Origin of the sequence: Flavobacterium sp. PL02 (genome assembly GCF_035013205.1) — a bacterium.
GTDB lineage: Bacteria > Bacteroidota > Bacteroidia > Flavobacteriales > Flavobacteriaceae > Flavobacterium.
Genome location: NZ_JAYGJP010000008.1, coordinates 57,672 through 115,342 on the forward strand (window position 1 = coordinate 57,672; position 57,671 = coordinate 115,342).

Sequence of the window (57,671 nt, forward strand, 5' to 3'; positions counted from 1 at the left end):
CTATAAAAAAATATATGTTATATAATTAATTGTAATACTTACAATATTAATAGGTTGCAAAATAATAATTCAATAAAATATGGATTTAAGTTGGTCAGAATTTGAAAGAGTAGAAATGAGAGTGGGAACAATTACACAAGTAGATGATTTTCCCGAAGCTCGTAAACCAGCGTATCAGCTTACAATAGATTTTGGAACAGAAATCGGAATCCGAAAATCATCGGCACAAATTACCAAACGATATTCAAAAGAAGATTTATTAAACAGACAAATAGTTGGTGTGGTTAATTTTCCGAGAAAACAAATAGGGAAATTTATGAGCGAATGTCTAGTAATTGGTGCAGTAGGTGAGGACGGTGACGTTATTTTATTAGCGCCAGATTTTAAAATTGAAAACGGGTTAAGAATTGGGTAATTAGTTTTCAGTCGCAGTTTCAGTTTGCATTTTAGGTTTGTAATCTCAGTTTGAGTTATTGTAATCCGAAACTGCGACTGAAAACTGAATACTTAACTCAAGTTAATTTTCGCAATCAATTGCTTTAATATTTCTTGTCCTTCTTCCCAATATTCCAGGTCTGATGCTGAATTGATATGTCCTTTTAAGCCAACGTCGATAAAATCACTTCCCCACATTTCGGCAAAATAGGCGGTTCTTTCTATAGTGGCATATTCGTCATTTTGGCTTCCTACGACAATAGACGGGAATTGTAATTTTGTAGTTGGTATTGGAGAGAAATTACGAATAGAATCGGGTGTATGTATAGGAGAATCTACATCGGCAGGAGCAACAAGTAAAGCGCCTATAATGTGTGGGTTATTATTAGTCTTTGCCCAATGCATAACAAGAGATACAGCAAGGCTATGAGCAACTAAAATAGTTGGACTATCTATTTTAGAAATTATTTCATTTAATCTTTCGAGCCAATCTTTTAATACAGGTTCATCCCAATTATCCTGAACGAGTTTAGTAGCATTTTTAAATTTTTTAAGCCAATAAATTTGCCAATGTTTTTCGCCAGAATCACCAAGACCTGGTAATATTAATAAATTTGCTTCCATTGTAGATGTTTTTGAAATTTAAAAGATATAAAAAAAGTCCAAAAATTGACTAGATTTTGGACTTTCTACTTCTTATCAGTGATTTGATTAAATGTCATCAAAATCAATATCTGTAAAACTCGACCTGTGAGATACAACTTCTTCTTTTTCAGAACTGTATTCTTTTTTAAAATCTTTCTGATGTCTTTCTGAGATTACTTCTTCTCCTTTATGGTTTAAAACATAAGAAGTCATTTCTCCTAGAATTTCGGCGAAAGCGTTAAAATCTTCTTTATACAAGTAAATTTTATGTTTCTTAAAATGGAAAGAACCGTCTTCTTCTGTAAATTTTTTGCTTTCGGTAATCGTGATATAGTAATCGTCTGCTTTTGTAGCTCTTACATCAAAGAAATAGGTCCTTCTTCCTGCTCGTAGTACTTTAGAAAAAATCTCTTCTTTTTCTAACATGTCATTTTCTCTCATAATCCGTTCTATCAATTTTTTTATTTAATAGCAATCAAAAATCTTAAAAAAATATCTATTATACAACAATTAAAGTAATTCTTTTTCGGAAAGTTGTTTTAAATATAGTGCCGAATAATACCCTTCTTGATTTATCAATTGATTATGAGAACCTTGTTGAATGATTTTTCCTTCCTCTAGTATGATAATTCTATCTGCGTTTTTGGCAGACGACACACGGTGACTCACAATTATGGTAGTTTTGTCTTTACAAATCTCAAATAAGTTGTTTAAAATCGTTTCTTCGGTTTCAGTATCTACAGCAGATAAACAGTCGTCAAAAAGTAAGATAGCTGGGTTCTTGATGATAGCTCTGGCAATAGAAACACGTTGTTTTTGTCCGCCCGAAAGAGTAATTCCTCTTTCTCCTAATATTGTGTCGTACTGTTTGTTAAAACCAATAATATTATCATGAACTACAGCGTTTTTTGCAGCCTCAATAACTTCCTCGTCGGTTGCGTTTTGGTTACCGAACTTAATGTTGTTTTTAATACTATCTGAAAACAAGAATGCATCCTGAGGTACAATCCCAATGTTGTTGCGTAAATCGTTGAGATTTAATTTACTTATTTCATTACCGTCTATCGTGATTTGTCCTTGAGGAACATCATATAAGCGTGAAATTAAAGATAATATCGTTGATTTTCCTGAGCCTGTTTTACCTAAAATAGCCAAGGTTTCACCTTTTTTTACTGTAAACGATACATCTTTAAGAGCTGTTATATTAGTGTCTTCGTAAGTATAGGTCACATTCTCAAAAGCAATTGTACCATCGATAGGCGAATGGTTTGGATTGTTGTTCTTGATCTCTGGTTCGATTTTCAGGAACTCATTTAATCTTTTTTGTGATGCTTCGGCTTCTTGTACCATTGATGAAACCCAACCAAGAGAAGCTACAGGCCAGGTAAGCATGTTTACATATAAAATAAACTCAGCTATTGTTCCAAGGCTTTTGATGCTTCCGTTAATGTACATTACTCCACCAAAATAAATTACGACAAGATTACTGATTCCTATTAAAGCAATCATTAATGGGCCAAATAAGGATTGTACTTTGGCAAGGTTTAAACTTTTGCTTTTGCTTTCATTTGCTAAATCAACCATATTGTTTTGGTGTTGATTTTCTAGTGAGTAGGCTTTAATAACTCGAATCCCTGAGAAAATTTCTTGGGTAAAGCTTGAAACTTTCGATAAATATTGTTGAAAAACAGTACTACGTTTATTGATTTCGGTACTTAATTTAAAAATACAATACGATAATATTGGTAATGGTAAAATGGTGTATAAAGTTAAAAGAGGCGAAACATTATACATATATATAATTACGATTGCAAAACGAATAAAGGTGTTAATCGTGTACATTACCGCCGGACCTACATACATACGTACTTTAGAAACATCCTCGCTAATACGATTCATTAAATCACCAGTTCGGTTTTGTTTGTAGAAATTTTGGGATAGTTTTTCATATTGCTGAAAAACCTCATTTTTCAGGTCAAATTCGATATGACGAGACATAACAATTAAGGTTTGTCTCATTAAAAAAGTAAGGAAACCGGCAACAATAGTTGTAGCGATAATTAGTAAAACGTTGTGTATGAGTTCCTCTCTGTAAAAAGACAATACAGCTTCAGATGCTTTCTCGGCTTTTGGGAGTTTATCAAACTTCTCAATAGCACTTAATGATTTACTTATAAGTTTAGGCGTAAATAATGAAAATATTTGTGCGATTATTGTGATAAAAATTCCTAAGGAAAAACTGTATTTATATTTAATAAAATATTTGTTTAAATAACGTAATTCTTTCATTTTTTTAAGATATTCTATGTTGAAATAAAATTATTTTGCTAATAAGTGTCGATTTAAAGCAATTTACAGGATTTTCGTTAGAAAATATTTAATTGTTGGATTGTTATTTTTTAATTAAAAAAATGCTGTATGTATATTTTTTGTATAAATTTGAAATGTCTTTTTGACAAATTCGTAATTTTAACTAATAAAAATTATTGCTATGAATGCAGCTTTTGCAACTGGAAAGGAACTTCAAAAAATGGATCCCGTTTTTGGTCAACTATCGTTTGATGATCACGAACAAATTGTATTTTGCAACGACAAAGATACAGGTTTAAAAGCAATTATTGGTATTCATAATTCAGTTATGGGACCTGCTTTGGGAGGAACAAGGATGTTTAATTATGCTAACGAATGGGAAGCATTAAACGATGTTTTGCGTCTTTCTAGAGGGATGACTTACAAAGCAGCTATTACGGGATTAAACATAGGTGGAGGTAAAGCCGTTATTATCGGGGATGCTAAAACTCAGAAAACACCAGAATTGATGCGTAAGTTTGGAGAATTTGTACATTCTTTAAGCGGAAGATATATTACTGCCGAAGATGTTGGTATGGAAACCAGAGATATGGACATTGTAAGAGATGTTACTCCTTATGTTACTGGAATTTCTGAAGAAAGAGGTGGTTCAGGAAACCCTTCTCCTGTTACAGCTTACGGTGTGTTTTTAGGAATGAAAGCTGCAGTAAAACAACAATTTGGTTCGGATAGTGTAGCTGGTAAAAAAGTATTAGTACAAGGAATTGGACACGTAGGAGAAACTTTGGTTGATTATTTAACTAAAGAAGGTGCTATCGTTACTATTACAGATATCAACGAAGAAAAATTGTATGAAGTGGCGGCTAAATACGGTGCGACTATTTTTGCAGGAGATGATATATATAGTGCAGATGTTGATGTTTATGCACCATGTGCAATGGGAGCAACATTAAACGATGATACTGTAAAGAAAATAAAAGCTAAAGTTATTGCTGGTGCGGCTAATAACCAATTGGCAAACGAGAATGTTCACGGTTTAATATTACAAGAAAGAGGAATACTTTATGCTCCGGATTTCTTGATTAATGCTGGTGGAATTATTAATGTTTACGCTGAGTTAGAGCATTATGACAAAGCTGAGATCATGCGTAAGACAGAAAATATTTACAATACAACGCTTGAGATTTTTGATTATGCTATTAAAAATGGTATAACTACACACCAAGCTGCGTTAACAATTGCTCAAAATCGTATCGATTTAAGAAAAATTGAGAATAGCAAAAAATAAAAACTAGTTTGGTTTATAGTCTCAGTTTTCAGTCTCAGTGCCTAAGTGTAAACTGAGACTGAAAACTGAGACTTTTTTTTGCACTGAAAACTGCGACTCTTTTTTATTGGTACAAACTGCGACTGCGGCTGAAAACTATTCTTAAATAAAGTAAATATAAATTTTATTATAAGGCATGAAATTCTTATTTTTGCAAACTAATTTTTAAATGTTCTTACAAGGTGGTAAATAGAAGACACATACGCGTTAAAGTAATGCAGTCCATTTATGCGATGCATCAAAACGGTTCTGATAATCTTGAAAAAGAAGAAAAGTTTCTTTTTTATAGTATTGACAATATTCAGGATTTATATCTTGTGATGCTTTCTTCGTTAATCGAAATTTGTAAAAAAGAAACTATATTTTTACACTTATCAAGCAAAAAACATCTTGCAACTCCTCAAGAGCGTAATCCAAATGAAAAATTCGTTAAAAATGCAATTTTTCAAATCCTAGCCGAAAATAATTCTTTTAGTATAGCGATGGAGAATCGTAAAATTGATAATTGGTCATTAAATGACGATTATATTTTATTACTTCTTAACGATATAAAAGCGAGTAAGCAGTATGCTAAATACATGAGTAATACAGTAAATACGTTTGAAGAAGACAAACAGTTTATTGTTGATTTATTTACAGAAGTAATCGTTCCTAATGAAAAATTATATGAGTATCTAGAAGATGATAAGCTTACTTGGGTAGATGATATTCCTGTTGTAAATACACATATTATCAAACAATTAAAAGCGATTACGGCTGGAGAAGATGATAATTTTAGAGTTCCGAAATTGTATAAAGACAATGAGGATAGAGATTTTGTAAAAGACTTGTTTAGAAAAACAGTTTTAAACGAAACCGAATTTGCTAAAGAATATGTAGATAAAACACCAAACTGGGATAGTGATCGTATTGCCGAAATTGATACTATTATTTTGAAAATGGCAATTTGTGAATTTTTGAAATTCCCTTCAATTCCAGTAAAAGTAACTCTTAACGAATATTTAGAAATTGCAAAAGAGTATTCTACACCAAAAAGTAGTATTTTTATCAACGGGATTTTAGATAATCTTGTAAAAGAACTAGAGGCTAGCAAAAAGCTAATTAAAGCTGGTCGTGGTTTAATGTAATAATCAATTAAATAAAAACAGAATTTAAATTATGGAACAATTAACTCAATTTGCACCGTTTCTATTAATGTTTGTGGTAATCTATTTCTTTATGATTAGACCGCAACAAAAACGTGCAAAAAATGAAAAAGAATTCGAAAGTAGCCTAAAAGTAGGTGATAAGATAATAACAAAAAGTGGTCTTCATGGTAAAGTTTCAGAACTTGCAGAAACAACTGTAGTTATCGAAACAATGTCAGGAAAATTAAAGATGGAGCGTTCTGCAATTTCTATGGAAATGAGTGCAGCTTTAGCTAAGAAATAGTCAGCTTTAAATAAATAGTAAAGTCCCAATCCGAATTTTCGGATTGGGACTTTTTTTTTGCTCAAAAATAATCCTCTTCTTTTTGTAATTCCCATTCTGAGAGATATTCTCTTTTAATCTTTTTAGATAGTGTTTTTGTCTATTAATAGATTTCTTAGGTTGTTTTATTAATGCATAGTTGTGATGCTGTATCTGTGAGTATTTTGGATTTTTATTATCTATAATATTTAATAGGTAGGATTTTCTCCTTTTTAGTTAGTTAGATTTTGCTCTTTTAAAATACATTTTTAGAGGCGTGATTGTGTATTTTGTGTCTTTTGTTTTTGTAGGAATTATGGTTGAGTGTTTTTCTGTGTGTGTTTAGATTGATGATTTTTGTTGTTTTTAATTAAAAATGCTTATACCTATGTTTTTTATGGGTATTAGCTATTTATGGTGTTTATTTTTTGTATTTAACCCTGTTTGTTTTTGGGTGTATTTGTGTTTTTTGTATTAAAGTTGATATTTTTTGCTTTTATTGATTATTATATTTTTTAAAAACGTACCTGTAAAATGTAAAATAACAATAATTAAGTAGTGTAATTTTTGTAATCCGTAATTCTTTCAAAAACGCATCAAAAAAATAATTTTTATATGATTATCTAATCTAAAAGTTAATAAATTCGCCTCAGAAACATGTTTTAAGTTACTGCAGTTCTTTGATATCATATAGAATATAAATGGCATTTATAAAATAACCAAACCAATTATTAACTATAACCAAATTATTAACTAAAACCAAATTATTAACTAAAACCATCTTAAACATGAAAAAAGTAATACATATTTTAGCTTTGATGTTAACGAGTTCTTTTGCTTTTGCCCAAGAAGATAAAGAAACTACTGCTCCAGCAACTACATTTGGAGGGTCAGCAGATGTTTATTACAAATATGATTTTTCTAAACAACAAAACGGTTTAACTAGTTTTACAAATTCTCAGGACTCATTCGAACTAGGAATGGCGTCACTTGAAGCCTCGCATAAATTTGGAAAGGCTTCTGCTTTTGTCGATTTAGGATTTGGAACAAGAGCGGCCGAGTTCTCTTATAATGAGTATAATAATAATGAACCGTCTTTTTTAATTAAACAGTTATTCCTTAAATATGATTTATCGGATAGTTTTTCAATAACAGCAGGTAGTTTTGGTACTCATATAGGATATGAGTTATTAGATGCCGTCGATAATAAAAATTACAGTATGTCTTACGCGTTTTCATACGGACCGTTCTTTAATACAGGAGTAAAAGCACAATATACAAACGGAGAATTCAGTGCTATGTTTGGTATCACTAACCCAACAGATTTTAAATCGGCAATGGAGGCTGGTTCTAGTCAGAAAACTTATGTTGGACAATTGGCATATATAGCTGATACTGGAAGTGCTTATTTAAATTTCACCTCAGGAAGTACAAATCCAACTCCGGGAACTACAGTTGTGCCAACTGGGGAAAATAAAACGCAAATTGATTTTGTGGGAACAAAGGCAATTAACGATGCATTTTCTTTAGGATTTAATGCTACTTATGCAAAAACTACAAACGATTTTGATAGTGATCTTGATGGGGAATGGTTTTCATTAGTAGGATATGCATATTATAAGTTCAAGGATAATCTTGGACTAGCTTATAGAATAGAATATTTTGATGCCAAAGATGCTGCCGTAAGTTTAGGAACGCTTGCGGGCTCTAGTGTTTTTGCAAATACGTTATCACTTAATTATAAAGTTGGAAATATGACGATAATTCCAGAGTTAAGACTAGATAGTGCTTCCGAAGATATTTTTCTTGACAGTAATTCTGCCCCAACTGGCAAGATGGTCTTCGCATTGGTAGCTGCTATTTATTCTTTTTAAGATATTAAGATTGATATTTTTTTTTTTTTTTTTAAGCTGTCAAAACATAACTATGTTTTGGCAGTTTTTTTTATTTAGAATTGTCTCTATAAAAAGAAACACGTTTTAGAAAGGCTAAAACGTGTTTTTATATATTGTACAATCTCTTTTTATTGTTTTTTGTAGATAGAATAAATAGTATTTATTGTTTTTCTATCTAATACGCCATCAACTTCGGTTTGAATATAATGGAGTTTAAAAGCGGTAATTGCCGATGTAAGATTCTTTGTATTGTAACCTATGATGCGTAAAGCAGGTTCTATTTTAAAATCAAACGGGGCTTCTTCCAGAATTTCATCTTGCCAAATCCCAAAACCTAGACCAGCTAGTGTTTTCCAAGGAAATAATTTACTAGGGTCTTGTTTTCTTCCCGGAGCAATATCTCCATGTCCCAAAATGTTTTGTGCGGGAACATTATATTCTTTTTTCAATCTCGTTAATAGAGCAATTAAGCTACTAATTTGTGTTTCAGAGAAAGGCTCAGTTCCGTTATTGTCTAATTCGATACCTAACGAAGAAGAATTAAGATCGGTATTTTTTCCCCAAGTCGAGTTACCAGCATGCCAAGCACGTAAATAATCGTTTAGCATTTGTACCACTTTACCATCTCTGGAGATAATATAGTGAGCACTTACTTGCGTTTTTACTTTAGTAAAAGTATTTACGGTTTGTTGTAAAGAATCCTGTGCTGTATGGTGAATAATGATGAAGTTTGGTTTGCGTAAATTAAAATTTACGGTACCAATCCATTCCGTATTAATACCATTTTGTAACGGAGTCGATCCTGTTATCGAAAGAGAGTCTCTGTAAATATGTAATTGCTTAGCGTACGAAGTATCTATACTTACAGCTACAGTTGGTGCTGGTATAGGCTGAGCCTCTTTGCTAGTAATTTTATCTTCAAGAGTCTTAAGTTGCTGGTCGTATACTTTTTCGCTGCTCTTATAAGGATTTGTTGAGCAAGAAGTAATTGCAATTGCTGTAATCAGACAGTAAAAATACTTTTTCATATCTTGAAATTGTTTTTATGTTTAGAGAAAACAATTATTTTTTCTTTTTCTTAGCTTTCTTGGAACCAGTTTGATTTTTGCGTTGCTCCATAAAAACAGTGTACTTCTCTTTTTGATCTTTGTTTAAAAAATCAGATACTCGTTTATTGGTAACTTCAGAAAGAGCTTGAATTTGTTTTATTTTATCATCTTGGCTGCTACTTTCGTTTTTCAAAAGTATACCTTGTTCTTTTATACTTTCAATTAAAACATTCGATACTGCAATTTCTTGTAACGCATCAAGGTTAAGTTCAGGCTTTAGTTCTTCCATTATTGTGGCAACAATTTCCTCAACAGGAGTCTCTTTGGGTTTGCTGGTATTACCCATCTGTCCCATACCTTGGCTCATGCTACCATTCATTCTGCCGCCGCCGTAACCACCACCACCGTAGCCACCGCCACCATAGCCATTACCGTACCCGTTTCCGTATTGAGCAGAAACAGAGTTTGCAAAAAATAACATAAAGGCAAATACTATTGCTGTTTGAATTGTTTTCATGTCTTATGTTTTAAAATCAAATATTCAAAAAAAAATGTATTGTAAATTTAAACAGGTTCACCGTATAAATCAAATTCTGTAGCTTCTATTATTTTAATATTAACAAATTCTCCAGTTTTTAGATAGTTTTTAGACGCATCAATTAATACTTCATTGTCAACATCAGGACTATCGAACTCTGTTCTTCCAACAAAATGACCACCTTCTTTTCTATCGATAATACATTTAAAAGTTTGTCCTACTTTCTCTTGGTTTAAATCCCATGAAATTTGAGATTGTAATTCCATGATTTCATTAGCACGAGCTTGTTTAACATCATCCGGAACATCGTCTTCAAGTAAATAAGCGTGTGTGTTTTCTTCATGAGAATAAGCAAAACAACCCATTCTGTCAAATTTCATTTCCTGAACAAAATCTTTAAGAATATTAAAATCCTCTTGAGTTTCTCCTGGGTAACCTACAATAAGTGTAGTTCTAATAGCCATTCCTGGAACAGCATTACGGAAGTCTTTTAATAATTTTGTTGTTTTTTCTTGAGTTGTACCACGACGCATTGATTTTAAAACCGAATCCGAAATGTGCTGCAACGGAATATCAATATAATTACAAATCTTTGGCTCGCGTTTCATGATTTCAAGAACGTCCATCGGGAAACCAGTAGGGAAGGCGTAATGCAAACGAATCCATTCAATACCTTCTACTTTTACTAAAGCTTCAAGTAATTCGCCTAAATTTCTTTTCTTGTATATGTCAAGGCCATAATAAGTTAAATCCTGAGCAATCAAGATTAATTCTTTTACACCATTTTTGGCTAAGCCTTCAGCTTCTTTTACTAATTTTTCAATAGTTTGCGATACGTGTTTTCCACGCATAAGCGGAATAGCACAAAAACTACAAGGTCTGTCGCAACCTTCAGCAATTTTTAAATAAGCGTAATTTTTAGGAGTTGTAGTTAAACGTTCACCTAATAATTCATGTTTATAATCAGCTCCTAGTGCTTTTAATAATTGAGGTAATTCAGTTGTACCAAAATATTGGTCAACATTTGGGATTTCTTTTTCTAAGTCAGGTCTGTAACGTTCAGACAGACATCCTGTCACGAAAACTTTATCTACTAATCCTTTTTCTTTCTTATCTGCGTACTCTAAAATCATGTTTACTGATTCTGCTTTAGCATTATCAATAAAACCACAAGTGTTTATTACAATAATATTGCCTTCTTCGGCAGCAGGAGCTTCATGTGTTACTTCCTTTCCGCTGGCGCGAAGTTGACCCATAAGTACTTCACTATCATATACATTTTTCGAACACCCAAGAGTGATTACGTTGATTTTATTCTTTTTTAAAGACTTGGTTCTCATACTTTTATAAATTGGAGTGCAAAATTACATTTTTTATTCCTAGAAACACCATGATTCCTTCTTTTTTCTGAAGTTGTTGTTATGAGTTCTGGGAGCTGGAACCTGTTGTCCGCTATATCTTTTTCTGTCTAAAGAAGCCAGAAATAGGATGCTGCTTCCATCAGGGCTAAAAAAAATCCGTCTGATTCTTATCGAGACGGATTTTTATATGTTTTGTTTATGCTAATTATAATTCAAATAACATGGTCAATGAAACGTTATTGAATTTTGTGTTAATATTAGCGCCATCAGTAAATCCTTGACTAAAGAATGCTTGATGAGAATTTCTCTTAGCATAAGAATAAGCTAAATCTACCTTAGTAGAGCCAAAGTTATATCCTAGACCTCCAGAATAACCGTTTAAATCACCAATTGTAGAGCTGTTTTTGTATGGGCTTTGTTCAAATCTGTAACCAGCTCTTAAGCTAAGTAGTTTGATTTTGTATTCCGCGCCAATTCGTACTTCGCTACTATTAGTCAATTGGTCGCTCATAGTATTATTTACTCCTCTAAAAAAACTGTCGTTTGTTGGTTTAAACTTAGTGTTGCCATAATCTTTAATAGCATAATCAACACTTAATAAACCAGTTTTTCCAAATACGTATGCAAAACTTGCGGTCCATTTTCCTGGAGTTTGCAGTTTGTATGATTCATATATGTTCACTATTTGTGGGTCAACTATAGTAGGATCTAATTCTCCAGTGTTATTGCTTTGTACAGTTACTAATGATTGAGTCGTTTCATCGTAGAGTTTGTACCAAGTATTCGATTCGTAAGCAAGACCTAATCGTACTTGGTCAGTTACTTTGGCAATAGCACCTACTTGGAAAGAGAAACCTGTTCCGTACGTATATAGTTGATTGTCAAAAAAGGCTCTGTCTATCTTGTAATTTGCGCTTGTGTTGTTGTTATTGTGTTCGTAAAAACTTGTATTTCTTGTATAATCAGTAAAATGAGAGTTTAAGTTTATTCCTATGTATAGTTTGTCTTTATAGGATGTTGCAGCATTAAAGGATAGCTTGCCATTATAGCCATTGGTATGAATTTCATTTTCTTGATAATAATTTCCTCCAGCAGGAACAAGAGATAGGTATTGGCTATTTGGATTATTAGCGTCCATTGGGTCGATTATGAATCCTTGGTAACCTAACATGGCTTGCTGTGCTGAATATCCGCTTAGTCCAGGGTATTGGTAGCTAGGTAAGCTATTGCCTAGATATCGATATAGGCTACTTATACTTTCTCCTTTATTTGTTCTAACAAATTCTTGAGGCACTGGCGCGCCACCATTACCTGTGTTAGCATAGTCTAAAAAGTATTGGTCTATAGAATTTGTTGGGTTTACTCCAGCAGAAAATATATCGTTGTTGTAGTTGTTAGTGTTTTCGTAATTAACAGCTACGGATATTTTTTTCCAGTTACTTTTTGAATGATAATTATTAAAAACTAAAACTCCTCCAGCTTGATTCAGTATAAATGAATTATTGCTTTCGTTAGTTTTTGCGCCAAAATAATTAGAGTTGTTCTTTGTGTTGTAATTACTTAAGGTTACACCAAACTGGTTATTTGCAAATACAGCAGAACCGGCAGGGTTGATATTTAAAGATGATAAATCACCACCAAGCGCTCCAAATGCACCACCCATAGCGCGGAAACGAGCAGTTCCGTTTAGGTTGTCTTGTGAGTAACGCATTGCGTCAGAAATACCCTGAGAGTGTATTGCGTTAATAGATAGTCCAGTAAGGATTAGGAATATATACTTTTTCATGTTCAGATAAATAGGTTTTAATTCGTTTTAAAGAAGATGTAAATTATCTTCTTCCGCCGCCAGAAGATCTTCCGCCGCCTCCGCCACCACCGCCAGACATTCTTCCTCCGCCGCCTGATGAGCTAGGGCTGTATGATCTGGATGGAGAGCTAGAAGGGGTATAGGTTCTGGTTGGAGTAGATGAACCAGGATTATAGCTTCTGGTTGGAGTGCTACCGTTGTTATCTCTTCGTGTTGGAGTATATGTACTGTTTTGTGAACCCGAAGATTGATCTCTTCTAGTGTAATTAGAATTACCGTTGGTATTTCTTGTTGTATTATAAGAGTCGTTTCTTCTGTAATCTGTATAATTTGAGTTGGTATTTCCTCTTCTGTTAGTGTTGTAGTTAGAGTTCTGAGAATCACTTCTTCTGTAGTCGGTATAGTTGCTATTTCCTCTTCTGTTGGTAAAGTTTGTAGTTCGGGAATTAGTATAGTCGCTACTTCCTCTTCTGTTTACAGAGTAGTTAGAGTTTCTAGAATAACTTCTATTGTTGTAATAGCTATTATTACGGCCTGCGCTATTATTGTAGTAAGAACCTCTGGGGCCATAGTTATAAGAGTAGTCGTTGTATCGGTAACCATAATAAGGTCTGTATCCATAATAAGGATAGTATGATGGGTAGCCCCATCCGCCACCATAATATGGATAACCCCATCCGTAACCGTAACCAAAGCCACCATAATAAGGGTAACCAAAACCAAAAGATAATCCCCAAGTATTAGGGTATATGTTTACAGATACGTCTTGAACATTACTTCCCCAACCTGCATAACTAATGCTTGAGTTTGCTATGCTGTCATCAGATTCGTTATAAGAACCATAATTATCAACATTTGTAAAGATTTCTGTAGGTTCGTCATTGTTTTGTAGGGAGCTAAAATAATCTTTGTATTGATTATTGGTGCTGCTAGTAGTAACTCTTTCTGTGTAATTATTAGATGATGTTCTATATATGCCATCGTTGTCATAATAAGAACTATTTTGATAAGAACCACACGAAGTTACTAGAAAACACAATAAGGCTGTAATGGAAAAAAGAGCCGTGTTTTTTTGGAAAAAAATATTAGTTTTCATATCTGTGGAATTTTTTATTGTTGGACAATACAAAAATAGTTAGTTTTGTGGAACTATTTAGTTAAAATAAGTTAAACAAAATTTGTGCCAAACTATTCAATATGAGTAAGAACCTTACTACAAGATCAGAAGATTATTCAAAATGGTATAACGAGCTGGTTGTAAAAGCGGATTTAGCCGAGAATTCAGGAGTTAGAGGATGTATGGTTATTAAGCCGTACGGATATGCTATTTGGGAAAAAATGCAGGCTGAGTTAGATCGAAAATTTAAAGAAACAGGACATCAAAATGCCTACTTTCCGTTATTTGTTCCAAAAAGCATGTTTGAAGCTGAGGAGAAAAATGCAGAAGGATTTGCAAAAGAATGTGCTATTGTTACTCATTATAGATTAAAGAATGATCCCGATAAGCCAGGAAAGCTTATGGTTGATCCTAATGCGAAACTAGAAGAAGAGTTAATTGTTCGTCCTACAAGTGAGGCTATTATATGGTCTACCTATAAAGGATGGGTACAGTCATATCGTGATTTACCTTTATTAATTAATCAATGGGCGAATGTGGTTCGTTGGGAAATGAGAACTCGATTGTTTTTAAGAACAGCCGAATTCTTGTGGCAGGAAGGTCATACAGCCCACGCTACGAAAAGTGAAGCTGTTGAAGAGTCAGAGAAAATGATGAATGTATATGCTGATTTTGCTGAAAATTTTATGGCGATTCCAGTTGTAAAAGGAATAAAAACAGAAACGGAACGATTTGCAGGTGCTGAAGAAACTTATTGTATTGAAGCGTTAATGCAAGATGGTAAAGCATTGCAAGCAGGAACTTCTCATTTCTTAGGACAAAACTTTGCAAAAGCATTTGATGTGAAGTTTGCAAATGCCGAAGGGAAGCAGGAATATGTGTGGGGAACTTCTTGGGGAGTTTCTACGAGATTAATGGGGGCTTTAGTAATGACGCACTCAGATGATAAAGGATTGGTTTTGCCTCCAAATTTAGCACCTATACAAGTAGTGATTGTTCCTATTCATAAAACAGATGAGCAGCTAGGTGAAATTACTGTTGTGGTAAATGAATTGGTTTCTCAGTTAAGAAAGCTGAATATAGCTGTGAAGTATGATGATAGAACTACACAAAAGCCAGGATTCAAGTTTAATGAATATGAATTAAAAGGAGTGCCGATTCGAATTGCGGTTGGTCCTAAAGATTTAGAAAATGGAACTTTTGAAATTGCAAGAAGAGATACGTTAACTAAAGAAACAGTTTCGAAAGATGGAATTGTGACTTATGTGAACGATTTATTGAGTCAAATTCAAGTTGATTTGTATAATAAAGCATTAGATTATCGAAATACTCATATTACAGAGGTAAATAATTTTGATGAGTTTAAAGATGTTTTAGAGAATAAAGGTGGCTTTGTATCAGCTCATTGGGATGGTACTGCAGCTACAGAAGAGAAGATTAAAGATTTAACGAAAGCAACAATTAGATGTATTCCTTTGGATGGAGTAGAAGAGGCGGGAACCTGTGTGTTTACTGGTAATTCTTCTTCAAGAAGAGTGCTTTTTGCTAAGGCGTATTAATTTTTTTAATTTTTTTTGCTTCAGCTATTGTGCATCTAAAAAACAGTTGTATCTTTGCAACCGCAATACAGAAGCAGGCCCGTTCGTCTATCGGTTAGGACGCATGGTTTTCATCCATGTAAGAGCGGTTCGATTCCGCTACGGGCTACTACTTTTTTTGCAGGTTAAAAGTTATTTGAATATTGAAAATACAATGGCCCGTTCGTCTATCGGTTAGGACGCATGGTTTTCATCCATGTAAGAGCGGTTCGATTCCGCTACGGGCTACAATTTCAACTTTTGAATAATTTATTAAAAACTTAGAAGAATACTGGTCCGTTCGTCTAGGGGTTAGGACTTCAGGATTTCGTCCTGGTAACAGGGGTTCGATTCCCTTACGGACTACTAAATTAGTTGTAAATAAGTTTTGTAAAATAGAAGCTGGTGTCTCGGTTTTTGTTTTATTAGTTAAAGCTAAAGTGATTGTTTTGCAATTGTGGGAGGCTTTTCTTTTTTAACTAGTATTTATAATAATTATTACATCTAAAATTAAAAAAAAATGGCAAATCATAAGTCAGCGTTAAAAAGAATCAGAAGTAACGAAAAAAGAAGAGTCCTTAACAGATATCAACATAAAACTACTCGTAATGCTATTAAAGCATTAAGAATAGCTACTGATAAGCAAGATGCTACTTCAAAATTATCAACTGTAATTTCTATGATTGATAAATTAGCGAAAAAGAATATCATTCATGATAACAAAGCGTCTAATTTAAAATCTAAATTAACGAAACATGTAGCTAAATTGTAATCATACAATTTGCTTAAAATATATTAAAAAGCTCTCTTTTGGAGAGCTTTTTTTATGCTCTAAAAAAAAACTCCTTAGTAATTTAATTATTAAGGAGTTTTTCGTTTAAATACCCATTTTGTCTTTTATGTATTCAAGCATTTGTAGGGTGATTGGTTTTGATAGGAAGTGGAGTATCATGGGGTATTTTTTTGCTTTTTCCAGGTCATCTGGATCTATGGTAGAGGATAGTATGATTATGTTGATGGTGTTGAAATCTGAGTAGTTAGCTGTGGAGAAATGGTCTAGAAATTCCCAGCCTCCCATTACGGGCATATTTAAATCCAAGAAGATAAGTCTTGGTTTTTTGCTGTTAAGATCGTTGGGTTTGGTGTTGTACTTAAGGGTGTTGAAGTATAATAAAGCCTCTTCTCCGTTTTGTGCGGTTATTATTTCATTAGAAAATGCAGCTTTGGTGATTACTTTTTTGCATAGCATTAGTGCTATGGGGTCGTCGTCTATGCATAAAATTTGATCAAACATTTTATTTATTTTTGAATATTAGAGTAAATGAAGTTCCTTTATTGACTTCGCTATCTATGCTAATTGTGCCTCCCATTGTTTCGACTTGAGATTTTACAAGGTACAAGCCAAGTCCTTTACTGTCGGGATAGTTGTGGAATCTTTGGTAAAGTCCGAAAACTTTATCTCTGTTTCTTTCAAGGTCAATTCCAATTCCGTTGTCTTTAAATACTAAACTTATACTGTCGTTAATTTGATTGGCCGAAATGGTAATTTTTAATTTACGGTCTTCAGATCTGTATTTGATAGAATTGGTTAATAGGTTTAGTAGTATGCTTTCTATGTATGCTTTGTTTATGTTTAATACGGTTACTTTTTCAAACTTTAGTTTTATGATTGGTTTGTATAATTCAATTTGAAAGTTTAGCTGATTGAAAACATTTTCGAAAACTTCATTTAGTAAAACTTCTTCTTTTTGTATCGATGGATTGTCTTTGATTATGATAACTTTTACTAAATCGTTGATTGTTTCGTTTAGTAAATGAGTCGATTTGTTAAAGCCGTTTAAGATTTCTTTTAATTCTTCGTTTTCAATTGGAATATCTTCGATAAGGTTTAGTAGTCCAGTTAGATTTGATAAAGGGGATCTAAGGTTGTGTGAGGTTATATATGAGAATTGTTTTAAGTCTTTATTGTTCTGAGTTAGTTCTCGAATAAGGTGTTCTTTTTCTTTTTCAAGTTTTTTCTCTTCAGTTATGTCTCTTTGTATTGAGATCCAGTGCGAAACTATATTTTCGGCATTAAAAATAGGTATCATGGAGTAACGAACCCAGTATTCTTGTTTGCTTTTGGTATAGCTAATGGTTTCTATTAAGCATTCTTCTTTGTTTTTTATTGCTTTTATTAATTTTTGAAGCTCGCTTGAGTCGGAATTAGGGCCTTTAAAGATATTAGGAGATTTGCCTACTACTTCTTCGGATTGGTATCCTGACATTCTGGTAAAAGATGGGTTTACATATACGATTCGTGGGATTTTACCGTCATGAGAATCTGCTTCGGTAATTAGTATAGAATCTCGGGATTGAGTAATTACTGTTTCTAGTAATTTTAGTCGTTGTTCTTCTTCTTTTTGCTTTGTGATATCCTGTATAGCTCCAATCATCCTAATGGCTCTTCCGTTTTCGTCTTTTAAGAGAAAACTTCGGTGAAGAACATATTTGTAAGTAGAATCGGCACATCTAAAACGATATTGGTCTTGCCATTTTTCGGTTTTTTGTTCTATAAATGAATATAGTTTTACTGACATTCTGATACTGTCTTCTGGGTGAATTTTGTCAAACCACCATCTGGAATTGTCTCCAACTTCTTCGGGTTTGTACCCAAACACATTTTCGATTCCTTTGTTCCAGGTGATGTTGTCTTCTTGAATTTTCCAGTCCCAAATAGTGTCGCTGGTTGCTTTTGCAACTATATTATATTTCTCATTTGATTCTTTGATTTCATCATTCGATTTCTTTAGTTTTTCGAACACTGTAATGTTTCTGGCGTCGTTTTTTGATAGGATAAACCTGTAAAGTAAACCTGTTAAAATGATGAAAACTAGGTCTTTTATGAAGCTGAAGTAGTAGTATTGCGTGTTTGAAATATTGTTAAGCAGGTATTTATGGCAAATGATTGCCAGAAATAGAGAAATGACAAAGTAAATTAATGTAATTTGATTGGTTTTGTTTTTCATTACTCAAATATAATTAATAATTACCAAATTATTAAACATCAATTATAAGATATTTAAAAGCCTTGATTTAAAACTATTTTTTGGGTGTAATCAGTTAAGAATATGTAAACTATTGTCTAAATAGTTTTTATATTAAAAAAAAGTGTACCTTTGCACCCATTAAAAATCTCAGATGGAATCTATTAGAAATATTGCAATTATTGCCCACGTCGATCACGGTAAAACCACTTTGGTTGATAAAATTATGTATCACTGTCAGTTATTTCGTGACAACGAAAACACAGGTGATTTAATTCTTGATAATAATGATTTAGAGCGTGAGAGAGGTATTACTATTACTTCTAAAAACGTATCAGTTCAATATAAAGGAACAAAAATCAATATTATTGATACTCCTGGTCACGCCGATTTTGGTGGTGAAGTAGAACGTGTACTAAACATGGCCGATGGTGTATGTTTGCTAGTAGATGCTTTTGAAGGACCAATGCCACAAACTCGTTTTGTATTACAAAAGGCAATTGATTTAGGATTGAAGCCTTGTGTGGTTATCAATAAAGTTGATAAAGAAAACTGTACTCCAGAAGAAGTACATGAAAAAGTTTTTGACTTAATGTTTGAATTAGGAGCTACTGAAGAGCAATTGGATTTCCCAACTGTTTATGGTTCTGCTAAAAACAACTGGATGTCTGACGATTGGAAAAACCAAACTGAAAACATTGAGCCTTTATTGGACATGGTAATCAAAAATGTACCTGCACCTAAAGTTTCTGAAGGAACTCCACAAATGTTGATTACATCTTTAGATTTCTCTGCATTTACAGGTCGTATCGCTATTGGTCGTCTTGAAAGAGGAGTTTTAAAAGAAGGTATGGCAGTTTCTTTGGTAAAAAGAGATGGTAAAGTTATAAAATCAAGAATTAAAGAATTACACACTTTTGAAGGACTTGGTCGTAAAAAAGTAGAAGAAGTTATTGCAGGTGATATCTGTGCGATTATTGGAGTTGAAGGTTTTGAGATTGGTGATACTATCGCTGATATTGAAAATCCAGAAGCTTTACAAACAATTGCTATTGATGAGCCTACAATGAGTATGTTGTTTACAATTAATGACTCTCCTTTCTTTGGTAAAGAGGGTAAATTTGTAACTTCTCGTCATATTAGAGAAAGATTGACAAAAGAATTAGAGAAAAACTTAGCTATGAAGTTAGGTGAAACTGATTCTGCTGATAAATTCATGGTATTTGGTCGTGGAGTACTTCACTTATCTGTTCTTATTGAAACAATGAGAAGAGAAGGTTACGAATTACAAATCGGTCAACCACAAGTTATCATCAAAGAAATTGATGGTAAAAAATGTGAGCCAATTGAGGAGTTAACAATCGATTTACCAGAAAATCTTTCAGGTAGAGCAGTTGAGTTCGTAACACTTCGTAAAGGTGAAATGTTGAGTATGGAGACTAAGGGCGAGCGTATGATTATTAAATTCAATATTCCATCTCGTGGAATTATTGGTTTAAGAAATCAATTACTTACAGCTACTGCTGGTGAAGCTATTATGTCTCACCGTTTTATTGGATATGAGCCTTACAAAGGAGAAATTGCTGGACGTAACAAAGGTTCATTGATTTCTATGGAAAAAGGAAAAGCTATTCCTTATTCTATCGATAAATTACAAGATCGTGGTAAGTTTTTTGTTGAACCAAATGCTGAAATTTACGAAGGTCAGGTAATTGGAGAAAACTCTCGTGCTGATGATATGTGTGTGAACGTAACTAAAGAGAAAAAACAATCTAACGTTCGTTCATCTGGAAATGATGAAAAAGCAAGAATCATCCCTCCAATTATTTTCTCATTAGAGGAAGCTTTAGAGTACATTCAAAAAGATGAATATGTAGAGGTAACTCCAAAATCTATTCGTTTGAGAAAAATCTATTTGACTGAAACTGATAGAAAAAGATTTAAAATCTAAAAGATTTAAATTTCAATATAGAAATCCCAAATTCCAATTAAGGAGTTTGGGATTTTTTATTGATTAAAAAATTTTTGGAATTTAGAATTTAATATTTGAAATTCTTTGCATTGTCAGGTATAGGAATTTGGATTTTTTTGATTGAAATCTCCTTTCTTTTTTTTACCTCTTTAAACTAAAGTGTCCCTTAACTTCTTTTCCATCTACAAATTTCAATGTAAACCAATAATCATCTGATGGTAGTTGGCGACCTCCGTAAGTTCCATCCCATCCCATGCTAAGGGTATTCATTTGTTTTAATAATTTACCATAACGATCAAAAATAGAAATAGTATAGTCAGGTAAATGTTCTAGATACTTAACTCTCCAGGTATCATTATATCCATCTCCGTTAGGAGTGAAGAATCTTGGGTAGTCAAGAACGTAAAAAGGAGCAGACATTGTTGTTCCGCAGCCATTTTTATCTCTTGCAAAGGCATTGTAAATCCCCGCAGGAGTACCTTTGAATAAAGGCTCAGCTTGATAGTTTTCTCCGTCTAATGAGAATTCATAATTTCCTATTCCTGTATATTCTATTAAAACTGAATTTTCATTTGCAGAAAAATCTTTGACTTGTGTTCCTGTAATTACTGCTACATCAGAAGCTATGACTTTAAACTTCTTCGTTTTCAAACATCCATTTACATCTGATACTGTTACAGAGTAATTACCTGGGGTGTTTACCGGAATAGATGCGGAGGTAGATATTGTGCCTGATGGACCATTCCATTGATAAGTTTCAAATCCATTTGCTACTGATAAATAGATTGTAGCGTTTTTACATAAATACTCAGTTTCATCACCAAAATTAGGAGGATTGAATACATGTATTATCAATTCTATTGGAGTTACAGCATAACAATCAGGACCATTAAGGATGCGAGCATATATTGTTTGACCAAAAGGGATTGTGTTTTTAAAACTATTAGGTAGAGGATTTGTCTCTGTAATAGCATTGTCATTACTTAAATAATAGTTCACTAATAATCCGGAAGGTAGTCCATTTAAAAGTTGTGGAGTAACCTGTGTGTTTAAGTTAAATTGATATATTCCATCAGTATCTTCATCACACTCGGCAACAGGAGTTGGTGGAAGTACAATGTTACCAGCAATTTGTAATGAAAGTTCTGCATATTTAGTACAGCCATATTTGTTTTCTACTCTAGCATAAAGAATTTGTTGATGTTGTAGTCCGTTAAGAGGTAATGCATCAATATGTTGTGTGTTGGTGTAATTTGTAGGATTGAGAATTGGATTTAATTTAGCCTCAGCATCAGATAATGATTCATAATATACAACAGTTACCTTAGGGTCATTGTTCTTTATTAGTGCATCAGCTTTGGTTAAATTAAAAGTTGTGTACCCATCTGTATCTATGTCGCACTGAATTAACGTACTATTAGTTACTACAATTTCTGGCGCAAATTCAATTCTTATTTCGCCATCCACCTTACAATCTGTGGGAGTCATTTCTACAATAATTTTGTATGTTCCAGTTTCTGTAACATCAAGTTTACGCTTCTTACCACCTTCAGATTCAGGGATTTTCACGCCGTCTATAGACCATTGGTATTGATAAAGATCGTCACTTTCTGGTACTGTACTTAGTTGTGGGTCTAGTGTTATTGTTTCTCCATAACATGCAGGATTGTCTGTACTTGACTCTCGGTTCATGCCTAAATTAATTTTGGAAGTAAAACTTCCAGCCTGAAGGAAAATTGCCGAATCGTAATACGGATTGCGATCATCAGCAACTACTAATTTTATATGATATGTTTTTCCAGGAATTACATCGGTTTCAGATTTCATTACTTTAGTTTGTCCAGCATAATTTATTGCGCTAGACAACATAGCCAGTGGTGTACCTGTGTTTAATTTTTCAAAGTATTTTTCGTTTTCAGCAGGACATGTTGAATAATCGGTATTTGGGATTACTATTAAAGGTAGTTCGACATCTAGATGAACATTCGTGGAGGAAACTGGAGTATTTGTGCCTGGTATTACAGCTAAATTTTTATAAGAATCAGTGCTTCCGCTTTCTTTTATGAGAAAAGCAAAACCATCGGAGAACCTACATGGGAAATCTGCTTGATATTCATTTGATGCAAAAATATAATTAAAGCTTATAAAATTGGTTAATGGAACAAAATCAAATTCCAAAACGGTAGCATTGAAAGTTTCATCTTTTACTAAATTTAATGCTGTCTCTAAATCTCTATCTCCTTTCCATGCATAACTTGTGGTTCCGCCGCCTCCGCCATTATCAACAATAAACGGGCCAATAGCTTTTGTGCTAGTCCCAGTACTAAGTACAACCCCTTCTTTAAAGGGGAAGTTACTTGTACCTGCAGTAAAATAGGCATAACTTTGTCTTTGTGTTTTTGTGCCATCTGAGTTTAAAGTATAAGTAAAAGTGTCTCCAGATGCTATAGGATCTAATGTTGTTGCACAGTCATTTTTGACTAATATATTCTGTATTAATTCTTGAGCTGTCTTTGTATCATCGACAGTTATGTATTGTGCATTGGCTTTTATTCCAAAGCAAAATATAAATAAACTCGCTATTATTAATTTTTTTGATTCCATGATTTGCTAAAAATATAGCAAATATACTACAAATCTCGACTCTTTAGTAGTTTATAAGAGAAGAAAACAAATAGTAACGTCCAGATTAGAACAATTATAACCGAAATATAGTCTACACTATAGTTTTTTGTGTTTTCAACACCTATCTGTTCTCCAATGCTTTTTATAACTGATAATCGGGAAAATGGCTCAATAATTAAATTAGACATGGCTTCTAGAGGAAGTAATCTAATTAAATAATCAGCAATTTTGCTTCCAGGAAAGAGTATAAAAGCAAACACAGTTTTTAAAATACCTTCTAGAATACTCCAAACTAACAGAAATCCTAAAGCGAATGCTGAACGTTTTACTAATATGCCTAAAAATAAACAGAAAGAAAAGAAGCCTGTTAGTTTTACAAAAAAGGCCAAAAGATATTCCATTCCTGAAAATATGATTCCAATTTCAGTATAAGAAGAAAAGCATAATCCAAGTATTAAGCTCATTATAAATACAAAAACGGTTGAGCAAAAAGCAAATAAAACTACTGTTAGAAATTTTGATAAAATAAATTCTTTCTTGCTTAATCCATCGATAAGATTTTGTTTTAAAGTCCCGTAACTATACTCATTGGCCATCATAGATACGATTACAATTGCTAAGAAAAACTTTAACCAAGCTGCAATGTAAGTGTTGAAATGCCAAATAAAAGGAAAATTAAAAATTCCCATTTCGGCTAAATGAAATTTAAAAACACCTAAATCAAATTTTATTGAGGCAATTAATGCGATAAATGAAAGAAGGATAAAATAGGCTAATGTTAATATACGACTGGCTTTATTTTTCCAAATTTTTTGTAGTTCTATAGAGAGAAGTCTGTTCATGGTTTAATTATTTTTTGCAGAAGCGTTATTGGTTAGTTCTAGGAATTGTTCTTCTAAACTATTTTTACGTTTTACTAAATGACTTAGAGTAATGTTTTGTGAAAATAAAAATTTATTTAAGTCAGTTGCGCTTAAATCATTTTTTAAGTAAACTAAAACTTTTCCTTCTTCTTTAGCAACACGGTCTACTGCAGGGTGAGTTTCGATTACAGTAATTAATTTTTCAGTATCGTCTGATTGAACCTCAAAGAAGCCTTCATTTGCTGACATTCCGCCAACAGGACCAGAATATAAAATTTCGCCTTTTCTTAAAACAACAACATGAGAACATACTTTTTCGACCTCATCTAATAAGTGGGAAGCAAGTAAAATTGTTGTGCCTTGTGAAGCTATTTTTTTGATAATATCACGAATCTGATGAATTCCCTGCGGATCTAAACCGTTAGTAGGTTCATCCAGAATTAATATCTCAGGGTCATTTAATAAAGCCGATGCAATAGCCAGACGTTGTTTCATTCCTAACGAAAAAGTACTGAACTTGCTGTTTTTCCTTTCGTTTAAACCTACCAACTCTAATTTTTCGTTTATCTTAGAATAATCGATACTCTTAATTTTACAAACCAATTTCAGGTTTTCTTCGGCAGTCATGTATGGATAAAAATTAGGTCTTTCGATAATAGCTCCTACTTTTTTTAATGCTTCATGAGTTTGCACTTGTCCACCAAACCAACTGTATTGACCAGAAGTTTTGTTTACAACATTTAAAACAATTCCTAAAGTGGTAGATTTTCCGCTTCCGTTAGGACCTAGAATTCCATAAACGCGGCCTTTTTGAATCTCAAAAGAAATATCTTTAAGGGCCTGAATACGCCCATATCTTTTATGAAGGTTCTGTATTGTGAGTATTGTTTCCAAAATTATTTGAGGTTTTAGTTTTTAGTAAGACGTGTGAGTTTAGTTTTTGTTACTGTTCAATTTTTATTTAATGTAAATTTGTATCAAATATATTCAAAATGAGTGAGCCTTTAATGTTTTTTAAAAAACCATCTTATCCATTAACAAATTCGCTTTTGGATTATTTAGAGCGTTATGAACGAATCTCAAAAGTTTCAGTTTTTTATGATGACTTATTGCGGTTTTCCGGATCTATAACGGTGTATGATAAAAATGATAAAGATACTTTGTGGATTCGGGTTTATTATAATGAGTTTGAAAGAAATGAAATAGATTTAAATCTAAAAAAAATCTACTCTCTTTTGCATTCCGATGGTAATACTGATATTATTCAGTTCTTAAATGTAGATGCGATAGATTACTGTACGTTTGGAAATTCGAAGCCTTTCAGGATTAAAGTGCGAAATATTTTAAATGATAATTATGTGCATTTTTATATAAAAAAGGCTGATGCTTCTCGAATCTATGGTCTTGAATTAGAAGAAATATTATCCCCGGATAAAATAAATTTTTTGGTTTATAAAGACACTTTAATCGAGGAACATATAATTGGTATTCCTGGAGATATTTTTATGAGCACATTGCTTAAAAATTGTACGGAAACCGAAAAATCTCAAATCGCCAAAGAGTTTGTGAAGTTTAATGAGCGTTGTATGATTAGGCTTTTGGGAGATATGCGGGCATATAATTATGTAATTGTCCCAATTCATGATTTTGACCAAGTTGTATATAAAATTCGCCCAATCGATTTTGATCAGCAATGTTACGAAGGGAATTTTAAAGTTTATCGTCCTCAGTTTTTCAAGGAGAATTACCCAATGATTTTGTTAGTCAAAGATAAATTGGAAGAGCGTTCAATTGTTCAGTATAAAGATGAAGAGCGGGCTATTTTGGCCAAGCGTATTCACTCGGCAGATAACAGAATCAAAAAATTATTGCATATTATGTGTGAAGATAATATTTCGCCTGAAGCAAATTTGAATCAACTAAAAATGGAATTGTATCGTTATACTAATGATTTGAATTTTAAAAATGCAAAATCAATGGGGCATATTATGTCGGCTGCATTTGGTTTTATTACTAGGAATTTTAAAAACACTAATTTAATCTAGAATCTTAAATTACTTATTATATGAAAAATTATATCTCAATTATTGTTGCATTTATTTTGTTGGCTTGTCAGCAAGATTCTACCGTATTAAAAACATTATATTCTTTGCCTAAAAAATTAAAAGAAGTTTCAGGAATAATTTATTCTCCTGAAAATAGTACACTTTGGACATTAGAAGATAGTGGTAATGCTAATGAAATTTATGGATTAAACGCTCAAGGCGAAATAGCAAAAACGGTAACTATTACAAATGCAACAAATGTAGATTGGGAAGATATTACCAAAGATAAAGCAGGGAATTTATACATTGGCGATTTTGGAAACAACGATAACATTCGTAAAGATTTATGTATTTATAAAATCGATAAATCGACTTTAGGAAAAGAAAATGCTGTTTCTAGTTATAAAATATCATTTGCGTATCCTGAACAAAAAGATTTTCCTCCTAAGAAATCCGAAATGTTTTACGATGTCGAAGGTTTTTTCGAATTTAATAATAACTTCTATCTATTTACTAAAAACCGAAGCAAGAATTTTGACGGAACTGCTTCTATTTATAAAATACCAAATGCGGCTGGAAAGCAAAAAGCGACTTTGATGGGCAAGTTTAAAACATGTAGTAATTACAATCATTGTGCAATTACTAGTGCTGCAATTAGTCCAGATGCTAAAAAAGTAGTTATCTTATGTCATGATAAAATAGTACTTTTTCAAGGCTTTCAAGGAGATAATTTCCTTAAAGGAACGCAAACAGAAATTGATTTAGATCATTTTTCTCAAAAAGAAGCTGTTGCCTTTAAGGATAATAAAACGTTATTAATAGCCGATGAAAAAACAAAAAAAATAGGAGGGAAGGTATATGAGTATAGTTTTAAAAAATAATTAAAACCCAAACCCTATACCAAACGCAATTCTAGCTCTTTCGTCTACACTTTTAAAATAAGTAAGTCTAGCAGTGATCACATCCAATCCGTTGAGCCATAAACCGCCCCCAAAGGATTGGTGCCACTTGTTAGAATCTTCTCCTGTAACCCAAACACGACCATAGTCAAATCCGCCAAGAATCCCGTAAGACATAGGTAAAATGCTTTTTCTTATTTTGCCTAAATTCCAACGGATATCGCTACTTTGATAAAAAGATTGGTTTCCTAAAAAACGTTGGTTTCTGTAACCTCTTAAATCGTAATCTCCGCCCAAAGTTGCTCCTTGATAAAAGTCGAAATTATTATTAAAGAGAATTTTTGATTTAATAATAGTTGCAAAAACAAACTTTCCATTAGAATCAATTTTATGATTAAAGTTGATTTTACTTTCTAATGTTGGGAAATTTTGTTTGCTATCATCCAGATTCATTTTCCAGCTTCCGGCTACCGAAAATCCAAATCCCATAGATGGGAATGACACTAGGTCGTAATTCTCAAAACTATATTTTACTGTTGCACCAGCAAATTGTTGACTTTGGAAAACATCAGGACTAGCAGCTCCTGGAACATTTATAAATCTTCCAGAGGTTTCTTCGATTCGGATTTTTTCAAAAGTTGTGGCAAAGTTTATTTCACTACCATATTTACCAACTTTTTTAATAGATGGAGTTACTTTTAGAGCTCGCATACGAACACGGTTATAATCCATACCTAAATCATCATCGTTATTAACGGTTTCATTACCATAACCAAAATAGTTAATCGTAAAATTAGGACTGGTTAAAATCGATTGGATGTCAAAATCCCATTTGCCTAAAACTTTAGGAAAATGCCCATCATAAATAAGTTCGTACCCATTGGTTGCAAAAAAGTAGTTGGCCTTTAATATGTGTTTTTGAGTATATGGATTTTGCTTGAATCTGTTTACAGTATAGTTTGCAATAATACCCAGTTTTACCCCGTCATCTGGATTATAACCACCAAAAGGCAAACCAGAGAAAGCATTGTATTTTACTTTTTGATAGTCATAAAGATTTGTATCATAATCATCTGTAAGTACTGTTTTTGTTTTAGAATCTAAATCGTATGTATTGTTTTTTGATTTAAAATCATAAATTTTCACCCTTTTTCCGTTAGTTACAGCATAGGTATCATTATTTTGTCCGCCGATTAAACGAATATTTATTCGAGAATTATAATCTCCTTTTACTTCAAAAACATCGTCATCATCTAATCCGTAAATCCAAAGGTTTTTAGTTTTTCCTGCAGTGAAATTTTTGGTATAAAGAAATTCTTCTCCTGTTTTCTTGATGCGATATACATCTACATCGAGTTTGTTTTTTGCTTTATGCGTGATTATAAATTTATCTTTTTTATCGGTTCCAACTATTAAAACAGTCTTTTCTAAAACCTTATAATATTCAGTTGCATATTTTTGAAGTTCTTTTTTTCGTAGTTTTAATTTGCGTTTAATGTCAGTAATAGTTCCATCTTGTACTTCTTTTGGTAAATTATTAAAAGCTGCATCAATATCGGCATCGCTAAGATTTTCCTGAATGTATTTGGCTTGATCAATCCAGTCTTTTTCATGAGCCGTTTTAAGGAAAGCAATATCCTGTGGATAAGGTTCACGATTAAACCATTTTACATTTTTAATATCATCTTTAAACGTTTGCATATGGCGTAATGCTGGCATATGCATTAAAAGCGAAAGTAATGCTCCATCATATTTTGTAAAAGCCTGATCTCTATCTCTGGGAATTGGTTTGTAAACTACTTTATCACCTTCATGATATTCTCCCCAACGCCATTGATCATTATGTCTGTCCCAATCGCCAATAAGCATATCAAATAATCTTGCTTTTATGTATTCTTTTTCGTCGATGGTATATTTTTCATCCTTATGAAGATTTTTCATTACATCATCGGTACTGATGATATCCAGTGGATTACCAAAGGTTTTTTGAGTTATCTGACTACTAGATGGGCGTTCTTCGACCATGTATAATTCATCTCCAAAATTATAATTATACCCTTTAAGTGTTTCTTGCTTAGGGATGTAATATAATTCGGGATTTGTATGAGAAACACCTATTTTATCTGCCAGATTACCTACTGCAAATGGAGTATATGGGTGAGAAGTGGTATAAAAGTCGAATAGAAAGTTCTCGGCATAGGTTTTATCAAATTGATTTTCGACAAATTGATCCTTAAATGCTACGGCTTGTATAAAACGGGAAGCACTTTTTTTCAGAGCACGCATTACATACTCTTTACCGTCTTTATCTACAATTCGTAAGGATTTAGATTGATGTCCTCCGCCTTCGCGTTTTGGTTTTATACCTCCAAAAAGAGTATCTAAAGAAACTGTTTTAGCATCAATTGGCATGCTGTAATATTTTCTGTAATGTTTCCCAAATAAGAATTTATGAAATATACTTTTTTTAGTCATTTCAGGCGAGTAAATAGAAGCTTTGGTAATTGCATTAAACTTACTTGGCAGATTCTCATGGTAAACAGTATCTTTTACTGTTATAATATTCTGATCAAACAAGAGCTTTTCTTTGTTGTTCTCGTTACCGAAAAAAGCAAGTCTTGTATCTCCATTTTTGTAAAGAGACAATGTAGCATAACCATTTCCGCCGTATGAAAAATCATTAGGGAATACAGCTTTTGCAGCTTCAGATTTTGAACCTGCACCACTTATAATTTGCTTAATACTACTATTGTTAATGTATTGTAGGTTATGGTCATGACCAGAAATTACAATAACATTATCTTGACTTTGTAAAAGCGTTTTTACTCTTTTTATAAACTGTGTATAAGTTTTATTTTGGATGTCTTGCGGACTTACTCCAGATGTTTTTCGGATTAAGTTTATTACTGAACCAATTACTGGTAGCGGAATTTTTTGTTCTAAAGGGAATAATTGTTTTTCTAAAGAAAATTGACCTCCATGCGTACCATTACTCATTAAAGGGTGATGAACTGCTATAAGAACAGTTTTGTCTTGATTTTTGTTTAAGATACTTTCCAGTTCATCAAAAAAGGCCTCACGAGTTTTAATGTCGCAATTGTCATTGATAGTTGGGTTATCATCCCAATCTTCCAGAAACCACTGGCTGTCTATAACAATTAAAGTAGTTTTTTTATTGATTTTTAATTCTTCGATAGCACAAGTTTTTTGTGGCAAGAATGCTTTTTTATCGTTTAGGTAGGTAGTCACAAATTTTGATTGACGTTCCATTCCTTTAATTCCGCTATACCAATCGTGATTACCAGAAATAAAAATTGTTTTTCCTTTGTAACCTTTAGTTAATTCTAGCTGGTTTGTTAGTTTTTTTTCAGCAAGAGCTTTTGCTTCAGGATTGTCAGTATTAGGAAAACCTTTAGGATAAATATTATCGCCCAAAAATAAAAGGGTTGAGTTTGTATTTGAATTTTGAAGTCTTTTATGCAAAAGCTCAAGCGTTTGTTGCGCTTGTTCTTCGTCAGCATTTCCTGCATCTCCAACTAAATATAAAGTATGGGCAATTTTTGAAGTATCTAATGCGTTTTGTGAAATAGGATTTTTGACATCTTTACCTAATTGGGCGCGATGTGTTGCACAAGATTGAATTAAAAATAAACCTAAAATTCCAATTAAATAAGCGTTAATCTTATTTATAAAATGATTATCCGAAAACAATTTCATAATTTAGTAGTATAAAAATATGTTTATGACCCTATTAGAGCAGTCCGAAGATTTTGTTTATAACTTACTCAAAGATAAACTTTCTATTTTATATTCATACCATAATTTTAACCACACAACGAATGTTGTAAATGCTGTTAAAGAGCTGTGTGCCAATGAAAATGTAGGGGTAGATGATAAAGAGGTGCTTTTGGTTGCGGCTTGGTTTCATGATACGGGGTATATTAAAGGTAATAACAATCATGAAAAAGAGAGTGTAAGAATAGTAACCGATTTTTTAAGTGATAAAAATAAATCTCCTGAGTTTATCAAAAATGTTTCAGATTTAATAGCAGCAACTGCAAAATGTTATGAACCTAATACGCATTTAGAAAAAATTATAAAAGATGCTGATTACGTTCATATTACAACCAGCGAGTATGTTAGCAGTTGTGAATGTTTAAGAATGGAGTGGCAAAATACTGAAAACAAAGTGTTTTCGGATGAAGAATGGGCAATCGTAAATTTGGACTTTTTAGAAAATAAACATCATTTTTATACTGATTATGCCAAAGAAAAATGGCAACCTTTGAAAGAAAAAAATTTAAAAAAGATTCATAAAAAAATGGATAAGCAAGAATCGAAAATTAGCGAAGAGTTAGGAGAAGTAACTAAAAAGAAGAAAAATAAATTAGAAAAACCTGATAGAGGAATTGATACTCTTTTTAGAGTAACACTTGGTAATCATACCCGATTAAGTGGTATTGCCGATAGCAAAGCCAATATTCTTTTGTCTGTAAATGCTATTATTATTTCGATAGCACTTTCTACAATTATTCCCAAATTAGATAGCCCTAAGAATGCACATTTAGTAATTCCCACTTTTATAATGTTGATATCGAGTGTTATTACTATAATTTTTGCCATACTCTCTACAAGGCCAAAAGTTACAACTGGAGTTTTTACGCGTGAAGATATCGAAGCAAAAAAAATCAATTTATTGTTCTTTGGGAATTTTTATAAAATGCCTTTGCACGAGTACGAGTGGGCAATGAACGAAATGATGAAAGACAAAGATTATCTATACGGTACAATGATCAAAGATTTATACTATCTAGGAGTTGTACTCGAAAGAAAATACCGCTTGCTAAGAGTTGCATACAATCTTTTTATGATTGGTATTATCATTACAGTCTTAGCATTCGTTATTGCTTTTAGAACGCTTTAGGTTTATTGGTCTCATATATAGTTTAAGACTATGTGCTTTAGTGCATTTCGCTTTAGCTTCTAAAAAAATATTTTAGCCACAAATTACACAAATTTTCACAAATTAATTAGCGCTAATTTGTGTAATTTGTGGTTAATAAATAGGTACTGTAGCCTTGCAGACTTTGAGTCTGCCAACCAAATCTTGGACTTTTAGTCAATAGTGGTTTATTTTAATTCATCTAATAAATCTTGATATGTGATTTTTAGAACAGCTGGTACGTTGTTTACCACTTTTACCCGAATGGCTCTTAGACCAGATACACCTTGTAAATCTTCTACCTCAAATTGTTCTATTTGAGGTTCTAGAATTTTCTTGAATTGTAGGTATTTAATGTATTTTAAATACTCTGCTTCTTCACTATTATGAGAATATACAATTGTTATTTTTTCTTTTTCGGTAATACGCTCTTTACTATCCTTGATGTGTGCTTTGTCTATACGTTTCTTTACAACTTCGTATCGTGCATTATAAGTTCCGTCTACATCAAAACGTTTTTCGTCCATTCTAAAACGGATAGAAATAGGGGAACTAAAGACCAAAATTAACGAGGTAACATCAAGGTCATACGGTAATGAAGTTTTAAGCTGATGATGCTCTAGTTCCATTTCGCATAATGTTTGTAACTGCCACAATCTTAAATTATGCAAGTACATGACATCAAATGGTTTTGTAGGTGCAATAGAAGCTCCTATGTATAAATTGTGCTCTACGCCATCCGTTTTGAAACGTTCGTAATAATGCGGATATATTTGTTGTGCTTCAATTTGTTTTTTGTCAAGAATGGCAGCAAGCTTTTTATTGATAATAGACATTGCATTATCAAATTTCTTTCTTTCCTGATAAAATAAACCCGTTTTTTCGTCTAGACTTTCAAAGTATTTTTGTTCAAGTTTTTCTGCTTTAGAATTGCTTTTGGTATTTTTTAAAATCGGATGTATTTCGTCTTCAATATATCGCTGAATGTGTTGTTCAGAATCTGCTTTTAATGGCGAATCAAGTTCTTCCAGAAGGGAATGTAATTCGAACTTGCGTTGCTCCAGAAGAATTAGATTTGAATTTTCTTTTTGATTTTCAAAGATTTCCAGTAACATTTCTAATTGATTTTTTAAATCGCATTTTACCGTTTCATTTCGGTGTTCCGATGAACCTTTAATATCAATTTGTCCGTATAAAGGAAAAACTTCTTTAAAAACAATTTCTTTAAAAATATAATCTTTTGTCTGATTGCTGTTTTGGAAATATTTTTCGGATTCTTTTCTAAATTTCCAATAAACACTCGGGTGGATAGTAGTATATTCTCTCTGAATAACAGCTTCTATCTGGTGTTGCATATCGATATTGTATCTTTCAATAGTATCGACTAAATAGGGGATTACCAAGTTTAGTTTGTTTGCATTTATTGTATTAAGCACTCTTGGGTCGGATGAAACCAATTCGACAACGCCCAATAAATGACCGTCTTTTATAATTGGTGCGAAAACACAACTGTTTATGTTTTGTTTTAGTAAATGTTCGCCAAGTTTTTTATTTTCTGATTCCTCAATAAATTTTTTGACATTAGAAATTACAAGAGGTTCTTTTTTACTTAATAGATTTTCAAATGAACATCCAAAAAAAGCATTTTTACAATCTATTTCCTGATCTTTTGAAAGTAAAAAACTTTGCAGTTTATTTTCAAATTTCATCGGTCTAATAAATTTTTCTTCTTCAGGATTATAAATGATGAAACCTACTTTTAAATTAGGAACCTTAAAGATTGATTTGAAAATGCTTGTTATGATTTCGTCGGTTGCAACAGTTTTTGCATCTGATTTTAATAAATTACTTTTAAAATTAGAAATAGCATTCTCTGTAGTAGCATCAAATAAAACAATAATACCAAAACCTTTTAGTGTCCAGCTCCCAACAGGAAATTTCTCTTTCCACAAAGCAATATCATCGTAATTATCAATCAATAGATCGATGTCTTCTTGTGTTAGTTTTGGAGCATTATCAGAAGGAATGATTTCCATGAAATCAGCATTATACAAAATACGATAATGATTTATGATTCCGTTAGCATCTGGAATATCATAAAAGAAAGGTTTATTAAAGTCTATATTTTGTTTGTAGTAAACTCCCAAAATTAGGCAACAATTAGTTATATAAAATTCCTGTTCATCAAAGTCACGTATGGTTACGTCAAAATTTGTACCTGCGTCTTTTAGTATCTTTTTGAATCTTTCGGTATAATTGAATGTGAAGTTCTGAAATGGAACCGTAACAGCTTTAATTTCATTATTGGTTAATGCTGTTGGGAATAAATCGGCTAATAAATGACTGATTAAAGTTTCATTCTTTTTAATCACTGAGAAATCTTCAATTCCTGTTCTAAATTCTGGAAAGTTCTCTACTTCTTTCAAAAGCGCCTTGGCATAATTAGAACGATAATCGATATCTGATTGTGCAATTTGCTCTAAAACTTCAATAATTTTATGAAATGAGATTAGAGTCTTAAAAGGGCTTTCGTTGAATAAATGATATTTCATAGGAGTATTATTTATTAGTATACAAAATTACTAATAAACAGAATCTAAGCCCTTTGTTTTTGCCTTTATTTTTATAAAAAAAGCCTCAACTATAGCAGTTGAGGCTTTGATTTTGAGTAAGTGTGAAATTGAATAAGAATTAATATTAACTCTTCTCTTCTTTGTTGAAATAAACTAAGTAATAATACATTTGTTTTTCTTCATCCCAACCTTTTTCAACAAATTTTTCGGCACTTTCAGGATTAATAAAATCCATCTTAATTTGTATATGTGTGTCTAAGTTGATAACGTTTTTGATTGATTTTCTTGCATCAGAAACTGCAGAGTTGGCAATAGGGAAGGTTGTAATATCTTCGATACTGTATTTCTCTCCTTTATCAACTTTGTAGTTTTTAAATTCAGGAATTAAATCTGGATTGTCTAATACTTCGTTTAGGAAATTTTGCTCTTCAAACTGATCGTTCTTTGCGAAATAATTCACAGAACGGTTCATAAACATTACTTCTTCTTTTTTATCTTCTGCTGGCAATACTACATCTTTTGCAAAGCTCTGACAGAATTTTAAGTATTTCTTGGTGATGAAGTTTTCATCTTCAAAGGCATCTACAGATAAAAAGTGCTCTAACCAGTAACGTGCGTCATAACGGTTGCTATCTACAGTTAGGATTTTATACCCTTCGTCTTTTTTATAATTAAAAATCAAACACCCTTTGTCTAATTTGTTAAGGTTGATACCTTGTTGTAAAATCATTTCAAGGTTGCTGTCTTTTTCTTCAAATTGTAAAAAGTCTGCTTGTAATTCGCTTTTAAAAATTCCAATTGCATCAACAACATTATTATCTATACTTAAATTGGTTAAATACGTTACATAAACCTCACCGTTTTTAATGTGCGGGTGGTTTGATTGCTCGTATAAATGTGTCGTAATTCTTTTTGAAACTTCCTGTAAATTCCCTGGATTGTCAAAAATCTCAGTAGCATATTTAAACATGTCGTTATAATCCAAATCGACTTCGTGTGCAAACTGATAATAGTTTTCTTCTTTCTCTCTAAAAGGCTTGAAAAAGTATTCTTTTATCAGAGGAACGATTTCGTCATTTAAATTAAATGGCTGGTCTGATAAAAAAATAGCTTCGTTTCTGCTCTTGTTTCCTACGCGGTGAATCGCAAGCGTGTCGATGTGGGTGTTGAAAAGGTTTATCATATGTCTTAAGGTACAAAGGTTCTGAGTAGCAAAGGTTCAAAGGTTTAGTTTCGTTGTTTTATTTTTCGAATAAAAGCACTTAACATTCGTTCTATTTCTCTACTGTCTCCGTTTATTTTATTAAATTGAATTTCGTTTATGTATTTTAGATTGAAAGAAATTTCAAGCTGAGTTTGCATTTCGAATAATGATGAAATAGAGATATTTAAAAAACGTAAATAATCATTATTTCCGTCTCTACCGTATCCTTCAGCTATATTACTCGGTATTGATATTGAACTTCTACGAATTTGTGAAGTTAGGCTATATATTTCTTCTTTGGGAAATGAATTTGTGAGTTGATAGATTTCGGTAACTAAAGTCATTGATTTTTGCCAAATCAAAAGGTCTCTAAAAGTATTCATGTGTTTTATATTTAAAAAAGTAAATATAAAGCAAGAATATTCTTATTTTATTTTAAATCGTAAGATTTTAAAAAACCTTTGAACCTTTGCTACTCAGAACCTATGAACCTCTAAAAAAATTTAATTCCAATTCTCTTCAAATCCATAATCTTCGAAACTATCGTCTCCTTCGAACATGTCTAAATCGTCTTCGTCTAAATCATCTTCAAATTCGCCATAGATATCATCATGCATATCTGCTTCGAAGTTTTTTTCTCCTGAATCATCTGGCATTTCACCATGAGAGAAAAGTGTTTCTGGATAAAGATTACCAGCAACTTGGTCTTCTACTGCAGCTAGTTCAACCAAAAATGTCCACATATGGATAAAATCGTAGACATATATAATCTTAGTGTTTTCTTTATCTAGTATATCTGATAAAGTATAATCACTCATTGTTTTTTGTTCGCCAGGAACATCTCCGGTATCAAAAAGTGGAATTTCATCTTCTTGATTCCAAGTTTCATCGCAGGTATAAAATGAAGCTACTTCCATTCCGTCAAAACCAAAAGAATTGAAGATGGCGTTGTGTAAATCTTCTAAAGTATCTTCTTCAAGAATTGCTATATCTCTAAAAATATCTTCTTCTGCATCTAGAATTACTCTAAATTTATAAACCATAACTTAACTATTTTTTTGTTTTTATTGCTGCTAAAAAGCAAGTGCAAATATACTCTATAAATATTATTTCGCAATGAAATAAATCTTTATTGTGTTTGGTAATACCGCATAATTATTCGTAAGAAAGTTTTATATTATGTGGTTCGTATTTAATAATAAAGATAGTTTTTTATCTTAAATAATGTACGTGAAAATAAAAAGCCGTTGCAAAAAAACTTTCGCAACGGCTTTAAATATATATACTTAAGATTGTTTATTTCAGATCTGCTTTATTAATGCATTGCATCGGCAGGGTTGATTTTATTTTTTCCTTTTTTAATCAAAAGGATAATAGGAATACAGCATAAAAACATAATACCTAAGTACATAAATATATCCATGTATGCTAAAACGGTACTTTGTTTCATTACCGAATAATCGATTACCTGATAGGCTTTATTTAAAGCTTCATTACTACTAAATCCTTTAGACATAAATCCTTTTTGTAGCAAGGCAACTCTTTGTTGTACTTCAAATTTAGTTGTGTCTAAATGAGATACTAAATCTACACGATGTTTCTGACTGAATCTCGTAATAAAGGTGGTGATAATCGCAATACCAAATGATCCTCCTAATTGTCGCATCATTCCTGTAAATGCAGCTCCCTCACCAATATGTTTTCCTTGTAAGGTCGAAAGTGATAATGTAGTTATAGGTACAAAAAGTAATCCTAAACCAATACCTCTTAAAATTAATGGCCAGTATAAATGTTCAACTCCTGTATCGGGAGTCATATTATTATACATCATAAAGGTGAAGAAAAAGAAAATCAAGAATCCAACTCCTACCATATATCCTTGCGGAACTCCTCTCTGAATTAATTTACCAATAATAGGCATCATAAAAGCGGTTGTAATCGACCCCGGAATAAGTAATAATCCGGCATCGGTCGCTGTCCATCCTAAGACAGATTGTGTATAAATCGGGATAATCAATGTTGATCCATAAAGTCCAAACCCAAGAATGAAACACATTATGGTACCAATACGGAGATTTCCATCTTTAAGTACACTCAAATTTACAATTGGATGTTTATAGGTGAGTTCTCGCCATATAAATAATATTAATCCAAAAACAGTTACAACACTTAATGTTACAATCAATGAATCATTAAACCAATCGTCTTGTTGTCCGTGTTCCAGAACAAATTGTAAAGAACCAATAAAGGACGCCAAGAATATTATTCCCCACCAATCGACTTGATTGGCTTTTAGTTTCTCGCCATATTTTGGACTTCTTACGAAGGAAATTGCCAAAATTGTAGCAATAATTCCTAATGGAATATTGATATAAAAAATATACGGCCAAGAATAATTATCTACTAAATATCCTCCTAAAGGTGGGCCTAAAGTTGGACCTACAATAACTCCCATTCCGTAAATTGCCTGAGCCATTCCTCGTTTGGCAATAGGATAACTCTCAGTTATAATGGTTTGCGCAGTAACTAATAATGCTCCACCACCAAGCCCCTGAATAAATCGGAATGCAATAAGTTCCCAAATATTGGAGGCATTACCACATAAAAAAGAAGATAAGGTGAAAATTATAATCGACGTTACAAAATAATTTCGTCTTCCAAATTGTTGTGACAACCAACTCGTCATTGGTATTACAATAACATTTGCAATAGCATAAGCTGTAATAACCCATGCAACGTCTGTTAATGTAGCACCGAGACTTCCTCTCATGTCGGTTAAAGCTACGTTTACGATAGTTGTATCTACGATTTCCAGCAAAGCACAAAGTACTGCGGTTATCGTAATTAAAACTCGTCTGTAGCCATATTCTACTAAATCATCTTCTACTTTTACCATTTTGTTGTATTAGAATACTTTTCTAAAATGAATGTATAATCCTTTCCAGGATATTTAATCCTGGATAAGTGCAATTTTATTTTATATGTACATCTACATCCACGTTCATTCCTGGTCTCAATAATTTTACTTTTTCGATATCATTATCAGCGTCCAAGTTGATTTTTACAGGTAATCTTTGAATTGTTTTTACAAAGTTACCAGTTGCATTATCAGGAGGAAGTAAAGAAAAACGTGATCCTGTTGCTGGAGAAAATGAAGTAAGAGTTCCTTTAAATTCATGATTAGGATAAGCATCTACTTTTAAAGTTACTTTTTGACCAACAATCATTTTGTTAAGTTGAGTTTCTTTAAAATTAGCTACAACCCAAGCTTCAGAGTTATTGATGATATAAAATAAAGATTGTCCTGGCTGAACTAATTGTCCTGGTTGGATATCTACTTTAGAAACCTGACCGTCAATTGCTGCAGTAACCACAGTATAAGACAAGTTTAAATGAGCAACATCTAATAATGTTTTTGCTTTTTTGATATTTGCAGCAGCAACTTCAGTTTGTTTATCAGTAGCTTTAGATTTTGCCTGAATAACTGATTTTTGGTAAGAACTTGCTTTTTCTTGTTGTTGTAAAACACGTACTTGACTTTCTGCTTCTTCTTTTGCAGTTAATGCTTTTTCGTACTGTTGTTTTGTAATCGTATGACTTTTATACAAGTTATTGTAACGGTTGTAGTCATTTGTTATTTGTACCAATCTAATTTTAGCACTTTCGATATTACCACTTGCAGATCTTACATTTGCATCCGAAACCGAGATGTTTGCCAAAGCACTTCCGATATCTGCTTTTGCAGCCTCAAATGAACCTTCAGCACCTAATAAAGCAGCATTAGCTTCATCAATTTTTAATTGGTAATCTCTTTTGTCTATTGTAAATAAAGTATCTCCTTTTTTTACAAAGTCATTATCTTTTACATAAACCTTACTAATATATCCCGATACTCTTGGGATAATTGGATTCATTTTTTTCTCTATTTGAGCATCATCCGTTTCTTCGTGAGCAAGAGAGTGCATGTATTTGTAGATCCCGTAAGTTCCACCAACTAGAACCAAAAGTGCTAGTATAATTATAAATTTGGTATTTGTTTTTTTCTTTTCCATGTGGGCTGTCGATTATATTTTTGTAAGATTGAATGATTGTGATAATTGTCCTGTTTTTGAAAGCATCTCGTAATATCTCTGGATGATATCGGCTTTAGATGTTGCTGTATTTACTTTGGCACTAAGATGTTCTACATCAGCTTCAAGTAAATCGTTGGTATCAGCAAGACCATTGTCGAATTTATCTTTCAGGATTCTATAATTTTCAGATGCCTGCTCTAATGCTAAGTCATAAACAGCACTTTGTTTTACAGCTAGATTATAGTTTTCGATAGATTGTTGTACTTCGACTTTAATATAATTTGTCAAAATTTCTTCAGAGCTTTTTACTTCATCTGCTTTGCTTTGCGCTTGTTTTATATCAGCTCCTTTTTTTAATATACCACTAAGGTCGTAAGAAACGCCAACTCCAAAGTTCATTGCGTTTTGTACCGTAAGAATATTTCTAACATCTACAGCAGCATAACCACCTAATAAAGAAACAGAAGGGTAGTAAGCACTTTTTGCCATTTTTATGTTAGACTCACTTGCTTTTTCTTGGTAACGTAATGCTTCAAGATCTTTACGATTCTCTAAAGCAGGTTGCTCATTTGTAGGGATATTATCCATTTTATAGTTGATAAAATCACTTTCTCTAACATAAAGCTTAGTTGTAGGATCTAATTTAAGTAAGGTTATCAAATAATAATTCAAAATATTTAAATTTTTATTTGCCTCATCTATAGATAATTGGATTTTAGAAACTAACAATTGAGATTTCAATAAATCATTTCTCGGAATAATTCCATTTTTTTCCAATTCGATAAAATCAGTTACACGCTGTTTAGCTTGTTTTTGATCTTCGTTTAAAAGGTCAATTGTCTTCTGAGCTTTGTATAAATCAGCATAGTAATTTACAACTCTTAAAGCAATGTCTTCTTTAGTTTTTAGTGAAGTAGCAATTTCGGCTTGGTATAAATTTTCAGATATTTTAATACTATTCTGAATTTTAAAACCTGCAAATATTGGTAAACTTGCGCTAAGTTGACCTAACATTAATTGATCAGGATTTGGCATTGATCCAGAGCCAGAACCACTTTCTTGATTCATTTTTAAATCTACTTCAGCACCAGCCAACCTTTGGTATTGTCCAGAAGCTTTTAAATCTGGATATTGGTTGTTTTTAATAGATCTAAGTTCATACTTTTTAGTGTTGACTTTTGTGTTAGCCAACGTGACTTCGTCACTCTTCTCCCATGCTATTCGTACAGCATCATCAAGGGTAAGACTCGTTTTTTCTTGAGCTTCTAATGAGGAAATTCCGACTAGGAAAATCCCAAAGAGCATAATTGGATTAATTTTCATAAACAAGTAAGGCTTTTATAGTTTGTTGAATGTGTTTTGTTAAGTGTGTTTTTATGTAATCGTTATATAAAGCTTCGGTATTTAAATTCAATATTTTTTCGAAGAAGACTTTATTCATATGGAAATGAAAAAAAGTTCCAAGAATAGTAGGAGTGATTAATGGGATAATAACATCTTTTCGGAAAACACCTTTTTCCTGACCTTCATGGATAATGCTTTCCAATGATTTAAGATTGCCTTTCTTTAATTCGGTAAAGTGATTTAAAGTTTTTTCTCTTTTTTTAGATGTCAATTCAAAATGCATAATTCTGAAAATCCCACCATTGCAGTTAATCTTGTTGATATAAAGTTCTATTAACTTATTTACTTTATCGATAGGTTCTAAATCTTCTTGTAGTAAATTTTCTAATTGTAGTTTCAGATCCGATGTTCGATATATAATCAACGATTCGAGTAATCGTTCTTTGGAACCAAAATAATACGACACCATGGCAATGTTAATTTTTGCTTCTTTGGCAATATTTCGTATCGAAGTTCCTTCAAATCCTTTATCAGAAAAAAGCTTTTCTGCAACCTTGAGAATTTGAATTTTTTTCTCGTTTAATTCGATGTGTGACATGAGTGAGTTTCTAATCGGGTACAAAATTAAACAAGTGTTTAATTTAAACAGCTGTTTAGTTTTTATTTAACATAATTTTAACTAAAATATTCCTTTATAAGTGAATGTTTATTTTGTTATATTGTACTGGTTATTAATTAATTAGGTTAATTATAACGATATAGAATATTTAGGGTTTAAGGAATTATTAGATTTTAAAATCAGATAAAGTTTTGACAAATTCAGCTCTTTGATACCAATCATTATGTACCAATTCGAGGTTTTTTATTTCAAATTTTCCGAAGTTATAATCACGGTATTTATGTAGTGTTTTTAAGAATAAATCCTTGTTTTTTATAGGTTTTCTGAACCGTACAACCGTTAAATGTGTAGTAAATAAAGAGTATCGTTTATCGATACTTTGTTCAAGAGTAGTTTGTTTAAACGCTGAACGAAGATTATCTCGTAAATCGTTTATACTTGTATCGCTTGGGAATCCCTGAATCATAACTGCCGAAGGGGAGGCAGTAATTCCGTGTAAATTAATTACTGATTTATTTAAACCAGTAATGCATTTATTAATTACAGCAACATAATCTTGTATTGTAATGTTGTTTAAATCAAATCCATCATAACAAGATATAATAGATAGTATTGTAATATGAATATCCGAATTAGGATAATAATATTGAGAAGCATCAATTCCTTTTAATTCATTTAAAAAAAGTTGAATGCTATTTTTAATCTCTTCTGAAGGTCTAATTAATAATGTAATTCCTAAACGGTTATCGCACAAATCATCAATTTGCGTATCGATAACATAATTGTCATTCGATATTTTCTCACAGGATTCTGTGAACAAATTGTTGTAATGAGAGGCTAAATCCATTTTGTATCGACGTTATTCAGAATAAATTGTGTTTAATTCTTTGCAGAAGGGACGCGGATGATACGGATTTACTAAAGTAAAGACGCGGATAAAACGGATTTTTTAAAAGCAATAGAAAGAAATCTGTTTTTATCCGCGTTTTCGCCTTGGCGAATCTGTGTCATCCGCGTTCCATTATAGACAATCTAGATTCACAAAGATATTATCTAATAGCCTTTACAAACTCGGCAATATTCCCTGTTCCTTTTTCAGATAAATGTTTGATAAAAGCACTTCCGATAATGGCTCCTTTTGCAAATTGAGTTGCCTGATTAAATGTTTCAGCATTATTAATCCCAAAACCAATAACCTGTGGATTTTTAAGATTCATATCGGCAATACGTTTAAAATATGATTCTTGTGTGCTACCAAAACCAGATTGAGAACCAGTAACACTTGCAGAACTTACCATGTATATGAATCCGTTAGAAACGCTATCGATAAATTTTATACGATCATCAGACGTTTGTGGCGTGATTAAGAAAACATTTATTAATCCGTGTTTTTCGAAAATCTCTTTGTATTGCTCTGCATAAACATCTACAGGAAGATCAGGGATAATTAATCCGTCGATTCCTATTGCAGCACATTTTTCGCAAAATTCTTCAACTCCATATTGCAATATCGGGTTAAAATAGCCCATTATTACCAACGGGATTGTTACGCTTTCGCGAATGTTTTCTAGTTGGTTAAATAAAACCTGAGTTGTCATTCCGTTATGCAATGCCTGAGTAGAACTTGCCTGAATTGTTGGTCCATCGGCCAAAGGATCACTAAATGGTAATCCGATTTCGATCATGTCGATTCCGCTTTTTTCTAAATCCTGAATGATTTGCACGGTGTCATTAAGATTAGGATATCCCGCAGAAAAATAGATAGAAAGTATCTTTTTATCTTCTTGTAATTTTTGATTTATTCTGTTCATTTTTTTATTTTTTAGTCTAACAGGTTTTTAAGCCTGTTAGGTATATTATTAAGTTTTTTTAATCTATAACAATCTCACTTGTCCAAGTATCATCTTGATTTTTCACAATCAATAATCCAGCATCCGAATCATTCATTTGAGCGATTAATTCTCCTTTATTATTCCAAAATGCACTTTTTCCGCCCGAAGGATATCCCCATGATTCACCACTAAAGTTAGACATAAGCACATTCATTTTATAGGTACTGGCGTAATCTTGTAACGCTTTATAGGCAACAGGAATTCCGTTTGGCGTAAAGAAAATACTGGCAATATAAATTGCAGTTTTATTCTCGCTTGCATTTTTTGGGTGCAGCGGATTATCAATATCGGCACAAATGGCAAAAGAGATTTTTTTGTTCTCTAATTCGATTGTTGGATTATAATCAAATGACGATTGATAATAAACATCTTCGCCTTCATGAAGAAATTGCTTTGTATAAATAGAAACCGAATTGTCTGGAGAGATAATAAATTCTCCGATAAACAATTGGTCTTTAATTTTTATAGGTGCTCCAGCAACAATTACAATTTTATTATCTACAGCTAATTTTTTTAAATGCTCTAATCGTGAATCATTTTCTGTGAAAGTAAGTTCACTTGCATTTTCTCTTTCATAACCTGTAATCGATAGTTCTGGAAATACGATTAAATCGGCATTTTTTGTTATTGCCAATTCTATAAGACGATAATGATCTAATAAATTAGAATTTATATCTCCTCGTTTTGGCTTGGTCTGAGCTGCTGCTAATATCATTTTAATAATTTGTGTTATTTAGTTCTTATTTGTTAGTGCTACTTTTATTCCTAAACCTATTAAAACAGCTCCACAACTTTTGTTTATATAATTTGAAAGTTTCTTGTTGTACTTTAGTTTTGCAAAAATTATAGAAGAAAAGTTCGCTAAAAATAAGCACCATATTGTTCCTGTAATTGTAAATGTTATTCCAAGTGTTATAAAAGGGACAATAGTATTTTTTAAACCGGAATCTATAAATTGTGGTAGAAACGAAATGAAAAACAATGCGACTTTCGGATTCAATACATTTGTTATTACTCCGTCTCGGTATATTTTTTTTAGATTAATTGATTTCTCCGAAAAAGAAACATCAGTATTAAGTCGAGTTTTGTCCATGAGCATTTGGTAACCAATATATAATAAGTAAGCGGCACCGGCATATTTAATAATACTAAAAACGAGTATAGATTTGGCAATAATAATAGAAAGTCCAAATGCAGCAAGGATTGTGTGTATTAAGGAGCCTGTGGCAATTCCTAGTACAGACATAAATCCAGCTTTTTTTCCTTGTGCCATACTTCTGCTTAATATGAAAATAGTATCATTACCAGGAGTTATATTTAAAAGTAATCCCGTTAAAATAAAAGTTTCATAATGAATTATACCGTTCATATTCTTAATTTTTAATTGTTTTTTGGGGAACTAATTCTACTGATGCTCGATTTGCGTTAGGGATAAAAGCGACATCCTTTTTTAGGCTTTTTTCAGCCTTAAAAAGATATAGCGTCCCGATAGCTATCGGGAAGCCCGACCGTCTTTTTCTGACGGTAACGCCCAACTATAACTTGAAATAATCGATATACGTATTTAAATCTTTATCGCCACGACCGGATAAATTAATAACTACGATTTCGTCTGGTCCAAATTTCTTTTTTTCCAGAACGGCAAGGGCATGACCAGTTTCAATTGCCGGAATAATTCCTTCGGTTTTGGATAATTCTAAACCAAATTGCATGGCTTCGTCATCGGTAATCGAAATAAATTCGGCTCTGCCAGATGCAAATAAATGGGCGAGCATTGGTCCAACTCCTGGATAATCTAATCCTGCCGAGATAGAATAAGGTTCAGTAATTTGTCCGTCGGGAGTTTGCATTAATAATGTTTTACTTCCGTGAATTATTCCGACTTTGCCTAATGCCGATGTTGCAGCACTTTCGCCAGAATCAACACCTAATCCAGCAGCTTCGGCAGCAATAAGCTTTACGTCTTTTTCGTCTAAGAAATGGTAAAAAGACCCTGTGGCATTACTTCCTCCACCTACGCAAGCGATAACGTGATCTGGGTTTTCGCGACCTTCTTTTTCTAATAATTGTGTTTTTATCTCAGCAGAAATTACACTCTGAAAACGTGCTATCATATCGGGATAAGGATGTGGACCAACCACAGAGCCGATGATATAATAGGTATCTACAGGATTATTAATCCAATCGCGTATGGCTTCGTTTGTAGCATCTTTTAAGGTTTTAGAACCTGAAAGCGCCGGACGAACTTCTGCACCTAACATTTTCATACGAGCCACATTTGGCGCTTGGCGCTTAATGTCGATTTCGCCCATATATACAATGCATTGCAATCCCATTAATGCACAAACTGTAGCTGTTGCAACTCCATGCTGACCAGCACCTGTTTCGGCAATAATTCGGGTTTTACCCAGGCGTTTTGCCAGTAAAATTTGTCCAATAGTATTGTTTACTTTATGTGCTCCTGTATGGCATAAATCTTCTCTTTTTAAGTAGATTTTGGTATTGTATTTTTTCGAAAGTCTTTCGGCAAAATATAATGGAGTAGGGCGACCTACATAATCTTTTAATAGTGCATCGAACTCCGCTTGAAAGCTTGGCTCGGTAGTAATTTTTAGATAATTCTGGCGTAGTTCTTCTACATTTGGATATAACATTTCTGGAATGTAGGCTCCTCCAAATTCTCCATAATAGCCTTTTTCGTTGACGTGAAAATTCATTTTGTTTAAAGTTTTAAATGTTTAAAGTTGCAAGTTTTGCTTGAAACTATATAATATGTTTTTATCTTTTAATCCTGGTTCGATTTCGAATTTACTGTTTACATCGATGGCATAAATAGGTAAATTGGTTTTCGAAATTTCTTTTATTGTTGCTATTTCTTCTATTCCGATTCCGCCACTAAGGAAGAATGGTTTTTTTGAATTGTATTTGTTTAATATTTTCCAATCGAATGTGGTTCCGTTTCCGCCGGGTAATTTTCCTTTGGTATCAAAAAGGAAATAATCACAAACTGATTCGTATGGTTTTAATACTTCAAAATCAAAATTTTCATCGGCTGAGAATACTTTGATGAGTTCGATTTTAGTATCAATTTTATTTTTTAATTCCTGACAAAATTCAACCGATTCATGACCGTGTAATTGAATGGCTTGCAAATCGTATTTTGAAATTTTATCTAGAATATCTTCCTGACTTTGATTCACAAAAACGCCAACTTTCTTAATCGATTTTGGTAAATCGGGAATGATTCTGTCAAAATATCTAGCCGATTTTTCCCAGAATATAAATCCCATATAATCGGGTAGGAGTGAACCTACTTCGGTTATATTGTTGGGATATTTCATACCGCAGATTTTTAATTTCATATTTTAAAGTTTAACCGCAAAGGGCGCAAGGTTTTTATATTCTGAATCATTAAAATCGCAAAGTTCGCAAAGCTTTGAGCTGATAGCTCTTTGCCCATAGCCTAAAGCTTTCCAATAAATTCTTTTGCTGCTTGTCCTGCGTTATCGGTTTTCATAAAGTTTTCACCAATTAAGAATCCTTTGTAACCATAAGGTTTTAATTCGTTGATGGCTTCGATAGATGAGATTCCGCTTTCGGAAACTTTTACAAAATCATCAGGAATTTGTGCAGCCAGTTGTTTGCTGAAATCCAGACTAACTTCAAACGTTTTTAGGTTTCTATTATTAACCCCAATCATATCTAATGTTGGCATTATCGATTTCTCTAATTCTTCCTGATTATGAACTTCCAGTAAAACTTCTAATCCTAAGCTTTTTGCAAATTCAGATAATGACTTGATTTCTTCTCTTGTTAAAACCGCAGCGATAAGCAAAATTAAATCGGCTCCATAAGCTTTGGCTTCTAGAATTTGGTATTCATCAACAATAAATTCTTTTCGCAATAACGGAATATTTACCGATGCTCTTGCCAAAAGTAAATCATCGAGTGAACCGCCAAAATATTTTCCATCGGTTAAAACCGAAATTCCGCAAGCACCAGCATTCTCGTATCCTTTTGCCACTTCTTCTACCGTAAAACTTTGGTTTATGACAGATTTAGATGGAGAACGACGTTTGTGTTCGGCAATGATTCCTGTTGAGCTTACTTTTAGTTTTTGACTTAAAGAAATAGTTTTTCTTTCGAAGAAAACAGAAGCTTCTAGTTGCGAAACTGGAATTATTGATTTCTTGAGAACAATTTCACGTTTTTTGTCAACTATTATTTTATCTAGGATGTTCATTTTTTATTTTTGTTTAAAGTTTTCTTTGTTTAAGGTTTAAAGTTTCTCAACGATTCTAAGAACATTAATCCTTAAACTTTAAACTATTTTTATCTACTTAATTCTTGCAATTTCTTTAACGCTTTGTGTGCGTTTCCAGAAAGTAAACTTTCTTTTGCCAATTCAAAACCGTCTAGCGGTGTACATTTTGTAACCGTTGCAATTGCCAATGCTGCATTGGCACAAACCACATTATTTTGAGCTTCGGTTCCTTTTCCTGAAATTATAGATGCAAAGATTTCAGCTGATTCTTCGATAGAATTTCCTCCGTGTATTTCGCTTTGCGCTAAAAGGCGAACGCCAAAATCACTCGGATTTAACATACCTTCCATCGTGTTTGTAATAATCTTTGTTGGACCAGTTAATGAAACCTCATCATAACCATCTAGCGAATGTAATATCGTGAAATTTACATCGGTATTTTGATATAAATACGCATACATTCTAGCCAATTCAAGGTTAAATACACCTAATAATTGGTTTTTTGGAAACGATGGATTTACCATTGGTCCCAGCATATTAAAGAATGTTTTTATAGCTAATTCTTTTCTTATTGAACCTACATTTTTCATTGCTGGGTGAAATAATGGGGCGTGAAGTATGGCAATTCCTGCTTTGTCGATGCATTTTTCAATGTACTCAGGATCATTAGAGAATTTGATTCCCATTTTTTCCATGACGTTACTAGAACCCGAAATCGAAGAAACTCCGTAATTACCATGTTTGGCTACTTTTATTCCTGCACCAGCCGTAACAAATGAAGCCAGAGTTGAAATATTGAAAGTATCTTTTCCGTCTCCACCAGTTCCAACTAAATCGATGGTATTGTAAGCTGATAAATCGACACGGATACATAAGTCTAATAAGGCTTCGCGAAAGCCTGCTAATTCTTCGATGTTAATACTTCGCATCATAAATATGGTCAAGAATGCCGATATCTGACTTGGGTTATAATCACCATTTGATATATTAATCAATACGTTTTTAGCCTCATCTTTAGTAAGGACTTCGTGATTGGTTAATTTGTTTAATATATTTTTCATTTTTTTAAGGCTCTAAGTTTTTTACTGAGACTGAGTACTGCTTACTGAATAGTGATTTAATGTTCGTTTCCTTGATAAATCCACATTGGTTCTGTTTGTCCTGCTCGTTCAAATCCATTTTTGGTATAGAACTCTATTGATTTTCCATCGGCGGTTAACATTTGCATATGGAAGTCACGATATTTTTCCTGCATTTTATCACAAATCATTTTACCTATTCCTTTTCCTTGATATTCTGGGAGTACTAATAAATGTGGATAATAAACAGTTAAATAACCGTCGGAAATTGCATTTCCAAGTCCAACAAGTTTTGTATCATCCCAAGCAGTAATTAAAGTTTCAGAATTTAAAAGTGCTTTATATAATAAATCAGGTTTTTCTGCCGAACTCCATTCATTGGCTTTATACAATGTTATTATATCTTCGATATTAATTTCTTTGGTTTCTAAAATTCTGATATTCATTTTTTTTTAGGTTTAGAGTAGCTGAAACTCTAATTTACTTGCAAAAACAGCTATTATTATTTTTATTTTTTAATAAATTTTCCGGAATCGATAATTGAACTACCATTCATAATTATGTATAGATATATTCCTCTGTTAAAATGACTAGTTATTTTCCATTGATAGGTAGATTTAGATTCGTCTAGTTTAACTTGGTCAATAATTTTACCGTTTATATCGAAAAATTTGATTGAATCGAATGTATAATTTTGATTTGTTTCAAAAGATAAAAAATCGGTTGTAGGATTAGGAAAAACTTTTACGTTTGTTCCTTTTGTATTTGTGAATTCTCCAGTAGATAAATTTCCTCCCAATTCTTTAGCACCAATATCTGCAATTGTACCATTGGTCATACTTATTGATGGGGCACCTGCATTAACAGCTGGGGAATAACTTCTTAAATTGTAAAAAGTATCTTCTGTTTGAACAATAGATTCGAATTCAGGATTCACAAAAATATTGTAATTGGCATCAGAAGGCGTGTTGTTTTTGTTAACTGTGATTATAGGCCCGACACCTATAGGTAAAATATTACCTGTTCCATAATTATTATTATAGAATAAATTATATGTAACAGAGTCTGGTTTATTTACTCCTTGAGAATGAATTCCATAGTGTAAATTGTTCGCTATAATATTAGAATTAATAATAGGATTCGTTATCATAAACTTTTCATTATCATATAAGCCAATACCATTTTGGTTAAATACGATTGTATTGTTTACAATATTTGGTTTACAATAAGCAACAAATATTCCATAGGGATTATTGAATATAATATTACGTTCTACTTTGATACCTGATGTAATTCCTAATCCGACGTAATTACAATTATAAATAATATTTTCCTTTACAAGTGTTGAACTAGAGCTCATTCCAACACTTATTCCATAATATGTATTATCATGTACTTCATTATGATGAATTGTTATTACTCCACTTCCATTAGCTGCTATTCCATGTAAACAATTAAAAATTTTATTATTTTTAATATTAACTACACCAGAGCTTTTGATTCCTAAGCCCGTTTCATCAGAGTGCCTTATTAATGAGTTAGTTAATTCCATATTTCCTCTTATATCTAATAAGGTCTCACCATTGTCATTATGCATCTTTCCATATTCAATAATGCAATAATTCATTTTTGAAGACTCGGTGCTATTGACTAATATCTGATTCCAATCTTTATTAGTTGGAGAGTTACTGTTTGAAGTGAATTTAATGTAATTATTTGCAGAACCATTTGCTAATAATGTTCCATTTACAATCAAAGAATAATAGCCATCAAACTTTACTTCAACGCCTTCTTCAATCGTTAGTGTCTGACCATTAGGAACTGTTATGTTTCCAGTAACTTTATATGTATTCCCCTTTGTCCATAATCCGTTAACATTCCCGCTTACTAATATTAAATTATTAGATGATAAGGTTATGTTATCCAAAGTCATAGTTCCATTTATAAAAATATCTAATAACTCATAAGTTTGATATCCATTCTTTTGGTATTTTATATTATAAACTCCATTAGGGATGTTTACAATAAAACTTCCATCCGATTTTGATACTATTTCATTTAAAACAGCGCTTGGTGAAAGGGGGGAAAATGTAATAGTACAGTTTTCAAAATTTGCCGTATTGTCTAAAAAGACATTTCCATTCACATCTGCAGCAAATGTATAAGATGATATTAATATAAGTAATATGAGTAATTTTTTCTTCATTTTGTTTTTTTAAGGGATTTGTTTTAATAATATTGAATAGTGATTTTTACTTATTGTAAATTTCATTCATAATGATTAACTTATTTTCAATTTCTAATTAATGGCTATGAATGAAAGTGATATATTTTTTTAAGCTTAAAGTAATAACTAATTTTTAACCCAATTCTCTAACATTTTTTTTCCGTTTGGTGTCAATACACTTTCAGGATGAAATTGTACTCCGCGAACATCATAGGTTCTGTGTCTTAATGACATTACTTGTCCGTTTTCGTCGTAAGATGTAGCTTCGAGAACATCGGGTAAAGTAGCATCGACAACCCATGAGTGATAACGCCCTACTTCAAATTCTTTTCCTAAACCTTCAAATAAAAGTTCATCATCTACAACCGTTTTTACATTGGTAGCTACACCATGATATACTTTGTCTAGGTTTGATAATGTTCCTCCAAAAACTTCTCCTATAGCTTGTTGTCCTAAACAAACGCCTAGTATGCTTTTGGTTGGTGCATATTTTTGAATAACAGCTTTTAGTAAACCTGCTTCGTCTGGAATTCCTGGTCCTGGTGAAAGTAATATTTTGTCGAAACTTGCTATTTCATCAATATCAAATTCATCATTTCTGTACACGGTTACTTCGCAATTTAAATCTTCCAGATAATGTACAAGATTATAAGTGAAGCTATCGTAGTTATCTATTACTAGTATTTTTTTCATTTTTTTTGAGGTTCTAAGTTGCTATCCCGAAGTTTCGGGACTGAGGTACTAAGTTTTAAACTGTGACTGAATACTGAAACTGGCAACTAATTTTTTATTTATTTTTCTCGAACGTATTTTTCGATGATTATTCTATCTATTCCAAGTTTTTCAATTTTTTCAACTCCTTTTTGAAATAAGGTATCGTTTTTAACTTTTACTGTAAATTCAAATTTGTTGTTCTCCCAGTCTCTATTATTGAAATATTCTAAATTCTCTGTGTATGTACTATCTTTTAAAGTATATTTCCCTCCACCTCCGAAGAATAGTACATCTGCTTTTTTCCCGTTATTTAAGTCATGGTTAAAGAATGCAAAGTGGGAGTCATTTATAATTTTAATCATTTTGGTTTTTGGATTGAATGTTGAAAAAGTTGAATCTTTTTCGGTTGTCTCTGCCGATATAAGTCGCCAGGTTCCTTCAATGTCTTTTTTAATACTTGTAGTTTCTTGCTTGTTTTTCTCGTTGCAAGAAGTTAAAAATACCATAACCAATAATAATCCAATAGTGTTTTTCATAGTTTTTAGTTGTTTAATTTTTATTTAATGTTTGGTTTGTTAAGTTGTAATTTTTAAGCTTTTCGTTCGGAACTAAAGACTGAAAAACTGTGACCGAATACTAAATTTTCTCTGCCATTTCAAGAGCGGTATTTAATGCTCTTAATTTATTATATACTTCTTGCATTTCGCTTTCTTCGTCTGAGTTTGCTACGATTCCAGCTCCAGCCTGACAATGTAATTGGTGGTTTTTGCTCAAGAAAGTACGAATCATGATGGCATGGTTAAAGTTGCCTTCAAAATCCATAACACCGATAGCACCACCATAAAAAGTACGATTGGTTTTTTCGTATTCTTCTATAAGTTGCATGGCTCTGTGTTTTGGTGCTCCACTTAATGTTCCTGCTGGAAAGGTGTCGGCTACGACTTGCATTGTAGTTGCTTTTTCATGTAAATGTCCTGTAACTTTTGATACTAAGTGTATTACATGAGAGAAGAATTGTACTTCACGATATTTCTCTACGTTTACATCGTGTCCGTTTCGGCTTAAATCATTTCTGGCTAAATCGACTAACATTACGTGCTCGCTATTTTCTTTTTTATCTTCAGATAATTGTTTGGCAAGAATTGCGTCTTGTTCATCATTTCCTGTTCTTTTGAAAGTTCCGGCAATAGGATGAATTTCGGCTTTACGATTTTTTACAATAATTTGTGCTTCTGGTGAAGAACCAAATATTTTGAAATCACCATAATCAAAAAAGAATAAATAAGGTGAAGGATTGATGCTTCGTAATGCTCTGTACACATTAAATTCATCACCTTTAAACCCTTGTGTGAATCGACGAGATAGAACTAATTGGAATACATCGCCACGGAAACAATGTTTTTTTGCTAAAGCTACATTATGCTTAAATTCTTCATCTGTTAGATTTGAGAATCCTTCGCCTTCTTTAGAGAATTGGTATGAAGCAATATTTCTTGATTGCAATAATTGTTCTATTTCCGAAATATTATTTCTTCCATCTACGCTATGGCAAAAGATATAAGCTTCATTTTTAAAATGATTTATTGCAATTATATTTTGATAAACTGCATAATATACATCAGGAATAGAAATGCTATTGTCTTTTTTTGCAATAGTTACTTTTTCGAAATAACGAACGGCATCGTAAGAGATATAGCCAAATAATCCGTTGTTGATAAATTTGAAATCGTTTTTCTCCGATTTAAATTGTCCTGAAAATTCCTGAATAATTTCTGGAATATTAGTCGAATCATCAATTGCTATTTTTTCTGTAGTTCCATCAGGATAAGCTTTAGAAATAGTTTCGTTCTCGATTTTAATACTTGCAATTGGGTTGCAGCATATGTAAGAGAAACTATTATCGTTTCCGTGATAATCGCTACTTTCCAGCAATAAACTATTAGGGAATTTATCTCTAATTTTAAAGTAAATGCTCACAGGCGTTACAGTGTCTGCAAGGATTTGTTTGTAGTGTGTGTTGAGTATAAAAGGTTTCAATGTGTTGATTTTTTTAAGATTTAATATATTATTTTCCGGAAAATTATGAACAAAAAAAAAGACTTGTCGTGATGACAAGCCTTTCATATTTATAGTTTGAATAATACCATAGGAAGCTTAGTTCACGACGTCTGACGTAAATTGTTCCACCACCAAGTATTATTTGTAATTGTTTTCATAAACTTTTTTGTTGGTACAAATATATAAATGTAATTTGAGTATTCGTATACATTGTTTTAAAAAAATCTCTATTTTTTTGAGTTTTTTGTTAAATTTAATTTAAGTATCCCATTTTAATGGCTTAATTTCCACTGACTAATGTATTATTTAAGTTCATTCTAAAATCTGGATTTGCTTTAATATTAGGTTCTGTAAATAATGCGACATTTCTTATAGTTGTATATTCTAAGTTAAATGCAGGGTTTTGATACCAGTTTTTAATGCCCGAATCAAAGTTAGAATTTTCGCTTAAAATAGCACCTTGACAGTTATTGATTATTAATCCGTTTAGTTTAATTTTTTCTAGGTTAACAATTCCATCTCCAATTTTTCCTTGAAAAACCATAAAGGGTGTAAAACCTGAGATTACACTATTATTTAAGGTAAAATAACTATTTTCTCCTATATGTGCAGCTTCGCGAACAAGTCCTTGATTACTTTCTTCCAGATTTACCAAGGTAATATTATTGGCAGTTATCTTGGTTAGTTTTTTGCTTGTATCTGTACTTTCTATTTTGTCATACGAATCGATTTCAAAGCATCTTGAACCTGAAATATCCGAAGAGTAGGGGTGACGAATGGCAATACTATTATTTATAGTGCATTGTACACCTTGTGTAAAATCAAAATCATCATCGGTTGCTCGGTAGGAAACTAAGTTATTCATTACGACATCTCCGCCATAAGATTCAAAAGAATCATCATTAGAATAACTGATCTGAATATATTCTAACTTGGTTTTACGACCAACTCCAGCCAATGATAAACCATTAATTTCTTTTAGAGCATTTAATTTTCTACCAGAGTATTCGATACGTATGTATTTTAAAATACCAGAGTTATCGTCAGCATCTTGTCCGCCATAGTGATTTACAACAGGATCTAGATTAAAATCTAAGAAACTAACTCCACCCATTTTATTAATCGGTGCTTTTCCCAGAAGGATTATTCCGCCCCAATCTCCAGGTTTTCTTTCTGCAACATTCTTGTTAGATGTAAAGATAATTGGGTCAGTTTCTAACCCTTCGGCCATTATCTTAGAACCATTTGTTATTACCAGCGTACCACAAGTTTTATCATCTCCTCTTATTACCGTTCCGGGTTCAATCGTTAAAACGGCATTATTGGTTAAATATACAACACCAACTAATTGATATGTATTTCGTTTATATAATTTGGTATCCTTATCGATAGTTCCTGCCAGAATATTTGTAGCTTCATTATATTCGATAGAAGCTGGTTTAAAATTGGTCCATTTATTCATCCAGTTTGATGCGCCAACAATCCCTTTTTGTTGTTGTGCATTGACTATAATACTACTTACTAAACAAATAATTACAAGGTGTAAATTTTTTTTCATAGTGGTGTCTTTAGCAAAATTTGATTTTTGGATAAAAGTCTTTTGGTTGCGACAAAGACTCTTTTTTAATTGTCCCAAAAGTAAAAGTGGTTTGTTAATCAAAGAATGGTAAGATATTATGAAAGTGTTATTATACCTTTAAGAACGTTATTTTATTTGTCACAAAGTGAATATTAAAATTGAAGGCAAAAAAAAATCCCAACAATTTAATTGTTGGGATTTTCTGAATTAGTAAGCTTGTGTGATATTAGAATTTTAAAGCTACAGTTAATTCAAAATCATCATTGATGGTTTTGTCTCCTAAGTTTTCAAAGAAGTTTCCTGAGTTGTATTTAATATCATATTTAGTTCTGTCAACTTTAAATGCAGTTGTAGCAGTGTTACCATTTACAGTAATATCAAAAGTTACTGGTTTAGTAATTCCTTTGATAGTTAAATCTGCAGTTACAGTATAAACGTCAGTTGCTTTTGCTCCGATAGTTTTGAAAACTAATTTAGCAGTTGGGAATTTTTCAGTTCCAAAGAAATCATCTGCTTTCAAATGACCGTTTAATTTTCCTTGGTATTCACCAGAAAGGTCAGTTGCGTTAATAGATGTCATATCTACAGTGAAAGTTCCACCAGCTAATTTTTTTCCTTTAAATACTAAAGCACCATCTTTTAGGTTTACAGTCCCAGAGTGTTCTCCAGTTACTTTTTTTCCTACCCATTTAACAGTACTTGTTTTAACGTCAACTTTTTTAGTTTGTGCGTTAATTGAAACTGATGATAAAGCTACTACTAGAGCTAAAGCGATTGATTTTAAATTTTTCATTTTGTTTGATTTTAATAAATTTGGATTAATAATTATAGTGTGATAAATAATTCTTCTTGAGATTTTCTTACTTTTTTATGATGCTGTGTTGCATCTTCTTCGTGTCTGTATCCTACAGTTGCGATAACAGAAGCGTTTAAATTTAAAGCATCTAAGCCTAAGATTTCATTAAATGCAGCTGGGTCAAAACCTTCCATTGGCGTAACGTCAATTTTTAATTCTGCAGCAGCATTCAATAAATTACCTAAAGCTAAATAAGTTTGTTTAGATGCCCAGGTATTTTTTACATCTGCTGGAAGGGTAGAGATTTTAGATTTCATAAAATCGCTATATCCAGATAATGATTCAGCAGGAATTCCTCTTGTTTCGCTAATATTTTTGATAAAACCATCAATTTCAGCATCACCAATATTAGTGTCATTTGCAAAAACAACCAAATGAGATGCTTCAACAATTTGAGATTGTCCCCAAGCTACTGGTTGTAATTTTGCTCTTAATTCTGGTGACTCAACAAAAATTACTTTATATGGTTGTAATCCGTATGAAGACGAACTTAAACGTATCGCTTCTTTAAGTATATTTAAATCTTCTGTTGAGATTTTTTTGGTCGCATCAAACTTTTTGGTTGCGTATCTCCAATTTTGATTTTCTAGGAAAGTATTCATGTTATTTATTTGTATTAATTTTTTTGATTTCTAAATTTCTCTAATAATTCATTTAATAATTCTAATTCTTCTGTTGTCAGGTTTTCAGAAAAAACAGTTTCGTGTTCAATTACTTTTGGATCTAGTTCTTTTAAAACACCCAATCCTTTTTCTGTAATCGATACTTCTATTTTTCTTCTATTATTTGGGCATACATTTCTGGTGACAAAATCCTTAAGTAATAATTTATCGACTAATCGGGTTGTATTGCTTGTTTTTGCCAGCATTCGGTCCTGTATAACACACATGTTAGCTGGATTTCCTTTTTGACCTCTTAATATACGCAACACATTATATTGTTCTCCTGATAAATCATAAGGTTTTAAAACCTCATTAAATTTATCCTGAAGTACATTTTGTGTATACATGATATTCAGAATAACTCTTTTTGGATTATCCATCTTAACGGTACTTTTTATTACATCTTCAATTGTCATAGTCGTCAGTGTATAATTTGTATATACAAATGTAGTATGTTTTTATTGTTGTATATACAAATGTGTTGTTAAATTTACGTTAATATTATTGAAGAGGATTTTTTTGTGGTTGGAAATCGAGTTTAAAATTAGGGAAATATAATTTATAATTTGAATTTAAGGTGTTGATTAATTGAAGTTTAATTGTTTCTTAAAGTGGCGTGAGTCTTTGCGGAGGGCTTGAATTCAG

Annotated in this window: 50 protein-coding genes and 3 tRNA genes; 14 read left to right on the forward strand and 39 right to left on the reverse strand. The window is 32.3% G+C overall.

The window, feature by feature from the left end:
* Positions 1–79 precede the first annotated feature (79 nt).
* Complete coding sequence (locus SHI72_RS18770) at positions 80–415, forward strand: tRNA-binding protein (RefSeq protein ID WP_323491021.1); 336 nt, start codon at positions 80–82, stop codon at positions 413–415.
* Positions 416–507: 92 nt separating this feature from the next.
* On the opposite strand, the gene SHI72_RS18775 is transcribed toward SHI72_RS18770, so the two are convergent.
* The 3 genes from SHI72_RS18775 to SHI72_RS18785 form a co-directional block, all read right to left on the reverse strand.
* The gene (locus tag SHI72_RS18775) at positions 508–1,059 is read right to left on the reverse strand and encodes an RBBP9/YdeN family alpha/beta hydrolase (protein ID WP_039117587.1); all 552 of its coding nucleotides are present in this window, start codon (positions 1,057–1,059) and stop codon (positions 508–510) included.
* 87 nt (positions 1,060–1,146) lie between these two features.
* A complete protein-coding gene (locus tag SHI72_RS18780) occupies positions 1,147–1,521 on the reverse strand; it encodes a PUR family DNA/RNA-binding protein (protein WP_039115487.1) in 375 nt (124 codons plus the stop codon).
* A gap of 69 nt (positions 1,522–1,590) precedes the next feature.
* Complete coding sequence (locus tag SHI72_RS18785; RefSeq protein ID WP_039115486.1) at positions 1,591–3,369, reverse strand: ABC transporter ATP-binding protein; 1,779 nt, start codon at positions 3,367–3,369, stop codon at positions 1,591–1,593.
* Positions 3,370–3,571: 202 nt separating this feature from the next.
* On the opposite strand from SHI72_RS18785, the gene SHI72_RS18790 reads away from it, so the two are divergent.
* From SHI72_RS18790 to SHI72_RS18805, 4 genes are all read left to right on the forward strand, one after another.
* Positions 3,572–4,678 carry a Glu/Leu/Phe/Val family dehydrogenase gene (locus SHI72_RS18790; RefSeq protein ID WP_039115485.1) on the forward strand — a complete coding sequence of 369 codons (1,107 nt, stop codon included), beginning with the start codon at positions 3,572–3,574 and terminating at the stop codon, positions 4,676–4,678.
* A 254-nt stretch (positions 4,679–4,932) separates the two neighbouring features.
* A complete protein-coding gene (gene nusB, locus SHI72_RS18795) occupies positions 4,933–5,844 on the forward strand; it encodes a transcription antitermination factor NusB (protein ID WP_086895232.1) in 912 nt (303 codons plus the stop codon).
* A gap of 31 nt (positions 5,845–5,875) precedes the next feature.
* Positions 5,876–6,148: a preprotein translocase subunit YajC gene (gene yajC, locus SHI72_RS18800; RefSeq protein WP_039115484.1), complete on the forward strand. Its 273-nt coding sequence runs from the start codon at positions 5,876–5,878 to the stop codon at positions 6,146–6,148.
* A gap of 806 nt (positions 6,149–6,954) precedes the next feature.
* Positions 6,955–8,040, forward strand: a complete 1,086-nt coding sequence (locus SHI72_RS18805) for an outer membrane beta-barrel protein (protein WP_323491022.1) — start codon at positions 6,955–6,957, stop codon at positions 8,038–8,040.
* Positions 8,041–8,189: 149 nt separating this feature from the next.
* Here SHI72_RS18805 and SHI72_RS18810 read toward each other — a convergent pair whose 3' ends face one another.
* The 5 genes from SHI72_RS18810 to SHI72_RS18830 form a co-directional block, all read right to left on the reverse strand.
* The gene (locus SHI72_RS18810; protein ID WP_039117584.1) at positions 8,190–9,089 is read right to left on the reverse strand and encodes an N-acetylmuramoyl-L-alanine amidase; all 900 of its coding nucleotides are present in this window, start codon (positions 9,087–9,089) and stop codon (positions 8,190–8,192) included.
* A 34-nt stretch (positions 9,090–9,123) separates the two neighbouring features.
* Positions 9,124–9,627 carry a hypothetical protein gene (locus SHI72_RS18815; protein WP_039116094.1) on the reverse strand — a complete coding sequence of 168 codons (504 nt, stop codon included), beginning with the start codon at positions 9,625–9,627 and terminating at the stop codon, positions 9,124–9,126.
* 47 nt (positions 9,628–9,674) lie between these two features.
* Entirely contained in the window at positions 9,675–10,988 is a 1,314-nt protein-coding gene (gene rimO, locus SHI72_RS18820) for a 30S ribosomal protein S12 methylthiotransferase RimO (RefSeq protein WP_039117583.1), read from the reverse strand.
* A gap of 226 nt (positions 10,989–11,214) precedes the next feature.
* Positions 11,215–12,795 carry an OmpP1/FadL family transporter gene (locus SHI72_RS18825; RefSeq protein ID WP_323491023.1) on the reverse strand — a complete coding sequence of 527 codons (1,581 nt, stop codon included), beginning with the start codon at positions 12,793–12,795 and terminating at the stop codon, positions 11,215–11,217.
* Between the two features lie 43 nt (positions 12,796–12,838).
* On the reverse strand, positions 12,839–13,912 hold the full coding sequence (locus SHI72_RS18830) for a hypothetical protein (RefSeq protein ID WP_323491024.1): 1,074 nt from the start codon (positions 13,910–13,912) through the stop codon (positions 12,839–12,841).
* Between the two features lie 101 nt (positions 13,913–14,013).
* Between SHI72_RS18830 and proS the strand changes: the two genes are divergently transcribed.
* The 5 genes from proS to rpsT all read left to right on the forward strand — a co-directional run bounded on the left by proS (position 14,014) and on the right by rpsT (position 16,282).
* Positions 14,014–15,492, forward strand: a complete 1,479-nt coding sequence (proS, locus tag SHI72_RS18835) for a proline--tRNA ligase (protein ID WP_039116082.1) — start codon at positions 14,014–14,016, stop codon at positions 15,490–15,492.
* Positions 15,493–15,568: 76 nt separating this feature from the next.
* Positions 15,569–15,640: transfer RNA gene (locus SHI72_RS18840), tRNA-Glu, on the forward strand.
* Between the two features lie 47 nt (positions 15,641–15,687).
* Positions 15,688–15,759: transfer RNA gene (locus SHI72_RS18845), tRNA-Glu, on the forward strand.
* A 45-nt stretch (positions 15,760–15,804) separates the two neighbouring features.
* Positions 15,805–15,876, forward strand: a tRNA-Glu gene (locus tag SHI72_RS18850).
* A 154-nt stretch (positions 15,877–16,030) separates the two neighbouring features.
* Complete coding sequence (gene rpsT, locus SHI72_RS18855; RefSeq protein WP_035622425.1) at positions 16,031–16,282, forward strand: 30S ribosomal protein S20; 252 nt, start codon at positions 16,031–16,033, stop codon at positions 16,280–16,282.
* A gap of 105 nt (positions 16,283–16,387) precedes the next feature.
* Here rpsT and SHI72_RS18860 read toward each other — a convergent pair whose 3' ends face one another.
* Both SHI72_RS18860 and SHI72_RS18865 read right to left on the reverse strand, forming a co-directional pair.
* The gene (locus tag SHI72_RS18860; RefSeq protein WP_323491026.1) at positions 16,388–16,804 is read right to left on the reverse strand and encodes a response regulator; all 417 of its coding nucleotides are present in this window, start codon (positions 16,802–16,804) and stop codon (positions 16,388–16,390) included.
* A gap of 1 nt (position 16,805) precedes the next feature.
* Positions 16,806–18,518 carry a PAS domain-containing protein gene (locus SHI72_RS18865; protein ID WP_323491027.1) on the reverse strand — a complete coding sequence of 571 codons (1,713 nt, stop codon included), beginning with the start codon at positions 18,516–18,518 and terminating at the stop codon, positions 16,806–16,808.
* Positions 18,519–18,690: 172 nt separating this feature from the next.
* On the opposite strand from SHI72_RS18865, the gene typA reads away from it, so the two are divergent.
* A complete protein-coding gene (typA, locus tag SHI72_RS18870) occupies positions 18,691–20,487 on the forward strand; it encodes a translational GTPase TypA (protein ID WP_039116078.1) in 1,797 nt (598 codons plus the stop codon).
* Positions 20,488–20,649: 162 nt separating this feature from the next.
* Here typA and SHI72_RS18875 read toward each other — a convergent pair whose 3' ends face one another.
* Genes SHI72_RS18875 through SHI72_RS18885 form a run of 3 tightly spaced genes read right to left on the reverse strand, consistent with a single transcriptional unit; the run spans position 20,650 to position 24,890 of the window.
* Positions 20,650–23,112: a choice-of-anchor L domain-containing protein gene (locus SHI72_RS18875; protein WP_323491028.1), complete on the reverse strand. Its 2,463-nt coding sequence runs from the start codon at positions 23,110–23,112 to the stop codon at positions 20,650–20,652.
* A 26-nt stretch (positions 23,113–23,138) separates the two neighbouring features.
* Positions 23,139–23,975 carry an ABC transporter permease gene (locus SHI72_RS18880; protein WP_039116074.1) on the reverse strand — a complete coding sequence of 279 codons (837 nt, stop codon included), beginning with the start codon at positions 23,973–23,975 and terminating at the stop codon, positions 23,139–23,141.
* A gap of 3 nt (positions 23,976–23,978) precedes the next feature.
* A complete protein-coding gene (locus tag SHI72_RS18885) occupies positions 23,979–24,890 on the reverse strand; it encodes an ABC transporter ATP-binding protein (protein ID WP_039116072.1) in 912 nt (303 codons plus the stop codon).
* Between the two features lie 98 nt (positions 24,891–24,988).
* On the opposite strand from SHI72_RS18885, the gene SHI72_RS18890 reads away from it, so the two are divergent.
* On the forward strand, positions 24,989–26,041 hold the full coding sequence (locus tag SHI72_RS18890) for a hypothetical protein (protein WP_039116070.1): 1,053 nt from the start codon (positions 24,989–24,991) through the stop codon (positions 26,039–26,041).
* A 20-nt stretch (positions 26,042–26,061) separates the two neighbouring features.
* Positions 26,062–26,922 (forward strand): hypothetical protein, encoded by an 861-nt coding sequence (locus SHI72_RS18895; protein WP_323491029.1) that lies wholly within the window; start codon positions 26,062–26,064, stop codon positions 26,920–26,922.
* Here SHI72_RS18895 and SHI72_RS18900 read toward each other — a convergent pair whose 3' ends face one another.
* Positions 26,923–30,657, reverse strand: a complete 3,735-nt coding sequence (locus SHI72_RS18900; RefSeq protein WP_323491030.1) for a metallophosphoesterase — start codon at positions 30,655–30,657, stop codon at positions 26,923–26,925.
* A gap of 25 nt (positions 30,658–30,682) precedes the next feature.
* Between SHI72_RS18900 and SHI72_RS18905 the strand changes: the two genes are divergently transcribed.
* Complete coding sequence (locus tag SHI72_RS18905; RefSeq protein ID WP_323491031.1) at positions 30,683–31,864, forward strand: Pycsar system effector family protein; 1,182 nt, start codon at positions 30,683–30,685, stop codon at positions 31,862–31,864.
* Between the two features lie 206 nt (positions 31,865–32,070).
* Here SHI72_RS18905 and SHI72_RS18910 read toward each other — a convergent pair whose 3' ends face one another.
* From SHI72_RS18910 to SHI72_RS19030, 25 genes are all read right to left on the reverse strand, one after another.
* Complete coding sequence (locus SHI72_RS18910) at positions 32,071–34,434, reverse strand: GAF domain-containing protein (protein WP_323491032.1); 2,364 nt, start codon at positions 34,432–34,434, stop codon at positions 32,071–32,073.
* 145 nt (positions 34,435–34,579) lie between these two features.
* The gene (locus SHI72_RS18915) at positions 34,580–35,638 is read right to left on the reverse strand and encodes a nucleoid-associated protein (RefSeq protein WP_039116062.1); all 1,059 of its coding nucleotides are present in this window, start codon (positions 35,636–35,638) and stop codon (positions 34,580–34,582) included.
* A gap of 44 nt (positions 35,639–35,682) precedes the next feature.
* Positions 35,683–36,042, reverse strand: a complete 360-nt coding sequence (locus tag SHI72_RS18920; protein WP_264287636.1) for a four helix bundle protein — start codon at positions 36,040–36,042, stop codon at positions 35,683–35,685.
* A 120-nt stretch (positions 36,043–36,162) separates the two neighbouring features.
* Entirely contained in the window at positions 36,163–36,702 is a 540-nt protein-coding gene (locus SHI72_RS18925) for an IS1096 element passenger TnpR family protein (RefSeq protein ID WP_039116059.1), read from the reverse strand.
* Positions 36,703–36,974: 272 nt separating this feature from the next.
* The gene (locus tag SHI72_RS18930) at positions 36,975–38,555 is read right to left on the reverse strand and encodes an MDR family MFS transporter (RefSeq protein ID WP_323491033.1); all 1,581 of its coding nucleotides are present in this window, start codon (positions 38,553–38,555) and stop codon (positions 36,975–36,977) included.
* A gap of 76 nt (positions 38,556–38,631) precedes the next feature.
* On the reverse strand, positions 38,632–39,711 hold the full coding sequence (locus SHI72_RS18935; protein WP_039116055.1) for an HlyD family secretion protein: 1,080 nt from the start codon (positions 39,709–39,711) through the stop codon (positions 38,632–38,634).
* A 12-nt stretch (positions 39,712–39,723) separates the two neighbouring features.
* Complete coding sequence (locus SHI72_RS18940; protein WP_039116054.1) at positions 39,724–41,055, reverse strand: TolC family protein; 1,332 nt, start codon at positions 41,053–41,055, stop codon at positions 39,724–39,726.
* Positions 41,045–41,674 carry a TetR/AcrR family transcriptional regulator gene (locus SHI72_RS18945; protein WP_039116052.1) on the reverse strand — a complete coding sequence of 210 codons (630 nt, stop codon included), beginning with the start codon at positions 41,672–41,674 and terminating at the stop codon, positions 41,045–41,047. The genes SHI72_RS18940 and SHI72_RS18945 overlap by 11 nt, the downstream gene beginning before the upstream one ends.
* Before the next feature lie 187 nt (positions 41,675–41,861).
* Complete coding sequence (locus SHI72_RS18950; RefSeq protein ID WP_323491034.1) at positions 41,862–42,542, reverse strand: mutarotase; 681 nt, start codon at positions 42,540–42,542, stop codon at positions 41,862–41,864.
* A gap of 202 nt (positions 42,543–42,744) precedes the next feature.
* On the reverse strand, positions 42,745–43,506 hold the full coding sequence (gene trpA, locus SHI72_RS18955) for a tryptophan synthase subunit alpha (RefSeq protein ID WP_323491035.1): 762 nt from the start codon (positions 43,504–43,506) through the stop codon (positions 42,745–42,747).
* Positions 43,507–43,564: 58 nt separating this feature from the next.
* Positions 43,565–44,302 carry a carbon-nitrogen hydrolase family protein gene (locus SHI72_RS18960; RefSeq protein ID WP_323491036.1) on the reverse strand — a complete coding sequence of 246 codons (738 nt, stop codon included), beginning with the start codon at positions 44,300–44,302 and terminating at the stop codon, positions 43,565–43,567.
* 18 nt (positions 44,303–44,320) lie between these two features.
* Positions 44,321–44,956, reverse strand: coding sequence for a LysE family translocator (locus tag SHI72_RS18965; protein ID WP_323491037.1), 636 nt, complete (start codon positions 44,954–44,956; stop codon positions 44,321–44,323).
* Positions 44,957–45,122: 166 nt separating this feature from the next.
* Positions 45,123–46,304 (reverse strand): tryptophan synthase subunit beta, encoded by a 1,182-nt coding sequence (gene trpB / locus SHI72_RS18970; protein WP_323491038.1) that lies wholly within the window; start codon positions 46,302–46,304, stop codon positions 45,123–45,125.
* A gap of 21 nt (positions 46,305–46,325) precedes the next feature.
* Positions 46,326–46,949, reverse strand: a complete 624-nt coding sequence (locus SHI72_RS18975; protein WP_323491039.1) for a phosphoribosylanthranilate isomerase — start codon at positions 46,947–46,949, stop codon at positions 46,326–46,328.
* 101 nt (positions 46,950–47,050) lie between these two features.
* Positions 47,051–47,830: an indole-3-glycerol phosphate synthase TrpC gene (gene trpC / locus SHI72_RS18980; protein ID WP_323491040.1), complete on the reverse strand. Its 780-nt coding sequence runs from the start codon at positions 47,828–47,830 to the stop codon at positions 47,051–47,053.
* Positions 47,831–47,919: 89 nt separating this feature from the next.
* The gene (trpD, locus tag SHI72_RS18985) at positions 47,920–48,912 is read right to left on the reverse strand and encodes an anthranilate phosphoribosyltransferase (protein ID WP_323491041.1); all 993 of its coding nucleotides are present in this window, start codon (positions 48,910–48,912) and stop codon (positions 47,920–47,922) included.
* A gap of 56 nt (positions 48,913–48,968) precedes the next feature.
* Entirely contained in the window at positions 48,969–49,376 is a 408-nt protein-coding gene (locus SHI72_RS18990; protein ID WP_039117831.1) for a GNAT family N-acetyltransferase, read from the reverse strand.
* 62 nt (positions 49,377–49,438) lie between these two features.
* Complete coding sequence (locus SHI72_RS18995) at positions 49,439–51,136, reverse strand: right-handed parallel beta-helix repeat-containing protein (RefSeq protein WP_323491042.1); 1,698 nt, start codon at positions 51,134–51,136, stop codon at positions 49,439–49,441.
* A gap of 147 nt (positions 51,137–51,283) precedes the next feature.
* Complete coding sequence (locus SHI72_RS19000; RefSeq protein WP_323491043.1) at positions 51,284–51,850, reverse strand: aminodeoxychorismate/anthranilate synthase component II; 567 nt, start codon at positions 51,848–51,850, stop codon at positions 51,284–51,286.
* A gap of 98 nt (positions 51,851–51,948) precedes the next feature.
* Positions 51,949–52,407 (reverse strand): hypothetical protein, encoded by a 459-nt coding sequence (locus SHI72_RS19005; protein WP_323491044.1) that lies wholly within the window; start codon positions 52,405–52,407, stop codon positions 51,949–51,951.
* Positions 52,408–52,507: 100 nt separating this feature from the next.
* Entirely contained in the window at positions 52,508–53,908 is a 1,401-nt protein-coding gene (locus SHI72_RS19010) for an anthranilate synthase component I family protein (RefSeq protein ID WP_039116114.1), read from the reverse strand.
* A 301-nt stretch (positions 53,909–54,209) separates the two neighbouring features.
* Positions 54,210–55,487 carry a hypothetical protein gene (locus SHI72_RS19015; RefSeq protein ID WP_039116032.1) on the reverse strand — a complete coding sequence of 426 codons (1,278 nt, stop codon included), beginning with the start codon at positions 55,485–55,487 and terminating at the stop codon, positions 54,210–54,212.
* Between the two features lie 247 nt (positions 55,488–55,734).
* A complete protein-coding gene (locus SHI72_RS19020; RefSeq protein WP_039116031.1) occupies positions 55,735–56,301 on the reverse strand; it encodes a YceI family protein in 567 nt (188 codons plus the stop codon).
* Positions 56,302–56,333: 32 nt separating this feature from the next.
* Complete coding sequence (locus SHI72_RS19025) at positions 56,334–56,966, reverse strand: NAD(P)H-dependent oxidoreductase (protein ID WP_323491045.1); 633 nt, start codon at positions 56,964–56,966, stop codon at positions 56,334–56,336.
* A 14-nt stretch (positions 56,967–56,980) separates the two neighbouring features.
* Positions 56,981–57,442, reverse strand: a complete 462-nt coding sequence (locus tag SHI72_RS19030; RefSeq protein WP_039116029.1) for a MarR family winged helix-turn-helix transcriptional regulator — start codon at positions 57,440–57,442, stop codon at positions 56,981–56,983.
* Positions 57,443–57,671 lie beyond the last annotated feature (229 nt).

Excerpts from the sequence above, each read along its gene's own strand:
- SHI72_RS18770 (WP_323491021.1), top strand. The coding sequence starts at position 80 with ATGGATTTAAGTTGGTCAGAATTTGAAAGAGTAGAAATGAGAGTGGGA.
- SHI72_RS18775 (WP_039117587.1), bottom strand. The coding sequence starts at position 1,059 with ATGGAAGCAAATTTATTAATATTACCAGGTCTTGGTGATTCTGGCGAA.
- SHI72_RS18780 (WP_039115487.1), bottom strand. The coding sequence starts at position 1,521 with ATGAGAGAAAATGACATGTTAGAAAAAGAAGAGATTTTTTCTAAAGTA.
- SHI72_RS18785 (WP_039115486.1), bottom strand. The coding sequence starts at position 3,369 with ATGAAAGAATTACGTTATTTAAACAAATATTTTATTAAATATAAATAC.
- SHI72_RS18790 (WP_039115485.1), top strand. The coding sequence starts at position 3,572 with ATGAATGCAGCTTTTGCAACTGGAAAGGAACTTCAAAAAATGGATCCC.
- nusB (WP_086895232.1), top strand. The coding sequence starts at position 4,933 with ATGCAGTCCATTTATGCGATGCATCAAAACGGTTCTGATAATCTTGAA.
- yajC (WP_039115484.1), top strand. The coding sequence starts at position 5,876 with ATGGAACAATTAACTCAATTTGCACCGTTTCTATTAATGTTTGTGGTA.
- SHI72_RS18805 (WP_323491022.1), top strand. The coding sequence starts at position 6,955 with ATGAAAAAAGTAATACATATTTTAGCTTTGATGTTAACGAGTTCTTTT.
- SHI72_RS18810 (WP_039117584.1), bottom strand. The coding sequence starts at position 9,089 with ATGAAAAAGTATTTTTACTGTCTGATTACAGCAATTGCAATTACTTCT.
- SHI72_RS18815 (WP_039116094.1), bottom strand. The coding sequence starts at position 9,627 with ATGAAAACAATTCAAACAGCAATAGTATTTGCCTTTATGTTATTTTTT.
- rimO (WP_039117583.1), bottom strand. The coding sequence starts at position 10,988 with ATGAGAACCAAGTCTTTAAAAAAGAATAAAATCAACGTAATCACTCTT.
- SHI72_RS18825 (WP_323491023.1), bottom strand. The coding sequence starts at position 12,795 with ATGAAAAAGTATATATTCCTAATCCTTACTGGACTATCTATTAACGCA.
- SHI72_RS18830 (WP_323491024.1), bottom strand. The coding sequence starts at position 13,912 with ATGAAAACTAATATTTTTTTCCAAAAAAACACGGCTCTTTTTTCCATT.
- proS (WP_039116082.1), top strand. The coding sequence starts at position 14,014 with ATGAGTAAGAACCTTACTACAAGATCAGAAGATTATTCAAAATGGTAT.
- rpsT (WP_035622425.1), top strand. The coding sequence starts at position 16,031 with ATGGCAAATCATAAGTCAGCGTTAAAAAGAATCAGAAGTAACGAAAAA.
- SHI72_RS18860 (WP_323491026.1), bottom strand. The coding sequence starts at position 16,804 with ATGTTTGATCAAATTTTATGCATAGACGACGACCCCATAGCACTAATG.
- SHI72_RS18865 (WP_323491027.1), bottom strand. The coding sequence starts at position 18,518 with ATGAAAAACAAAACCAATCAAATTACATTAATTTACTTTGTCATTTCT.
- typA (WP_039116078.1), top strand. The coding sequence starts at position 18,691 with ATGGAATCTATTAGAAATATTGCAATTATTGCCCACGTCGATCACGGT.
- SHI72_RS18875 (WP_323491028.1), bottom strand. The coding sequence starts at position 23,112 with ATGGAATCAAAAAAATTAATAATAGCGAGTTTATTTATATTTTGCTTT.
- SHI72_RS18880 (WP_039116074.1), bottom strand. The coding sequence starts at position 23,975 with ATGAACAGACTTCTCTCTATAGAACTACAAAAAATTTGGAAAAATAAA.
- SHI72_RS18890 (WP_039116070.1), top strand. The coding sequence starts at position 24,989 with ATGAGTGAGCCTTTAATGTTTTTTAAAAAACCATCTTATCCATTAACA.
- SHI72_RS18895 (WP_323491029.1), top strand. The coding sequence starts at position 26,062 with ATGAAAAATTATATCTCAATTATTGTTGCATTTATTTTGTTGGCTTGT.
- SHI72_RS18900 (WP_323491030.1), bottom strand. The coding sequence starts at position 30,657 with ATGAAATTGTTTTCGGATAATCATTTTATAAATAAGATTAACGCTTAT.
- SHI72_RS18905 (WP_323491031.1), top strand. The coding sequence starts at position 30,683 with ATGACCCTATTAGAGCAGTCCGAAGATTTTGTTTATAACTTACTCAAA.
- SHI72_RS18910 (WP_323491032.1), bottom strand. The coding sequence starts at position 34,434 with ATGAAATATCATTTATTCAACGAAAGCCCTTTTAAGACTCTAATCTCA.
- SHI72_RS18915 (WP_039116062.1), bottom strand. The coding sequence starts at position 35,638 with ATGATAAACCTTTTCAACACCCACATCGACACGCTTGCGATTCACCGC.
- SHI72_RS18920 (WP_264287636.1), bottom strand. The coding sequence starts at position 36,042 with ATGAATACTTTTAGAGACCTTTTGATTTGGCAAAAATCAATGACTTTA.
- SHI72_RS18925 (WP_039116059.1), bottom strand. The coding sequence starts at position 36,702 with ATGGTTTATAAATTTAGAGTAATTCTAGATGCAGAAGAAGATATTTTT.
- SHI72_RS18930 (WP_323491033.1), bottom strand. The coding sequence starts at position 38,555 with ATGGTAAAAGTAGAAGATGATTTAGTAGAATATGGCTACAGACGAGTT.
- SHI72_RS18935 (WP_039116055.1), bottom strand. The coding sequence starts at position 39,711 with ATGGAAAAGAAAAAAACAAATACCAAATTTATAATTATACTAGCACTT.
- SHI72_RS18940 (WP_039116054.1), bottom strand. The coding sequence starts at position 41,055 with ATGAAAATTAATCCAATTATGCTCTTTGGGATTTTCCTAGTCGGAATT.
- SHI72_RS18945 (WP_039116052.1), bottom strand. The coding sequence starts at position 41,674 with ATGTCACACATCGAATTAAACGAGAAAAAAATTCAAATTCTCAAGGTT.
- SHI72_RS18950 (WP_323491034.1), bottom strand. The coding sequence starts at position 42,542 with ATGGATTTAGCCTCTCATTACAACAATTTGTTCACAGAATCCTGTGAG.
- trpA (WP_323491035.1), bottom strand. The coding sequence starts at position 43,506 with ATGAACAGAATAAATCAAAAATTACAAGAAGATAAAAAGATACTTTCT.
- SHI72_RS18960 (WP_323491036.1), bottom strand. The coding sequence starts at position 44,302 with ATGATATTAGCAGCAGCTCAGACCAAGCCAAAACGAGGAGATATAAAT.
- SHI72_RS18965 (WP_323491037.1), bottom strand. The coding sequence starts at position 44,956 with ATGAACGGTATAATTCATTATGAAACTTTTATTTTAACGGGATTACTT.
- trpB (WP_323491038.1), bottom strand. The coding sequence starts at position 46,304 with ATGAATTTTCACGTCAACGAAAAAGGCTATTATGGAGAATTTGGAGGA.
- SHI72_RS18975 (WP_323491039.1), bottom strand. The coding sequence starts at position 46,949 with ATGAAATTAAAAATCTGCGGTATGAAATATCCCAACAATATAACCGAA.
- trpC (WP_323491040.1), bottom strand. The coding sequence starts at position 47,830 with ATGAACATCCTAGATAAAATAATAGTTGACAAAAAACGTGAAATTGTT.
- trpD (WP_323491041.1), bottom strand. The coding sequence starts at position 48,912 with ATGAAAAATATATTAAACAAATTAACCAATCACGAAGTCCTTACTAAA.
- SHI72_RS18990 (WP_039117831.1), bottom strand. The coding sequence starts at position 49,376 with ATGAATATCAGAATTTTAGAAACCAAAGAAATTAATATCGAAGATATA.
- SHI72_RS18995 (WP_323491042.1), bottom strand. The coding sequence starts at position 51,136 with ATGAAGAAAAAATTACTCATATTACTTATATTAATATCATCTTATACA.
- SHI72_RS19000 (WP_323491043.1), bottom strand. The coding sequence starts at position 51,850 with ATGAAAAAAATACTAGTAATAGATAACTACGATAGCTTCACTTATAAT.
- SHI72_RS19005 (WP_323491044.1), bottom strand. The coding sequence starts at position 52,407 with ATGAAAAACACTATTGGATTATTATTGGTTATGGTATTTTTAACTTCT.
- SHI72_RS19015 (WP_039116032.1), bottom strand. The coding sequence starts at position 55,487 with ATGAAAAAAAATTTACACCTTGTAATTATTTGTTTAGTAAGTAGTATT.
- SHI72_RS19020 (WP_039116031.1), bottom strand. The coding sequence starts at position 56,301 with ATGAAAAATTTAAAATCAATCGCTTTAGCTCTAGTAGTAGCTTTATCA.
- SHI72_RS19025 (WP_323491045.1), bottom strand. The coding sequence starts at position 56,966 with ATGAATACTTTCCTAGAAAATCAAAATTGGAGATACGCAACCAAAAAG.
- SHI72_RS19030 (WP_039116029.1), bottom strand. The coding sequence starts at position 57,442 with ATGACAATTGAAGATGTAATAAAAAGTACCGTTAAGATGGATAATCCA.